Here is a 55,492-nt window from a genome sequence, read left to right as displayed (position 1 = left end):
CGCCGCCTCGTGCAGGCGCCGGCGCTGCCGCCCGATCAGATGGCCGGCGATCGCCTCGCGCAGCAGCGCGTGCCGGAAGCTGAACTCGTCCTCGCCGGTCTCGACCAGCACGTCGCGGCCGACCAGCGCGCCCAGCGCGCGGATCAGCTCGTCCTCGTCGGCGCCGGTGACCGCCGCCAGCAGGTCGAAGTGGACCCGGTGGCCGAGCACGGACGCCGCCTCGACGATGCGGCGCTGGTCGGGCTCCAGGTCGTCGACCTGGCGCCGGAGCACCTCGGCGAGGCTCCACGGCAACGGGCGCTCGTGGACCGCGTCGAGGTCGTCGTGCTCGTGGCCGCGGAGCAGCTCCTCGAGGAAGAACGGGTTGCCGCCCGTGCGCTGGTGCAGCGCGGCCACGGCGCGCGGTGGCGCGGGGGGCGGCCGGTGACGGCGGCCAGCAGCGTCGCGGTGTCGGCCTCGTCGAAGGGGGCCAGGTCGAGCCGGGTCACCGCGTGGCGGCGCCCGAGCCGGGCGAGCAGCGCGCTGACCGGGTCGCGGCCGGTCACCTCGGCCGGCCGGTAGGAACCGAGCACGACATAGGGCCCGTCGAGGTCGGCGATGCGCTCGAACAGCGCCGCGCTCTCGGAGTCGGCCCAGTGCAGGTCCTCGAAGACGATCACGGCCGGCCGGCCCGCGATCAGGTCGCCGACCAGGCGCACGCCGCTGTGCAGGCGCTCGACCGGGCTGCGGGCCGAGTCGCCCAGCTCGGCCAGCAGGACCCCGTCGACACCGGCCCGGCCGTCGAGGGCGTCCATCAGCACCTCGTAGGGCCGGGAGAGGGAGCCCGGCTCGGCCTGGCCGACCAGGACGACCGTGTCAGCGTCGAGGGTGGACAGCAGCTCGCGGACCAGGCGGGTCTTGCCGACGCCGGGCTCGCCGCAGATCATGGCCACGCCGGGGCGGCGGGCCGCGACGAGCTTGCGCAACTGGCGCAGCTCACGGTCGCGCCCGATCATCACCGGGCTGGCGCCTCCCCTGGTCGTCCGCACGAAAAGCAGGTTACCCGGGCCCACCGACAACTCCTGTCCCCGCGAAATCCACGACAATGAAGGCATGCGGATCCTCATGGCCGGTGCGTCCGGCTTCCTCGGCAACCGGCTCATCGCCGGACCCCTCCGCGGTCACGAGATCGTCCGGCTGGTCCGGCGCGCGCCGAAAGGCCCCGACGAGATCCGCTGGACCCCCGCCGGCGGCCAGCTCGATCCCGCCGCCCTCGACGGCGTGGACGCGGTGATCAACCTGTCCGGCGCGAACATCGGCGACCAGCGCTGGACCCCGGCCTACCGCCGCCTGCTGCGGGACAGCCGCGTCGAACCCACCCGGACCCTGGCCGAGGCGATCGCGAAACACCCGGAAAAGCCGAAGACCTTCATCAGCTCCAGCGGCATCAACGTGTACGGCGACACGGGTGACCGGGTCGTCGACGAGTCGGCGGCCCCCGGCGAGGGCTTCTTCCCCGACCTGTGCCGGGTCTGGGAGGCGTCGACCCGGCCGGCCGAGGAGGCCGGCGTACGCGTCGTCCTGCTCCGCAGCGGCGTCCCCCTGGAGAAGAATGAGGGTTTCCTCAAGCCGCAGATGCTCCCCTTCCGGCTCGGCATCGGCGGCCCGATCGCCGGCGGCCGGCAGTGGGTCCCGTGGATCTCGCTGGACGACTGGCTGCGCGCGGTCGGCTTCCTGCTCACCGAGCGCACCGACATCGCGGGCCCCGTCAACGTGAGCGCGCCCGTCCCGGTGACCAACGCGGAGTTCACCCGGGCGTTCGGCGCGGCTTTGCACCGCCCGGCGTTCCTGCCCATCCCGGAGTTCGGCGTGCGGCTGGTGGTGGGCGGCGTGGCGGAGCTGGCGGTCATGAGCACCCGCGCCGTGCCCGGTGTCCTGCAGAGAGCCGGATTCCCGTTCCGGCACACGGAGGTCCGTTCCGCGCTCGCCGACGCCCTCCGGGATCAATGACTGCCTATTCGGCAGACGGTGCGTCCGCCCGCGAATAGCCTGACCGCATGTCGGCGGCATCGGGCGACAACAACGCACTGTCGCTGTTGGCGTGCGTGTTGTTCGTCCTCGGGGTGGTGGTGGTCACGCTGGCGGTCGCCCGCCGCCGCGGGACCGGCCGCACCACGCCCAAGCACCGCATCGCCGGACGCACGGGCCACGGTCGCCGCAGGCGCCTCTTCAGCCGCCAGGAGAAGCGGGAACAACAGCCGCGGGTACGCGAGCCGGAGCGCGTCGAGGCCGAGGACCTGCCCGCCTCCGTCTGGGCGCCACCGGACCAGGGCGGCGCTCCACCGCCCGACACCAGCACCGGCGGCGCGACCCGCCCGGCCGGGCCCGCGGGGCCGGCGGAACGGGCCGGGCCCGAGGAGCCGGCCGGGCCCCCGGAGCAGGCCGCGCCGCCGGAGCGAGCCGGCCCGGCCGACGCCAACGCCGACACCCTGGATCTCGGCGGCGACCTGCCCACGGCCCGCCTGCTCGCGCAGGCGGACGCGGCGCTGGTCGCCGCCGACAACGCCCTGTGCACGAGCGAGCAGGAGCTGACCTTCGCCCAGGCCCAGCACGGCCGGGACGCGACCGTCGGCTTCGTGGAGGCGGTCACCGCGGCCCGCGCGGACATCGCCGAGGCGTTCCGGATCCGCCAGCACCTCGACGACCACGAGCCGGAGGACGAGTTCAGCCGGCGCCGGGTGCTGCGCGCGATCGTCGAGCACTGCGCGGCCGCCAACCAGCGCCTCGACGCCCGGGCCGAGCCGTTCGAGCTGCTCCGGGCGAGCGAGGAGGCCCGGCTGGGCAGCCGCCTCACCGTCCGCCGGGACGAGGCCCGCACGCGCCTGACGGTCGCGGCCCGGACGTGGAAGGAGCTGACGGCGGCGTACGCGGACAGCGCCCTGCGTCCCGTCGCCGACAACCTCACCCAGGCCGCCGCCCGGATCGACTTCGCCACCGCCGAGCTCGAGCAGGACGGCCGCCGGACCGGCCTGCGCACCGCCCAGCAGGCGCTCGGTCAGGCCGAGGCCCTGCTGGACACCCTGGACGCGTTCGCGGCCGACCTGGCCACCGCCGAGGACGCCGCCGCGGAGCTGCTGGCCGACCTGCACGCCGAGGTCGCGGCCGGCAAGGCGGTGCTGGCCATGGCGGGCCGCCCGCCGGGCAACGCCCGGGGCGACAAGATCGGCCTCGCCGCCGACGTGTCCCGCGCCGACGAGGCCGCCTCCACCCTGGCGACCGAGCTGGCCGAGGCGCGGCCGGACCCGGTGGCCGGCCTGCGTCGCCTGCAGGAGGTCTCCGGGCCGCTCGGCGAGTCGCTCGGCGCGGTCCGCGACCCGTCCTCCCGCGTGGCGCACGCCCGCGAGCAGCTCGACCAGGCCATGTTCGCGGCCCGCGCGACGATCGACGCGGCCGCCGCCTTCCTGGTGACCCGGCGCGGCGCGGTCGGTGCCCGCGCCCGCACGCGGCTGTTCTCCGCGCGCGGCGAGCTCGGCCAGGCGGCCGCGGCCACCGAGGCGGAGCCGGTGGAGGCGCTGGTCGCCGCCCGGGCCGCGGAGTCGCTGGCGAACCAGTCCCTGGCCGCGGCGCGGGCCGACGTCGAACGGTGGTCACCGACACCGCTCGAGGGCTACGAGAGCGCCCTACTGGGCGGCATCGTGCACGCCCCGGACAGGACGGGCCGGCCGTACGGGTCCCGCTTCGGCGGCCCCGGCACCAGGGACCGGGACCGCGCGGCGTAACGCGCTCAGCAGCCGACCACCCAGTAGGCCGGCCCGGTCTGGCGCAGCGCGTTCGTCTGGAACACGTTGTAAAGCCCCATCGCCTGGTTCGAGCCGCGCGCGTACACGTACCCGAGCTGCTGGTAGGCCCGTCCGGCGGCGACGTGCGCGTAGTTGGTCGCGGTCACGCACGGCCCACCCGTCGGCGGCGGCGTCGTGGGCGGTGCGGTCGTCGGCGGCGTGCTCGGCCCGGGCCCGCCGGTGTTCAGCCCGAAGAACGTCGCGTCGTGGTACGCCGAGCAGATGGTGTCGAGGAAGTACGCGGCCGCCGTGCCGCACTGCTCGGCCCCGCTACCGGGGTCGACCGGCGTCCCGTGCCCCATCCCGGACACCCGGTAGACCCGCACGACGTCGTTCCCGTACCGCTCCATCGTGGTGCCGCCACCGAGCGACACGGTCCCGGTCGGGCTCGCCGACACGCCCAGCACGTTGGTCCACTGGTCCCGCGACTCGTTGGCGTTGGCCGACGCGACGGTGAAGTCCGACGTGCCGTGCCAGACGGCCACCTTCGGCCGCGCGCCGGAATAGCCCGGATAGGCCCCGCGGACGAGGTCGCCCCACTGCGCCGGCGTCTTGTCGACGCCCGGGTTCATGCAGCTGAACGCGTTGACCATGCTGGTCGCGCAGCGATAGGGGATGCCGGCCACGACGGATCCGCCCGCGAACACGTCCGGATAGGTGGCCAGCATGGCCGCGCTCATCGCGCCGCCGGCCGACAGCCCGCTGACGTAGACCCGGTTGGCGGCGATCCCGTACGACGACACCGCGTACCCGACCATGCTCCGGATCGACGCCGCCTCGCCCTGCCCCCGGCTGATGTCGCCGGTCTCGAACCAGTTGAAGCACGACGTCGCGTTGTTGCCGCTGTTCTGCTGCGGCACGATCAGCGCGAACCGCCACCGGTCGGCGAACGTACGCCAGCCGCTGTTGGTGAAGTAGGTGCTGGCGTCCTGCCCGCAGCCGTGCAGCAGCACCACGGCCGGCGCGCCGCCGGGCAGGTTGTCGGGCCGGTACGCGTACATGGCCAGGTTTCCGGGGTTGGACCCGAAGCCGCTGACCGCGGTGAGCTGTGCCGCCTGCGCGGGCGCGGCCAGCGCGAGCACCGCCGCGACGACCAGCGCCGCGCCGGCGGCACAGAGGGACAGGATGCGTCTGGTCACGACGACCTCCTCGGGGACGGTTCCCGTGAGGCTACGATTCGCGACCATCGATCTGACATGGTCGACGATCACACATATCGCCGACCCTGGATGTGGCGTAGCTAACAGTCCCGGAGCTCGGGGGTCTGGTTGCGGATCTGCGCGAGCGGCGAGACGAACTCCCGGTAGCGGGCGCTGTCGACCGCGGCCGGCGCGAACGCGGCGACCCGGTGGCAGTTCTGGAACGCCAGCTTCACCCCGAAGTGGCGCTCCAGCCCGCCGCGGATCGAGTCGCTGGCCAGCGCGCGCAGCAACTGCCCGCGCTCGGCCTCGCTCGGCGGCGGCACGGCATGCTCGGCGACATCGGCACCGGCCCGGGCGGCGACGTCGGAGACGACCTCCCAGGCGTACGGGAGCGAGACGCGCACGCAGTCGACGAACTCGGCGTCGTCGACCACGCCCTCCTGCGCGCGGGCGAGCAGGTCGGCGTGAACGGCAAGGGACATGGTCTCTCCTCAGTGGACGAGCTGGTCACCCAGGACGAAGTCCGGGTCGATCTGGTCGGCGAGGTCCTCGCCGGTGCGGTCGTTGGCCCAGGCGGCGGCGTTGCGCCGATGGAACTCGGCGGCCTGCCGGGCGTACCGGGGCCAGTCCTTCTCCGCCGCGTCGGCCGCCGCGCGGATCCGCCGCAGGGCGGCGTGGTTGGCCGGTTCGAGGGCGTCCAACGAGAGCGTCTGGCCGCGCTCGGCGGCCCGCACCCAGTCGGACCGGCTGAACCAGGTCAGCAGGTCAGGGCCGACGTGCGTGCGGAGGAACTCCACGTCCGACTCGTCGGCCACCTTGTTGCCCACCACGTGCACGCGTACGCCGTGGTCCGCGGCGTAGCCGAGGTACTGCTTGTAGACGCCGACGCTGCGCACGGTCGGCTCGCAGACCAGGAACGTCGCGTCGAAGCGGGTGAACAGCCCCGACGCGAACGAGTCGGCGCCGGCGGTCATATCCACGACCGCGTACTCCCCCGGGCCGTCGACCAGGTGGTTGAGCAGGAGCTCCACGGCGCCGACCTTGCTGTGGTAGCAGGCGACGCCCAGGTCCCGCTCCGCGAACGGCCCGGTCACCGCCAGCCGCACGCCGTCGACCTCGCGCACCGTCGCGTCGTACACCGGATTGGTCCCGGCGATCGTGAGCAGCCGCGAGCCGCGACCCGGCGGCGTGGTCTTGACCATCGCGGCGGCCGACGAGATCCGGGGGTTGTCGCCGCGCAGGTACTCCTTGATCTCCGCCAGGTGGTCGCCCAGCGCCGGCAGCGCCGCGTCCTGCACCGCACCGAGCGCGGCAGCCAGGTGCTGGTTGATGTCCGCGTCGACGGCGAGCAGCGGCGGCTGGTCCGGCGCGGCGGCCAGGTGGCGGGCGAGCAGGGCGGCCAGTGTCGTCTTGCCGCTGCCGCCCTTTCCGACGAAGGCGATTTTCATGCTGGTATTGGATGTCATTTTCAATAAGATCACAACCACGGGCGCTTCCTGGGCGTGTCGTCCCGATTGGTAGCCTCCGCCCGTGTCGATCGCGTCCCCCGCTCCCCCAGACGTCGCACCGGCGGTGCCCGCCCGCACCTCGCGCCGGCGGGCAGACCTGCTGGTCACCGGCATCGCCCTGGTGCTCGCGGTCTGGGTGACCAGCGGGCTCTGGATCGACCCGAACGGGCGGGCCATCAAGGTCAACTCCAGCGACCAGGCCCTGTTCGAGTGGTTGCTCTCCTACGGCGCCCGGGCGATCACGCACGGGGAGAACCCGTTCTTCACCCACCTGATCGGGTTCCCCGACGGTACCAATCTCGCCGTCAACACCTCGATCACGGTGTACGCCGTGCTGTTCGCGCCGCTGACCTTCCTGCTGGGCGCCCCGGTCACGTTCCTGGTGATCCTGACGCTCAACCTGGTCGCCACCGCGTACGCCTGGTACTGGCTGCTCTCCCGGCACCTGGTCAGCGCGCGCCTGGCGGCGGCGATCGGGGCGCTGTTCATCGCGTTCGCGCCGAGCATGGTCTCGCACGCCAACGCCCACCTGAACTGGACCGCGGGCTGGCTCGTGCCGATCGTGGTCTGGCGGGTGCTCCGCCTGCGCGAGGGCCGCTGGCTCCGCGACGGCGTGCTGCTCGGCGTGCTGGTCGCCATCGCCTTCTCGATCGCCGCCGAGGGCCTGTTCTTCATCGCGCTGGCCTGCCTGGTCTTCCTGGGCACCTGGTCGCTCTCGCGGGCGACCCGGGCCGAGGCACGGGCGGCGCTGCCCGGCGTGCTGCGCGGCCTGGGCGTCACCGCGGTCGTCGCGTTCGCGCTGCTCGCGTACCCCATCTGGATGCATTTCCTCGGCCCGCAACGCTTCCACGGCACCGGCTTCGACGCGCGCGTGCACAGCGAGGACGTGGCCGGGTACTTCGCGTTCCCGCAACGCTCGCTGGCCGGTCTGGCCGGGCTCGACACGCGGCTCGCGCCCAACGAGACCGAGGAGAACTCGTTCTTCGGCCTGCCGCTGGTGCTGCTCACGATCGCCGCGTTCTGGTACCTGTGGCGGAGCGCCGCGCCGGGCCGGCGGGCCACGCTGCGCGCCCTCGGGGTGACCGCGCTGGTCTTCACGGTGCTGTCCTGGGGGCCGGCGGTGAAGATCTTCAAGAACTACACCGACGTGCCGCTGCCGTACGCGCTGCTGAACCCGCTGCCCGTGTTCAACGCGGCCCTGCCCCAGCGGCTGGCCCTGGTGGTCACCCCGATCGTGGGCCTGCTGCTGGCGCTGCTGGTCGACGCCCGGCCGCGCGGGCGGGTCTGGCCTGTCGCCTTCGCGGTCGCCCTCGTGCCGATCCTGCCGGTCACCCTGCTGACGGTGGCGCGCGAGCCGATCCCGACGTTCGTGACGTCCGGCGCCTGGACCTCGGTCGTGCCGCCCGGCGGGGTCATGGCCACGGTGCCGTTCACGCTCGACACCGTCCCGGACGGGCAACGCTGGCAGGCGTACGCGTGGACGCACGGCCAGGGCGAGTTCCACCTGGTGTCCGGCTTCTACCTGGGCCCCGGCGGGCCGGACGGGCGGGGCCGGATCGGGCCGGTGCCGCGCTACACGGACGGGATGCTCTACGAGGTGGCCCGCAGCGGGGTGGTCCCGCCGATCGGGCCGGCGGAGCAGGCCCAGGCCCGCGCGGACCTGGCGTACTGGCAGGTGGACGCGGTGGTGCTGGCCGACCGGATCCACGGCGCCAAGTGGCCGGTCCAGCACGACGCGCTGCTCACGGCGACCCGCCAACTGCTCGGGGAGGGCGAACGGGTCGACGACGTCTGGGTGTGGCGGGTCAAGGGGTGACCATGACGCGGGTCATGTCCGGGAGCCTGGCCCGCCGCTGAGGGTTACAGTTCGACTGTGACCAGCGTGCTTCCCGAGCTCCTGACCCGCCGCCTCGGCACGATCGACTACCTGGCGGCCTGGGACGAGCAGCGCCGCCTCCACGACGAGGTGGCCAACGGCGTCACTCCCGACACCGTGCTGCTCCTGGAGCACCCGTACGTGTACACCGCCGGCAAGCGGACCGAGCCCTGGGACCGGCCGACCGACGGCAGCCCCGTGATCGACGTCGACCGTGGCGGCAAGATCACCTGGCATGGCCCGGGCCAGCTCGTCGGCTACCCGATCCTGCGCCTGCCCGCGCCGATCGACGTGGTCGCCTACGTGCGGCGCACCGAGCAGATGCTCATCGACACCTGCGCCGAGCTGGGCCTGCACACCGACCGCATCGAGGGCCGCAGCGGCGTCTGGGTGCCCGAGGACGACCGCGGGCCGGCCCGCAAGGTCGCCGCGATCGGCATCCGGGTCTCTCGCGGCGTCACCCAGCACGGCTTCTCGATCAACGCCGACTGCGACCTGGCCGCCTACGACCACATCGTGGCCTGCGGCATCCGCGACGCGACGACCACGTCGCTGACGGCCGAGCTGGGCCGCCAGGTGACCGTCGACGACGTGCTCCCGATCGTGGAGCGCCGCCTGCCCACCCTGCTGGGCTGAGTTCCCGGGGGCCCCTGGTCGGGGCCCCCGTTCCGTGCGTTACGGCGTCAGGCGGTGCAGGTCGCGGGGGAAGACCGCGACCTCGCGGACGTTGGTCGCGCCGAGCAGGCGGGCCACGAAGCGCTCGAGGCCGATGGCGAAACCGCCGTGCGGCGGCATCCCGTGCCGGAACGCCTCGACGTAGGTCTCGACGCCGGTCAGGTCGCCGTTCAGCGCGGCGACGTAGTCGGCGTGCTCGTGCAGCCGCTGCCCACCGGTGACCATCTCCAGGCCGCGGAAGAGCAGGTCGAACGAGTTCGAGTGGGTCGGTCGGCCCGGCTCGGGGTGCGTGTAGAACGGCCGCTTCCGCATCGGGTAGCCGGTCACGAAGAGGAAGTCCGAGCCGTGCTCGCGGACCGCCCACTCGCCCAGCGCGCGCTCGTGCGCGGGAGCCAGGTCGGGCTCGTCGTCCGGCGCGCCGGCGATCTCCAGCGCGGTCGTGAAGTGGACGGCCGGGATCTCGGCGGGCACGTCCGGCATCTTGACGCCGGGCAGCCGCTCGGAGACCGCGTCGGTCATGCCGGCCACGACGTCGCGCAGCACCGCCATCACGTCGCGGTGGTCCTCGATGAAGCCGAGCTCGACGTCGAGCGACGTGTACTGGGCCAGGTGCCGGGCGGTGTCGTGCGGCTCCGCGCGGAACACCGGGCCGACCTCGTAGACCTGCTCGAAGACCCCGACCATGAGCTGCTTGTAGAACTGCGGGCTCTGGGCCAGGAAGGCGCGGCTGCCGAAGTAGTCGATGCCGAAGACGTTGGCCCCGCCCTCGGTGGCCGAGGCGACGATCTTCGGCGTGAAGATCTCGGTGAAGCCGCGGGCGTCGAGGGTGCGCCGGAAACCCTCGGCGGCGGCAGCCGCGGCCGTGACGGCGCGGCGTCGTGTCGCGTGCCGCAGCGCCACCGACGCGTGGTCGAGCTGGGTGGGCAGGGTCGCCGAGAGCAGCGGCCGGTAAAGGTCGAAGGGGGGCGGCGCGGCGGCGGCGCTCAACGGGCGTACCACCGGCTCGGTGATCTCCACTCCCAGCGGCGCGGCGCTGTTGATCGTCACCAGGCCCGTGACCTCGACGACCGTCTCCTCGGTCAGCTCCTCGAGCTGTTCGCGCAGGTCAGGGTCGGTGATGACGATCTGGACCAGGCCGGCCCGGTCGCGCAGGATCAGGAAGGCGACCGCCTTCAGCACGCGGCGGCGATGGACCCAGCCGGCGACGGTGACGGTGCTGCCGGCGTGGGCGGGCAGCTGGCTGGACAGGATGCGTTGCATGAGTGGACCTCCTCGTCGGTCGCAACGCGATCCCCGGGAGGTGTGGGCGAGCGGGTTCCTCGCGGTGCCACCACACCTTCGCCCTGGCGCTGTGGCGGCGCCCGGGCCTCATTTGTCGTGCTCCGGCTCGGGAGTGTCTTCGCGACCGGCGCCGGGCCACCGTCACAGCACGTGGTGGCTCTCTCTGCCGGCGTGGTCGATCGCTACTTGGTTCCGTCTGCGCCGTTGCGGGTGAGGTTACCGGACGGTGCCACCGATGTGGCCCTATGACAGGGGTCACATGGCCTGTTGCGCATGTGAACCGTGTCGCCCCGCATGTGGGTTGGATGCCCAGCGGGATACGCTCGGATTCGTGACGATCGCTCCAGAAGGCCGCCGGCTCCTGCGCATCGAGGCGCGGAACGCCGAGACGCCGATCGAGCGCAAGCCGCCGTGGATCAAGGTGAAGGCCAAGATGGGCCCCGAGTTCACCTCGCTCCACGGTCTGGTGCAGCGCGAAGGCTTGCACACCGTGTGCCAGGAGGCTGGCTGTCCCAACATCTACGAGTGTTGGGAAGACCGGGAGGCCACCTTCCTGATCGGGGGTGACCAGTGCACCCGGCGCTGCGACTTCTGCCAGATCGACACGGGCAAGCCGGCCGAGTTCGACGCCGACGAGCCGCGCCGGGTCGCGGAGTCGGTGGCGACGATGGGCCTGCGCTACGCGACGGTCACCGGCGTGGCCCGCGACGACCTGCCGGACGGCGGCGCGTGGCTCTACGCGGAGACGGTCCGCCAGATCCACGCCCTCCAGGAGGGCTGCGGCGTCGAGCTGCTCATCCCGGACTTCAACGGGACGCCGGAGCTGCTCCGCGAGGTCTTCGAGTCGCGGCCCGAGGTGCTGGCGCACAACCTGGAGACGGTCCCCCGGATCTTCAAGCGGATCCGACCCGGTTTCCGGTACGAGCGTTCGCTGGACGTGCTGACGCAGGCGCGCGCCTTCGGCCTGGTCACGAAGTCCAACCTGATCCTCGGCATGGGCGAGGACCGGTCGGAGATCTCCCAGGCGCTGCGCGACCTGCACGCGGCGGGCTGCGAGCTGATCACGATCACGCAGTACCTGCGCCCGTCACCGCGGCACCACCCGGTCGAGCGCTGGGTCAAGCCGGAGGAGTTCATGGAGCTGTCCCAGGAGGCGGAGCAGATCGGCTTCGCGGGCGTGATGAGCGGGCCGCTGGTCCGCTCCAGCTACCGGGCCGGCCGTCTCTACCAGCAGGCGCTGGCGGCGCGTACGCCGGCCGCCTGATCCCCTTTCGTCAGGCGCCCTGGCCGAGCTCGGCCAGGGCGCCTTCGTGTCCCTGGTCGGCGGCGCGCGTCCACCACCGCCGCGCGCACCTACTGACCGATGCCGGCCGCCGGGAGACAGTCAGGGGCGGGGTGCCGGGGCGTTCGTCAGCAGCGCGCGGGCGGCGTCGGTGTCGAGGAGCCGGAGGCCCCGGGCCGCGCAGTCACGCAGTGCCTCGTCGCCGGTTTCCAGCTGGCTCGCCAGCAGGTCGAAGGCCCGTTCGGAGCGGGCCTCCGCGATCAGCTCGAGCAGCCGGCACCGCGTGTCGTGGTCGGGCTCCTGCCGGAACTCGGCGATGAGCCGATCGACGTGGTCACCGGCAATGGCCCGCAGCCGCTGGAACCCGTCCTCGACCAGCTGTGGGTCGCGGCGGTGCATCAGCAACAGGGCCCGCGCGAACTCGTCCGCCATCGTCGCAGGGTAGGGCTCCGCGGGCCGGACACGCTAGAGGCGGCCGAGCCCTTTGCGGACGCCGTCGGGTGACATGGACGGCGTGGAGGCGATTCTCGCCTCGCAATGCGGGCCGTCTCGGTCGGCTAGGACGGGCCGAAGTCGCCCCGTTCGGCGCGGAGGCGGCCCAGGTTGACGAGGGCGTGGTGGTTGCCGGCGTCGGCGGCGCGTTCGTACCACTCCTCGGCCGTGCGGCGGTCGCCGTCCTCCTCCGCCAGGGCGCCGAGGGCGAACATGCCGTCGGAGTTGCCGGCGTCGACGGCCAGTTGGTACCAGCGGCGGGCCTCCTCCGGCTGCGCCAGCGCGCCGAGGTTGACGAGGGCGTCGCTCTCCCCCGCCGCCGCGGCGCGGTGCAGCCAGTGCTGTGCCTCGGCGACGTCCTCGCGGTCGGCGAGCAGGCCCGCCAGGTTGAGCATGGCGTCGGTGTCGGCGGCCTCGGCGGAGCGGCGGTACCAGTGCTCGGCGCCGACCAGGTCACCGCGCATCGTGAGCAGCACGCCGAGGTTGACCATGGCACCGACGTGGCCGGCGTCGGCGGCGCGCTGATACCACTCCTCGGCCTCGGCCATCTCCCAGCGGTCCTGGAAGATCTGCCCCACCGCGGCCATGGCGTCGGTGTCGCCGGCCTCCGCGGCCCGCCGCATCCACCGCTCCGCACCCGCCATCGTCACCGCCCTCCCAGAGATCCGAATCTACCGGCCGGGCTCGGCGGGCGTAGCGACACCGCTGAACATTCACGCACATGAACCGGGTCTGGCTCGGGCTGTGACGGCGACCCGCCGCGAGCCTGGCAGCGCAGCGTTGTCCGGCGGGAGCGACGGTCGCGCCCCCGGCGGACCCGGGACCATCGTTATGCGCGTACGCGCGGATCCTCGAACGCCCGCGCGATGGCGGCGAGCAGGCCGCTCTCACACAACTCGGGCGCGCCGATGAGGAACTCCTCGCGGTCGTACCACTCGACGAGCGTCACCCCGGGCTGGGCGGCGATCGCCTTGTCCACGGGCAGTTCGGCGTCGTCGGCGTAGCAGCCGTAGATCTCGTCGGCGGCCCACATTCCCCAGTGGAGCGGCCCGAGCCGCGTCTCGTTCTGATCGGCGTCGAAATAGGCCATGTAGCGCTCCTTGGCCTCGATCGGCCGCACGCCGAGGGATCCGGTCTCGAGCAACTGCTCGAACGTCGGGTCCTCGTCCCAGTCGGCGTTGGGGATGACGAGGGCACGCACGTCGTCGAGATGCTCACGGCAGGCGCAGTCAGGCTGGCGCGGCGGCTGCCAATCGTCCTTCTTGGACTGAGTCATTCGCACGATGGTAGGGCACGCACGAAGCGAGCCACCGACCACATCGGTCGATGGCTCGCTCGCGGTCCGTCGTGGCTACACGTCGTAGTACATCGCGAACTCGTGCGGGGTCGGGCGCAGGCGGACCGGGTCGACCTCGTTCTCGCGCTTGTAGTCGATCCACGTCGAGATCAGGTCCGGCGTGAAGACGCCGCCCTCGAGCAGGAAGTCGTGGTCGGCCTCGAGCGAGTTGAGGACCTCCGGCAGGGAGCCCGGCACCTGCTTGACGGAGTTGAACTCCTCCGGCGGCAGGTCGTACAGGTCCTTGTCGATCGGCTCCGGCGGCTCGATCTTGCTCTTGATGCCGTCGAGGCCGGCCATCAGCATCGCCGAGAAGGCGAGGTAGACGTTGGCCGACGGGTCCGGCACGCGGAACTCGACGCGCTTCGCCTTGGCGTTGCTGCCCGTCACCGGGATGCGGGTGCAGGCGGAGCGGTTGCGCTGCGAGTAGACCAGGTTGACCGGGGCCTCGAAACCGGGCACGAGGCGGCGGTACGAGTTGACGGTCGGGTTGGTGAACGCGAGCAGCGACGGCGCGTGGTGCAGCAGGCCGCCGATGTACCAGCGGGCGGTGTCGGACAGCCCGGCGTACCCGGTCTCGTCGTAGAACAGCGGCTCGCCGTTCAGCCAGAGGCTCTGGTGGGTGTGCATGCCGGAGCCGTTGTCACCGAACAGCGGCTTGGGCATGAACGTCGCGGTCTTGCCGGCGGCCCAGGCGGTGTTCTTGACGATGTACTTGAACAGCTGGAGCTGGTCACCCGCGTGCAGCAGCGTCGAGAACTTGTAGTTGATCTCGGCCTGGCCGGCGGTGCCGACCTCGTGGTGCGACCGCTCGACGGTGAAGCCGGAGTCGACCAGGTTGCGCACGATGGTGTCGCGCAGGTCGGCGTAGTGGTCGACCGGCGGCACCGGGAAGTAGCCGCCCTTGTAAGGCGTCTTGTAGCCGCGGTTGCCGCCCGCCTCCTCACGACCGGTGTTCCAGGCGCCCTCGATCGAGTCGATGTAGTAGAAGGCCTGGTGCGCGCTCGTCTCGTGACGGATCGAGTCGAAGATGTAGAACTCGGCCTCGGGACCGAAGTAGGCGGTGTCGGCGATGCCGCTCGCGGCCAAGTAGGCCTCGGCCTTCTTCGCCACGTTCCGCGGGTCACGCGAGTAGGGCTCGCGGGTGAACGGGTCGTGGATGAAGAAGTTCAGCGCCAGCGTCTTCTGCGCGCGGAACGGATCGATGAACGCGGAAGCCACGTCCGGCAGCAGCAGCATGTCGGACTCGTGGATCTGCTGGAAACCACGGATCGACGAACCGTCGAACGCGAGGCCGGTGGTGAAGATGTCGTCGTCGATGGACTCGACCGGGGCGTTGAAGTGCTGCATCACGCCGGGCAGGTCGCAGAACCGGACGTCGACGAACTTCACGTCCTCGTCCTTGAGGTATCGCAGGAGTTCCTCGGGATTGGCGAACAACACGTCCTCCTGGCACGTCGCACTCTGTAAGCGGCTTCTGTAAGGCCGTCTGTCTTCGGCAAGGCTGGCAGCGACGCTATGGCCGGGCCGTTGCCCGAGCGTGTCGCAAAAGTTTCTGCCGTGTTACGTCACCCGCGAGCCGCCAGGAATGCCCGTTTGGCCAGCGATACAACCGGCCAAACTTGAACATATACCCGCAGATGGCAGGGGTTGGCGGACTCGCCGAGGCGTGTGACGCCGACCATGGATCAAGGTCCAGATGCGGGACTCGGGTCCGTCGGGGGCACGACCGTTGCTCCCGCCAGACACCGCTCGCTTCGCGTCGCTGCCAGGCCCGCGCGACCCACCCATTGCCCACCGAGCACAGTCGCCGCGGCGCTTGCGGCTGACGACGCGTCGCCGCCCGAAACGAAACCCGCGCCCCAGCCGTTGGGGGCTGAGGCGCGGGTTCGGGAGATCAGCGGCCGCGGGTCTGGCGGAAGGCGCCCTTCGGCGGGCGCATGTTCTTGGGGATCGCGCCCTTCGGGATCTGGGGGCGGGCCGCCGACAGCGCCGTCAGGCGCTTGTCCAGGGAGTTCACGTCCTTGCCGCTCAGGGCGCGGGGCAGCTTGGTCAGGGTCATCCGGAGCTTGCGGATCGGGACCTCGTCGTCGCCGTTGCCGATCACGTAGTCGTGCAGCGGTGCGTTGCCGATGACCTTGGCCAGGCGGCGCTTCTCCTGGCCCAGCATGCTGCGGACCCGCTGGGGGTTGCCCTCCGCCAGGAGGATGACGCCCGGCTTGCCGACGACCAGGTGGACCATGTCCATGGCCGTCGTGGAGCTCACCGCCGGGCGGACCCGCCAGTCGCCGCGCATGTTTTCGATGATCGAGGCCGCCGCGCCCGGTTGGCCCTCGGCCGCGTTCATCATCGCGCGGTTGGAGCGCAGGTTGAGGACGATGAGGAGGGCCAGCAGAGCGACGAGGATGCCAAGGGGGATGAAGATCAGGCCCCAGCCGAGTACGACCGCCAGCGCGGCCAGCAGCAATGGGATCAGTACCGCGCCCACTGCCAATGGGACGAACATCTTGTCCTGTTTGGCGGTGAACGAGAAAACCATCCCGATCTGCTTCAGGCGTCCGCCGAACGACACCTTCTCTTCTGCCCTGGCCATGGCACGCAGTCTAGTGTCCGGATGCCGTCGTCTGTCCGCCGGCAATCATGTCGGCGCCGAGCAGCCCCAGGCGGTGGGCGACAGCAGCCGCTTCGATCCGGTTCGTCACTTCCAACTTGGCGATAATGCGGGAAACGTGCACGCTGACCGTTTTCGGCGATAGATAGAGTTCCGCGGCGATTCGGCTGTTGCTGTGCCCGACCGCCACCAGCCGCAGCACCTCGCGCTCGCGCGCGGTCAGCACGTCGGGCCCGGCGCCGACGGCCCCACGCAGCCCGACCCGCCGGGCCAGCCTGGCCACCTCGTCGCGCAGCGGCCGGGCATCCAGATCAGCCGCGATCGAGCCGGCCTCTTCCAGCGCCTCCCCCGCCGCCACCCGGTCGCCCACAGCGGCCGCCGCCTCGGCCAGCGCGACCAAGGCGCGGGCCAGCGCATAGGGCTGCCCGTCGACCCGCCACGCCGCGACCGCCGACAGCCACCATTCCCGCACGTCAGCCGCGGACACCCCGACCCGCGCCGGAATCACGCCGGCTTCGCCTCCCGCGGGGCCGGCCGCTTGCCCCGGCGCATCCGCCGCGACCCCGGGGCGGAACGAACCGCCGGACACGGCCGAGTCCGCGGCGAGGCTGCCGGACACCGCCGCAGCGGCAAGCGTGGCCAGGCACGCGACGATCTGCGCCACGTAGGCACGGTCCGCGGCAGAGGCACGGTCCGCGGCAGAGGCACGGTCCGCAGCAGAGGCCCGGTCCGCGACAGACGCACGGTCCGCGACAGAGCTGCGGGGAACCGCTGCCGCGACTGTCGTGGCCAGGCAGGCCGCGATCTGCGCCGCGTAGGCGCGGTCCGCGGAATAGAGGCACTCGACCTGCGGCACCACACCGGCGATCAGCGCGCCCAGCTCGAGGTCGCCCGCCGCGACCGTCGCGCGGGACGCCGCGGCCAGGAGGGGCCAGGCGTAGCGGGGGTTGGCCACCAGGTCGCTGGCCCCCGGCGGCGCCGACCAGTGGGACTCCGCGTCGTCCCGCTCCGTCGCCCAGGCGGTGAGGCCGCCGCGGGCCGCCTCGGCCGCGGCGGCCGGGTCGCCCGCGGCCAGGGCCGCGTCGATCCGCAGGACCAGCAGCGGCATCCGGTGTTGGGGGCTGACGTAGGGGCGCGACAGGAAGGCCAGCGCGCGGCCGATCAGCTCGGGCGCCGACGCGTCGCCCCGGGCCAGGCGTAGGCCGGCGCGTAGCTGCAGCCAGTGCAGGCCCAGGTGGCCCGGTGGGTCGAAGCGGGCCGACTCGGCGCAGATCGCGTCGGCCTCGTCCCAGCGGCCCAGTGCCATCAGGGCCTCGGCGTGGTTGGAGCGCACGAACGCGCCGCTGGAACGGTCGACGCCGACCTTGCCGGCGTCGCGGGTGCCGAGCGCCGCCACCTCGGCCGAGCCCGGGTAGTCGCCGATCTCGAACAGCGCGTCGGAGATGTTGACCCGGGCGTGGACCAGGCCCTCGATGTCGCCGGACGCCCTCGCGCGGGCCTCGGCCTGGCGGAGCGCCGTGAGGCCGGCCTCGGCGGCGATGTGACGGGCGCAGACCCGGCCCAGCGTCAGCGTCGCGTAGACCGCGGCGGCCGAGTGCCCGAGCGACTCGGCGGACGCCTGCGCCAGGGCGGCGATCCGCGCTCCCTCGGCCCGGTCGGCGCGGCTGATCTGGTAGGCGATGTCGGCCAGCAGCATCGCGCGGGCCTCGTCGTCGGGCGACGACTCCGCGAGCGCGACCGCCTCGCGCAGCGAGGCCACGCCGTCGCTCTTGCCGAGGGACGCCAGCAGCTTGCCGCGCCGGGTGAGCAGGCGGGCGGCCCGCAGCGGCTCGGCCTCGCGGGAGATCGCCTGCAGGCAGGCCCGGTTGAGGCTCAGCGCCCGCTTGAAGTCGCCCGCCGTGTAGGTGGCGGCCAGCGTCTCCTCGAGCAGCGTGAGGTGGTCGACGCCCAGGCGGTCGGCGGCGTCGGGCACCTGCTCCCACAGCTCGAGCACCCGCTCCAGCAGGCGGGCCTGCTCGGCGTGGGCGTAGCGTTCGCCGGCCGCGACTGCCGCCGCCCGCGAGCTGACGAGGGCGCGGGGATGGTCGTGCGCCGCGTACCAGTGGTGGGCGATCTCGGCCGGCGCCCGACCGGCACCGACCAACCCCGGCGCGGCCTCGATGGCCGCGGCGTAGCGGGCGTGCAGCCGCGCGTGCTCGCCCGGGAGCAGGTCGTCGTGCACCGCCTCGCGGACCAGCGCGTGCCGGAACTCGTAGCCGCCGTCGGCGTCGGCCACCAGCAACTGGGCGGTCACCGCGCTGCGCAGCGCGGCGTCGAGGGCGGACTCGGGCAGGTCGGCCACCGTGGTCAACAGCTCGTGGCCGATCCGGTTGCCGCCGGCGGCCGCGATCCGGAGCACGGGCTGGGCCGCTTCCGGCAGCCGGTCGACCCGCGCCAGCAGCAGGTCGCGCAAGCTCTCGGGGATGTCGGCGCAGGCGGCCGGGTCACCCGAGGCGGCCAGCTCCTCGACGAAGAACGGGTTGCCCTGGGCCCGCTGGTGCACCTTGTCGATCGCGCGCTGGGCCGGCTCGCCGCCGAAGATGCTGGCCAGGATGTCGGCGGTGCCGTCGCGGTCGAGCCGGCCGACGTCGAGGCGCTCGACGCCGCGGGCCCGGTCGAGCTCGGCCACGAACGCCCGCAGCGGGTGGCCGCGGTGGAGCTCGTCGGTGCGGTAGGTGCCGATGATCAGCACCCGCGCCGTGCGGGCGGCGCGGACCAGGAACTCGATCAGGTCGCGGGTGGACCGGTCGGCCCAGTGCAGGTCTTCGAGGACGACCACCAGCGGCCGGGCGGCGGCCAGCCGGGCGAGCAGCGCGGACACCTGGTCGAACAGCACGCCGCGGTTGGCGCCGGGCGCGGCGGGGCCCAGCTCGGGGAGAAGCCGGGCGAACTCCGCCTCGTGACCGTCGAGCACCGCGACCCCGTCGGCGCGGATCAGGTCGCGCAGGATGCCGCAGAACGGCGCGTAGGGCAGGCCCTCCTCGCCGAGCTCCAGGCATTGGCCGACCACGAAGCGCGCGTCGCCCCCGTGTCGGGCGAACTCCTCGATCAGTCGGGTCTTGCCCACGCCGGCCTCGCCGCCGACGAGCACCATCGCCGGCTCGTCGGTGCGCACCCGCTTGAGCGCGTCACGCAGCGCCGCGATCTCGGCATCTCGGCCGACGAACGCGGTGCTGCGGGCGCGAACGGTCACGGCATCGAGAATGCCATGGGGGTACGACATGTCGCCGCCGAGATTTTCCGGGCTCAGGCCGAGCCGCGGCGCCGGCGGGCCGGGGCCCGGGACGTCGCGGACGTCGACGACGCGTGGCGGCGCAGGGCACGGGCCAGCCGGCCGACGCGCGCGTCCTCGGTCATCGCCTCGACGCGGGCGCGGTAGAGGTCCAGGGTGACGTACGGGTCGTTGATCATCGAGAGCTCCTCGGCCGTCGTGGTTCGGTGTCGACGTTGACGTTCCGCCCGCAGGTAACCCCCGCACACCCGGCGCCGGCCCTAATCCACGCCTCCTTACCCCCGGACCCGACCCAGGTAAGGCGAGTAAGGTACTTACTCGTCAACATTCCGTTGACTATGATCGCGTCGTGGAATCCGATGTGGAGAAGCTTCTCGCCGCGACCCGGAGCGACGATCCCGCGGTGGCCGTCGACGCGCTCGCGCTGCTCCGCACCGTCCGCGACCGTCTCGACGCCACCGAGCGCGCGCTGATCGAGTCGGCCCGCGCGGGCGGCACGAGTTGGTCCCGGATCGCCACCGCCCTCGGACTGCGCACCCGCCAGGCGGCCGAGCAACGCTTCCTGCGCCTGACCGACACCGGCGGAACCCGCGCCGTCACGCCGACCCGCGCCGCCCGGCACCGTCAACAATCTGTTGACAATCTCCACGGTCCAGCCATCACCGCGCTCCGCGCCGCGACCCGCGCCCTCCTGCGCCGCGTCGAGGCCGACGACGCCTGGCCCACGAGGTTCACCCGCGCCGCCCTCGCCCGCCACACCATCGCCCTGGCCGCCGAAGCCCCACCGGGTGCCCTGTTCTCCCTGGCCACCAGCGCCCTCGACGACCTACCCGCCACCGGCCTGCCCCCGACCATCGCCGAAGCCGCCGACCGGGTCCGCGCCGAGTTGAGCCACCAAAACTCAACCAAGGATTGACACCGCCGCACACCCTCCGCCAGGATCTGAGTCGCATCGGCTCAAGTCCTCGGAGGGCAAACTGTGCGTTCCCGCCTCGACGTGCTGCGCCTCCCCGCCTTCCGCGTCTTCGTCGCGGGCTACGCCACGAGCGCGCTCGGCACCCTGATGGCCGGCGTGGCCCTGGCGTTCGCGGTCCTCGACAGCGGCGGCTCCCCCACGACCCTCAGCTACGTGCTGGCGGCCCGGATCGTGCCGATGGTCGCCGTGCTCCCGTTCGCCGGCGTCCTCGGCGACCGCTTCCCCCGCCGTCTGGTGATGCTCTGGGCCGACGTGCTGCGCGCCGCAACCCAGGCGGCCATCGCCGTGCTCTTCTTCACCACCACGACCCCCCACATCGGACTGTTGCTGACCCTCGCGGCCCTGGGCGGCCTGGGCGAGGCCGTCTTCCGCCCGTCCTTCGACGGCCTGGTGCCCCAACTGGTCCCGGACGACCGCAGGCACGAGGCCAACACCTTCCTCGGCCTCGTCCGGTCGACCGCCACCGTCGCCGGCCCCGCCCTCGCCGGCCTGCTCGTCGTGCTCACCGACCCGGCGACGGTGCTCCTGATCGACGCGCTCACCTACGTACCCAGCATCCTGGCCCTGCTCTGGATCCGTGTCCCCGACCCCGATCCGGCCGCGCGCACCTCGATGCTGCGCGAGATGCGGGCCGGCTGGCGCCAGTTCGCGTCGCTGCCCTGGCTGTGGACGATCACGCTGCAGTTCACGCTGTTCAACCTGCTGCTCTGGGCGCCCTACCTCGTGCTCGGCCCCGTCTCCGCCGACCTCTTCTACGGCGGGGCGGGCGCGTGGGCCGCGATCACCGCGGCGTACGGCGCGGGTGCCATCGTCGGCGGCCTCACCGTGCTGGGCTGGAAACCGGCGCGTCCGCTGCTGGTCGCCACCGCCGCGACGATCCTCTGGGCGGCACCGTCCGCGGCCCTCGCCGTCCGCGCGCCGCTGCTGGTCGTCTGCGCCGGCGGGCTCGTCGCCGGCATCGTCAGCGCGGTCTTCGGCACGCTCTGGATGACCGCCATCCACCAACGCGTGCCCGCCGACGCGATGTCGCGCGTCAATTCCTATGTGGTCTTCGGCTCGTTCTCCGTGGGGCCGATCGGCCTCGCCCTCGCCGGCCCCGCCGCCGCCTCCACCAGCATCACCACCGTGCTCCTCATCGGCGTCGCCTGGCAAGTCATCTCAGGGCTCACACTCCTGGGAGTTCCCGCCATCCGACATTTCCGCCACGTCTCGCCAGCACGAGCAGAACCAGAAAGAACCACGGCGAACGCGTGAGGAGCAAGGGGTCCCGGATTCGTCGGGGGCGCGACCGTCGCTCCCGCCGGGCACCGCTGCGCTTCGCTCCGCTGCCACGTCCGCGGCCGGTCGCGCTCGAAGACAGGAACGACACGAGCCGCACCGGCGTCTACACAAGCATGGTCGGACGGATGAGGAAGTTCGCCGTCATCGCAGCCGTGACGCTGGCCGTCGCCGGCTGCGGGCGGCCGTTCGGTGGGCGCGTGGTCTACCAGGGCGACTACCCCTCCTACGCGACCGTCGCCGAACTGGTCGACAAGGCGTCCCTCGTTGTGGAGGCCACGCTGGCCGATCCCCGCGACGGCGTCCTCTACCCGAGTGGCGCAGGCGGCACCGACCCCGTGACCGACCCACAGGCGGGCGCGCCACCGGGCGACTCCGGTGTCGTCATCACGATCTGGACCGCCACCGTCACCCAGGTCCACAAGGGCCGGACGAAACCGGGTGCCCTCATCGAGGTCCAGCAGACAGGCGGCGAGCGCGACGGCGTCGTCTACGAGCAGCCCGGCGCCGTCCCCTTCGCGGAAGGCACCCCGTACCTCCTGTTCCTGGAGACCTACCCGGACGCACCCGCGTCACTGCTCAACCCCACCCAGGCGCAGTACGTCGTCGAGCCCACCGGCTACCGCCCCGTCGGCGACAACACCCTGACCGTCACCGCGGCAGACCTAGCGAACTGACGCCGCCAACTCCCGCACGACCGACACGAACAGCTCGATGTCCCGGGACGTCGTGCGCCAGTTGACGATCGCCGGCCGCAGCGCCACCTTGCCCTCCCAGACCGTCGTGCCGGCGAAGACCCGCCCGTCCTCCAGCAGCGCCTCGCCCACGCGCCGGTTGAGGTCGTCCAACTCCGCCTTCGGCACACCCGGCGGGCGGACCCGGAAGCAGACCACGCACAGCGGCACCTCGGCCAGCCGCTCCAGGTCGGGCGCCGCGTCCACCAGCCCGGCCAACTCCTGCGCCAGGTCCAGGTGCCGCTCCACCATCGCCCGATAACCCGACCGCCCGTACGCGGCGAGCGTCGCCCAGATCGGCACGCACCGCGCCCGCCGCGACGACTCCGGCCCCAGCAGCCCGTAGCCGGCCCGCGGCGAGTCGGCCCCCGGCAGGTACGGCGCACCCGGCATCCCGAACGCCGCGCCCAGCCGCGCCGGCTCGCGCAGGAACGCGAACCCGCTCTCGTACGGCACGTTGAGCCACTTGTGCCCGTCGCAGGCGATCGAGTCGGCCCGCTCCAGCCCCGCGACCAACCCGGCGGTCCGCGGCGACAGCGCGGCGAACAACCCGAACGCCCCGTCCACGTGCAGCCACGCGTCGTGCCGCGACACGACCTCGGCGATCCCCGCGAGCGGGTCGAAGTCGCCGGTGTTCACCTCGCCCGCGTTCGCGACGACCACCGCAGGCCCCGAGTCGGCCAGCGCACGGTCCAACGAGGACAGATCGACCCGCCCGGCGCCGAGCACCGACACGCTGTCCCGCCCGTGCCCGAGCATCTGCAGGGCCTTGCGGGCGCTCGCGTGCACGTAGCCGCCCGAGAACACCGGCATCCGCGGCAGCCCGGCCAACCCGTCCGCCGCCACGTCCACCCCGTGTCGCGACGCCCACCAGTGCGTCGCCGCGCCCAGTGAGGTGAAGTTGGCGAACGTCGCGCTGCCCACCAGCGCACCGCCGAACGACGCCGGCAGGCCGAACAGCTCCCGCAACCAGTCCAGCGCCACCGTCTCCACCGCGTGCGCGAACTCCGACGCCGCCCGCGAGAACGCGTTCTGGTCGAGCAGCGACACCGTCCAGTCCGCGGCCAGCGCGGCCGGTGTCACGCCGCCGGTCACGAAATGGAAGAACCGCGGGCCGGCCGAGTGCGTGGCGGCCGCCGTGCCCACCGAGAGCAGCCGCTCCACGACGGCGGCCGCGCCCTCGCCGGCGGACGGCAGGTCCGACAACAGCTCCTTGACCCGCGCCGAGCCGGCATACACGGGGCGGTCCGCGAGGGAGTCCAGGTAGGGCACCGCGGCGTCGAAGACGGCCCGCAACGCCGCCGGCGTGCCGGATTCGTGCAAGGGGTCCATCAGCCCTCCAACACGTGCTCCAGGGCCGCCCGCGCGCGGCGCGCGGTGCGGAGGTAGTCGTCGATGAACTCGCCCGCGTCGTCGCGGCCCAGCAGGCGGACCACGCCCGCCAACTCGACGCCGTGCCGGGGCAGTTGGTCGCCGGGCTTGCCGCGGACCAGGGTCAGCGCGTTGCGGACGCGGGCCGCCTGCTGCCAACCCGCGGCCAGCGCGGCGGCGTCCGCCGGATCCAGCAGGCCCGCGGCCTCGGCGGCGGCGATCGCGTCGACCGTCCGGGGCGTCCGCAACGCGGGATGCGCGCCCGCGTGCCGCAACTGCAGCACCTGCGCCGCCCACTCCACGTCGGCCAGGCCGCCCCGGCCCAGCTTCACGTGCGTGGCCGGGTCGGCGCCGCGGGGCAGCCGCTCGTTCTCGACCCGGGCCTTGATGCGCCGGATCTCCACGTGCTGCTCACGGGTGAGGCCCGCGGCCGGATAGCGCACCGTGTCGGCCAGCGCGATGAACCGCTCCCCCAGCCCCACGTCGCCGGCGACCGGCCGGGCGCGCAGCAGCGCCTGCGCCTCCCACACCTTCGACCAGCGGGCGTAGTACTGCGCGTACGCGGCCAGGCTGCGCACCAGCGGGCCCTGCCGGCCCTCGGGACGCAGGTCGGCGTCGACGCCGAGCGGCGGGTCCGGGGCCGGCATGCCGAGCAGCCGGCGCAGCTCCTCGGCCACCGCGTGCGCGGCGGCACTGGCGGCGTCGTCGGGCAGGCCGGGCGGCGGGTCGTACACGAAGAGCACGTCGGCGTCGGACGAGAAGCTCATCTCCTCGCCGCCCAGGCGACCCATCCCGATGACCGCGAAGGTGAGCCCGTCGGGCAGCGGATAGGCGCGGGCCGCCGCCCGCAGTGCCGCGCCCAGCGTCGCGTCGGCCACATCGGACAGTGCGGTGCCGACGCCGCGGACGTCGAGCACCGGCGACGGTGCCAGCGAACCGTGGCTGAGCGCGTCGGCACAGGCGATCCGGAACAGCTCGCGGCGGCGCAGCCCGCGGACGGCCCGGATCGCGGCGCCGGGATCGTCGTGCCGGTCCGACGCCGCGCCGAAGCCCTCGCGCACCACGTCGCCCGGCCGGGGCGCCAGCTCCGCGTCCTCGGCCAGCAGCCGCAGCGCCTCCGGGTCCCGGGCGAGCAGGTCGGCCGCGTACCGGGACAGGCTCAGCACCCGGGCCAGCCGCCGGGCCACCGGGCCCTCGTCCCGCAGCAGCCGCAGGTACCAGGGCGTCGAGCCGAGCGTGTCGGAGACCTGCCGGTAGCTGAGCAGGCCGCGGTCCGGCTCGGCCGAGTCCGCGAACTCCTGCAGCAGCACCGGCAGCAGCGTGCGCTGGATCGCGGCCGTGCGGGTGACGCCGCCGGTGAGCGCCTCCAGGTGGCGCAGCGCACCGGTCGGGTCGGCGAAGCCGAGCACTTCGAGCTGGCGGCGGGCGGCCTCGGGGGTCAGCCGCAACGACTCGGCCGGCACCCGGGCGACCGCCTCCAGCAGCGGCCGGTAGAGCAGCTTGACGTGCAGGCGGCGGACCTCGCTGGCGTGCGCGACCCAGTCGGACCGGAACTGCTCGACCGCGTCCTTCCCGGGCGTCGCGGTGTAGCCGAGCGCCGCGGCCAGCCAGCGCAGGCCGGCCGGGTCGGCGGGGACGGTGTGCGTGCGCCGCAGCGCCTGCAACTGCAGCCGGTGCTCGACCGTACGCAGGAAGCGGTAACCCCGCAGCAGCGCCTCACCGTCGGCCCGCCCGACGTAGCCGCCGCCGACCAGCGCCCGCAACGCCGGCATCGTCCCCGTGACCCGCAGCGTCTCGTCGGCCCGGCCGTGCACGAGCTGGAGGAGCTGCACCGCGAACTCGATGTCGCGCAGCCCGCCCGGCCCCCGCTTGATCTCCCGCTCGACGTCCCGCGGCGGCACGTTGTCGACGATCCGCCGGCGCATCGCCCGTACGTCCTCGACCGCCTCGGGTCGCTCGGCGGCGTGCCAGACCAGCGGCGCGAGCGCGTCGATCCACTCCTGGGCCAGGTCGGTGTCGCCGGCCGCCGGGCGGGCCTTGAGCAGGGCCTGGAACTCCCACGTGCGCGCCCAGCGCTGGTAGTAGGCCGCGTGGCTGGCGAGCGTGCGGACCAGCGGGCCGCGGCTGCCCTCGGGCCGCAGCGCGGCGTCGACCGGCCAGGCGACCAGTCCGCAGATCTCGATCAGCCGGGTCGCGATCGTGGTGCCGGCGGCCAGGTCGTCGTCGGTGGCCGCGACGAAGATGACGTCGACGTCGGAGACGTAGTTGAGCTCGTTGCCGCCGCACTTGCCGAGGGCGACGACCCCGAGCCGCGGCGCGGCGTCGATCTCGGTCGCCGCGATGTCGTAGGCCGCCCGCAGCGTCGCGTCCGCCAGCGCCGACAGGGCAGCCATCGTCGGCTCCAGGCCGCGGCCACCCGTCAGGTCCGCGGCGGCGATCTTCAACAGGGCCAGCCGGTACGCGAGCCGCAGCGCCGCCACCGGGTTGGCCGCCTCGACCGGCTCCAGCGCACCGGTCGCCTCGGGCGCCCGCCCGTCGCGGTCGCGCAGCGCCGTCCATTGTGTCGGGTTGGCCACCAGGTGGTCGCCGAGGGCCGACGACGCGCCCAGCACCGCGACCAGCCGGCGGCGCACGCCGTTGTCGACGAGCACGGCGTCGATCAGCCCGTCGCGGCCGCCCTCGGTGCGGTCCAGCGCCTCGACCAGCCGGTGGAGCTGGCGCAGCGCGAGGTCGGGGTCGGCGGCCCGGGACAGCGCGGTGATCAGGCCGGTCGCGGGCTCGCCGGTCGGCTCCTGCGTCGCCGGGTCCCAGAGCCCGAGACCGCCGAGCAGCTCCGCGGCCCGGTCACCGAACCCGAACCGGGCCAGCCGGTTCCGTTCGCTCGTCGGCCGGCCCACGGCTCACCGCCCGAGCAGCGGGAGGGTGGTGCGGGGCAGGTCCAGCTCGCCCTGGGCCAGCGAGGCGAACCGGACGGCGAAGGGCTGCCAGACGTCCTCGAGGTCGGGCAGCACCGACGCGCAGGCGTCGACCACCGCCTCCACCGAGAGGCCCAGCTCCTTCAACTCGGTCGACCCGGCCGCCCAGTCGGCGATCATCGCGGCGTCGCACTCGATGTGGAACTGCAGGCCCCAGGCCCGCTCCCCCATCCGGAACGCCTGGTTGGGGTAGTAGGTCGAGGCCGCCAGCAGGGTCGCGCCGCGCGGCAGCTCGGTGATCTCGTCGGAGTGCCACTGCAGCACGTCGGGCGCGATCGGCACCCAGCGGAACAGCGGGTCGGCCTCGGCGGCGTCCCGCTTGGCGACCAGCGCGGGCCCGATCTCGGGCCCGGACGCGCTGCGCTCGACGGCGCCGGCGTGCGCGGTGGCGAGCAGCTGGGCGCCCAGGCAGATGCCGAGCGTCGGCAGGTTGGTGCGGACCGCCTTGCGCAGCAGGCCTTCGACCTTCGGCAGCCACCAGGCGTCGTACGTGCCGTCCTCGTCGGGGTAGGCCCGCTGCTCGCCACCCATCACCACGAACGCGTCGTAGCCGGTCAGGTCGTCGGGGAGCTGGTCGTCGTCGTACGGCCGCAGCACGTGCTGCTCCAGGCCCCCCTCGGTGAGCCAGTCACCCAGCCGGCGCAGGTCATCGGTGGGGTCGTTTTCGATCACGAGCGCGGTAGCCACGAGGTCGAGCCTACTGGCAGCTAGTGTTCGGTCGTGCACGCGATCAAGGCTCCTGCCCTGCGACCCGGCGACGCCGTGATGCTGGTCTCACCGTCCGGACCGACGCGGCCCGAGCGGATGGTCCGCGGGCTGGAACTGGTCGAGAGCTGGGGGCTGCGGGCGGTGCTCGGACCCCACGCGTACGCCCGGACGGGTTATCTGGCGGGCGACGACGCGGCCCGGGCGGCCGACCTGAACGCCGCGTTCGCGGACGCGTCGATCCGGGGCGTGCTGTGCACGCGGGGTGGCTACGGCGCGCAGCGGATGGTGGACGCGATCGACATGGCCGCGGTGCGTCGCGACCCGAAGGTGGTCGCCGGCTTCAGCGACATCACGGCGTTGCAGTTCGCGCTCTGGCGCGGGGCGCGGCTCGCCGCCGTGCACGGGCCGGGGGTGGCCTGGAACGACGAGCGGACGCCGGCGGCGTCGGCGGAGTCGCTGCGATCGGCGCTGATGACGACGGACCCGGTCACGGTGGCGGCGGTTCCGGGCGAGGACACGGCGGGGGTACGGGTGCCCGGCATCGCCGCCGGCCCCCTGCTCGGCGGCAACCTCTGCCTGATCACGGCCTCGATCGGCACCCCGGACATGCCCGACTTGTCGGGCGCGATCCTGTTGATCGAGGAGGTGCAGGAGCCGCTGTACAAGATCGACCGGATGCTCACGCACCTGCGCCGGGCGGGCTCCCTCGACGGCCTGGCGGGCGTGGCGCTCGGCCAGTTCACGGACTGTTCCGACGACTGGGGCACAGGCCTGACCACGATGCTCCTGGACCGCCTGGGCGACCTGGGCATCCCGATCCTCGGCGGCCTCCCGATCGGCCACGGCCCGGGCCAACTCAGCGTCCCGGTCGGCGCACTGGCCACAGTAGACGCAGACACGGGCCTGCTCACGGTCGAAGCCGCGGTCGCCTGACCATCTCGGCGGCCCGCCTCCGGGCCATCCGCCCTCGGCCACCTGCCCCGCTGCCCGACAACCCCCAGCGGGACCGCCTCGGCGTTCGCCGCTCCCCCCGCCCGACCCCGACGGGACCGCCGTGGCGTTCCCCGCTCGCCCGTCGCCCGACCCCGACGGGACCGCCTCCAGGGCATCCGGTCTCGATCGGGTCCGCCGTCTTCCTACGGCTTCGACGCGGGGCCGCCTCGGCCGGATCGACGTGGTGGAATGCGGGAGGCCTGACCCGTCCCGGGTCCGGCCGGCGGGCAGGCGTCATGGAGGCGGGATGAGCCAGCACCCGACAGCACCCGCGCGCCGGGCCGGCTGGCCGACGGTCGCGTTTCTCCTGGTCGTCCCGACGATCATCACGGCCGTGCTGGTCGGCAGCAGCCTGACCGACGCGCGCGACACCACGCGCAGCCTCGACCGCACCCGCGACCTCGCCACCGCCGTGCTGGCCTCCGGCGCCCTCGTCGAGGCCGTCCAGGACGAGCGTGCGGCGGCGGTGCGGCTGCTGGGCGCCGGCACGACCCCCGAGCGGTCGCGGCACCAGACGGCCTTCACCGAGGCGGGGGCGGCGGTGGACCGGGCGGCCGGCGACTACGCGGCGCGGCTGGCGGACCTGCCGTCCGACCTGCCCGCGGACGTGCGCGAGCGGCTGGGCCAGATCGACGGCGGCCTGCGTGATCTGGCGCAGGTGCGACCCGGGGTCACCCGCGGCGCGCTCGCGCCGACCGACGCGATCAACGCCTACGACGCGCTGGTCGACGGCCTGATCCAGCTACGCCGGCAGGCCGCGACGGCCGCCGAGGACCCGCCCTCGAGCCGGCGGATGCTGACGGCCGCCGCGATCGCGGAGCAGAAGGAGCGGCTGCACCAGGAACGGACGGTCGTGCTCCACGGCCACGCGACCGGGACGGTGGACAAGACGGAGTTCGTCGCGGCACACGAGTCCCGGGGGCAGCTGGCCGAGTCGTTCGCCACGCTCGCGTCCGCGGCCGACAAGGCAAGGTTCGACCGGATCGTGGCAGGGCCCGACCTACGCGCGTCGACCGACTTCGAGAGCTGGATCCTGGACACGATGCCGCCCGGCGGCGACCTGCGCGGCGCGCCGTTCACGAGCGACTCGTGGGACGCCGCCCTGGCCGGCCACGGTCGGCTCCTCCGCGACGTCGAACGTGAGATCGACACCGACATCGTCGCCGCGGTGGCCGCGGCTCGCGCCGACGAGCGCCGGGAGATGCTCCTGGAGACCGGCATACCGGTCGGCATCCTGCTGCTGATAATCGTGGGATCGGTGCTGTTCGCCCGCTCGACGAAGCGCGGCTGACAGAACCGGCCCTAGGCGATGCAGGCCGCGACGATCAGGGCGACGCCGAAGTGGCTCGCCGCGCTCACGCGGGCCGCCGGGTGCGGCTGGTCCTCGCAGATGATGTCGCCCAGCTTGCCCGGCGTCAGCATGTCGAGGACCAGGAACGCGAGACCCATCAGCACGATGCCGAGCAGTCCGAAGAGGACCGTCGAGGCCAGGCCCTTGGAGAACTCGTCGTAGCTCGTCAGGATCGCCGTGAAGACGATCACCGCGATGCCGAGCTGGTTGGCCGACAGGAGCAGCGCCGCGTTGCTGTTGCGTTGGATCCAGATCAGCTCACGCAGCTTGCCCGGCGTCAGCATGTCGACCAGCATGAAGCCGGCGGCCATCAGGCCGATGCCGACCGCGCCGTAGACGATGCTGTGCCAGGCGCCGACGAACAGGTCCTCCCACATCGCGCGCGTCCTCTCCCTCACCGTCGTGACGTCGAAGGGACGATAGCGCGATCATGCAAGCCGGGCTATGCCCGATCGGCCAGTACGGGCGCTCACAACCAGCCGTTCTGCTCCGCGATGCGGACCGCCTCGGCGCGCGTACGCGCGCCGGTCTTGCCCATCGCCGCCGACAGGTGGTTGCGGACCGTGCCCTCGGAGAGGTGGACGACCGCGGCCAGGTCGGCCACCGTGCCGCCGTCGCGCGCCGCGCGCAGCACGTCGGTCTCCCGCGCCGTCAACGGGCTGCGCCCGGCGACCAGGGTCTCCGCCGCCAGCGACGGGTCGACCACCCGCAGCCCCGCGTGCACCCGCCGGACGGCCTCGGCGAGCTGCCGGGCCGGCGTGTCCTTGACGACGAAGCCCATCGCGCCGGCCTCCATCGCCCGACGGAGATACCCGGGTCGCCCGAACGTGGTCACCACCAGCACCCGGCAACCGGGCAACGCCGCGGTCAGCTCGGCACAGGCCGCGATCCCGTCGGCGCCGGGCATCTCGACGTCGAGCAGGGCGACGTCGGGCGAGCTGCGCCGGGCGGCGGCGACCACCTCGTCGCCCCGCCCCACCTCGGCCACGACCTCCAGGTCGGGCTCCAGCGACAGCAACGCCGCCAGCGCGCCGCGGACCAGGGCCTGGTCGTCGGCGAGCAGCACCCGGATGGGCGTCACGCCGGAACGCTCACGCGCAGCACGAACCCGGAGCCCTCGGCCCGCCCGACGGACAGCTGCGCGCCGCACGCCTCGGCCCGCTCCCGCAGCCCGCGCAGGCCGGACCCGCCCGCGCCGGACGCCGCCGGGCCCCGGCCGTTGTCGGCGATCTCGACCTGGTCGGGCCGCACCGTGATCACGCAGCGGGTCGCGCCGCTGTGCCGGACCACGTTGGTCACGCCCTCGCGGATCGCCCAGCTGAACAGCGTGCCGCGCGGCTCGGGCACCTCGGCGACCGCGCGCGGCAGCTTGGCCTCGATGCCGGCCGCCGACAGCGCCGACCGGGCGCTCGCGAGCTCCTCCTCCAGAGAGACCTCGCGGTACGCGAAGGCGGTGCGCCGGATGTCCGCCAGCGCCTGGCGGGCCAGCTTCTCCAGGTCGTTGACCTCGGCCTCGGCCCGCTCGGGCGCCACGGGCAGCAGCCGCCCGGCCAGCTCGGCCTTGATGGTGATCACGGTCAGCGAGTGGCCGAGGATGTCGTGCAGGTCGCGGGCGGCCCGGGCGCGCTCCTCGGCGACCGCGAGCCGGGCGATCTCGCGGTTGGCGTCGGTGAGGCGCATGTTGTGGTCGATCATGCGGGTGACACCGAACATCGCGATGGCGGCCAGCACGATCGAGAAGAAGAGCCCGTTCTCGTGCTGCCACGACGGGATGAACATCGGCAGGACCAGCGGCTGGGCGGCGATGGCCGCCACCACGGGCACCGCGGCCCGCGGCGGCAGCACCATGATCGCCGAGGCCGCGATGTAGACCAGGCCGACCATCCAGTCGCCGCCCGCGCCGGGGATCATCGCGAGCCCGAGCAGCAGGGTCGCCGCGAGCCAGCCCAGAGCCGCCTTCAACGGCGGGTCGCGCCGCTCCAGGTGCATCCGCCGGGTCCAGAGGAACACGAGGACGTACGAGAGCGCGAACAGCGCCAGCGCCCCGAGGCTGAACCACTTCGCGAAGCCGCCGGGCCGGGCGAGGATCGTGTTCAGCGGCTGGCCGAGGTAGAAGAGCCAGACGGCACCGAGCACCCAGCCGAAGCCGCGCTGGAAGAACCGGTTCGGCTGCGGCAGCGGCGGTCCGTAGGTGTGCATGCCCGGCACGTTCGTCGCCTGCAGCATCGCCGGACCCGCCGACGCCGGCCCGGCGGTGGCCGGACCGGTCGTCGGGGAGGAGGTCATGGCAGACACGCTAGCCCGGGCTCAGACCCGGGCGGTATCGCGCCGGAACAGCAGCGCCGCGCCCACGCCCAGACCCGCCGTCCAGAGCACCACGTTGAGCACCGCGACCCAGCTGAAGTCGTGGGTGAGCGGGCTGCGGGCGATCGAGCCCACGCCGTACACAGGAGTGAACTTGGCGATCGTCCGCATCACGTGCGGCAGCACCTCGAGCGGCACGAACAGGCCGCCGAAGAGCGCGAGCAGCGCGAGGATCGGGCCCATGAACTGCATCACGTTCTCCGCGGGCGCCAGGTAGCCGACGAACAGCCCGAGCGCCGCGAAGACCAGCGAGCCGAGCCACGCGCCGAGCCCGGCCAGCAGCCAGACGTGGGCCGGCATCCGCACCCCGCCGGCCGCGCCGACCACGAACTCGACGATCACCGCGAGCAGGCTGAGCGAGAGCGCCGAGAGCACCTTGGTGGCCACGTACGCCGGCGGTCGCAGCGGGGTCAGCCGGAGCTGGCGGCTCCACCCCTGGGCCCGCTCCACCGCCACCGCGCCACCCGTCGCCGTCGAGGCCGTCATCGCGCCGTACACGGCCAGACTGATCATGATGTACGCGATGGCGGCCGCGCTGTTGGCCTCGTCGATGTTCTGGCCCTTCTGCGGCAGGCCGAAGAGCAGGAAGAACACCGCCGGCATGACCAGGATGAAGAACAGGCTGCGGCGGTTGCGCAGCACCCGGCGGATCTCCAGGGAGAGATAGGTCAGCGAGAAGCCGCCGAAGGCCGGGCGCCGGTCGGTCAGTGTGGCGGCGGTCATCGGGCCGCTCCTTCCAGCTCCAGGTCTTCGCCGCTGGTCAGGGCGAGGAAGGCGTCCTCGAGGTTGCGCGAGGTGATCTCCAGATCCCGGGCGGGCGTCTGGGTGAGCAGGTAGCGGGCGATCCCGTCGGAGTCGTTGGTGTGCAGCAGCACGGTGTCGCCACGCACCTCGGCCCGGTCGACGCCGGGCAGCGCGGCCAGCCGGACCTCGTCGGCGCCGGGCAGCGTCGCCCGCACCTGCCGGCCGGCGGCCAGCGCCTTGACCTCGCTCGCGGTGCCGTCCGCGACCACCTGGCCCTTGCGGATCAGCACGATCCGGTCGGCGTACGCGTCCGCCTCTTCCAGGTAGTGGGTCGCGAACAGCACCGTGCGGCCGGCCTGGGCGTCGGTGCGGATGGCGTTCCAGAAGTCACGCCGCCCCTCGACGTCCATCCCCGTGGTCGGCTCGTCCAGGACCATCAGGTCCGGGTCCGGCAGCAGCGCCAGCGCGAACCGCAGCCGCTGCTGCTGCCCGCCGGAGCACTTGGCCACCCGGCGGTCCTTGATGTCGGCGATGCCCGCCCGCTCCAGCACCTCGGCCACCGGCCGCGTGTGGCTGAAGAAGGAGGCGGTCATCCGTACCGTCTCGGCGACCGTCACGTCCTTGAGCAGGCCGCCGGTCTGCATCACGGCCGCGATCCGGCCGCGGGCGATCGCCTCGGTCGGCGTGTGCCCGTACACCTGCACCGTTCCCGCCGTGGGGCGGGCCAGGCCGAGCATCATGTCGATGGTCGTGGTCTTCCCGGCGCCGTTGGGGCCGAGGAACGCGACGACCTCGCCGGGCTCGATCCGGAGGTCGAGCTGGTTCACCGCGGTCACCGCGCCGAACCGTTTGGTCAGACCCCGCATGTGTACGGCCGGAGTGCGGGTCCCCGTGTGCTCGCTCGACGCGAGCGTCTCCGTCTGCATGACACTTACTGTCGGGTGCGGCCCGCCTCGAACAGCGGGCCGCGCGTCACGAGGTCATCGTGACAAATGTCAGTGATCTAGAGGGCGCCGAGATAGCGCTCGCGCTCGTACGGCGTGACCTCACGGCGGTACTGCTCCCACTCGGCCCGCTTGTTGCGCAGGAAGTAGTCGAAGACGTGCTCGCCCAGCACCTCGGCGACGAGCTCGGAGCCGGCCATCACGTCGATCGCCTCGGCCAGGTTCTCCGGCAGCGCCTCGTAGCCGGCCGCCTTGCGCTCCGCGTTGGACAGTGCCCAGACGTCGTCCTCGGCACCCGGGGGCAGCTCGTAGCCCTCCTCGATGCCCTTGAGCCCCGCGCCGAGCATCACGGCGAAGGCCAGATAGGGGTTGGCCGCGGCGTCGATCGAGCGGACCTCGACGCGGGCCGAGTTGGGCTTGCCGTAGGCCGGGACGCGGACAAGCGCCGACCGGTTGAGGTGGCCCCAGCACACGTACGCCGGTGACTCGGTGATCCGGTCGGGCAGCGCCTGCGGGAACAGCCGCTTGTAGGAGTTGACCCACTGGTTGGTGACCGCGGTGTATTCGCGGGCGTGCACGAGCAGGCCGGCGATGAACGCACGGGCCACCTTGGACAGCTTCATCGGGTCGCTGGCGTCGTGGAACGCATTGCGTTCGCCCTCGAACAGCGACAGGTGGGTGTGCATCCCGCTGCCGGGCTGGTCGGTGAACGGCTTCGGCATGAAGGTCGCCTGGACGCCGTGGCTGAGCGCCACCTCCTTGACCACGTGCCGGAACGTCATGATGTTGTCGGCCGTGGTCAGCGCGTCCGCGTACCGCAGGTCGATCTCCTGCTGGCCCGGCGCGACCTCGTGGTGGCTGAACTCGACCGAGATGCCGATCCGCTCCAGCGCGAGCACCGCCTGCCGGCGGAAGTCGCGGGCCACGGCGTGGGTGGTGTGGTCGAAGTAGCCGCCCGCGTCGACCGGCACCGGCACCGACCCGTCGTTGGGGCCGTCCTCCAGCAGGAAGAACTCGATCTCGGGGTGGGTGTAGAAGGTGAAGCCCTTCTCGGCCGCCCGGGACAGGGCGCGGCGCAGCACGTGCCGGGGGTCGGCCCAGGACGGGGTGCGGTCGGGCAGCAGCACGTCGCAGAACATCCGGGCGCTCTCGCCGCTGACCCCGCCCTCGAACGGGAACACCTGGAAGGTCGTCGGGTCGGGCATGGCGATCATGTCGGACTCGAACACCCGGGCGAAGCCCTCGATCGCCGAGCCGTCGAACCCGATGCCCTCGTCGAACGCCGCCTCGAGCTCGGCCGGCGCGACGGAGACGCTCTTAAGCGTGCCGAGGACGTCGGTGAACCACAACCGGACAAACCGGATGTCGCGCTCCTCCAGGGTACGGAGCACGAACTCCTGCTGACGATCCACTGCCAACCCCTCTGAGCTGCATGTGTGCTAGCTGACCAGTGTTGCTCGGTCTCGTTACGCCAACGTTACGGTAGGACGATGCCCGCCGATCCGGTGCCCCGGCGGGTCATCGGTGCCCCGTGCCCCCCGATGGTGGGTGGGAGGATTGGACCATGCCCACGTTGCGCATCGCGCTCGCACAGGTGAATCCGACCGTTGGCGATCTGACCGGCAACTCCGGGATCGTCCGGTCCACCGCGCGCGCCGCCGTCGACGCGGGCGCCCGGCTGGTCGTGTTCCCCGAGATGATGCTCACGGGCTACCCCGTCGAGGACCTGGTGTTCCGGCAGTCGTTCCTGGCCGCCTCCCGGGCCGCGATCGAGCGCCTGGCCGCCGACCTCGACGCAGGCGGCCTCGGCGACACCCCGGTGGCGGTCGGCTACCTCGACGCCGACGGGCCGCCGGCGGTCAACGCCGCCACCGACCCGAGCGCCGGGCCGCGCAACGCGCTCGCCGTGCTCCACCGCGGCCGGGTGGCCGCCCGCTATTTCAAGCATCACCTGCCCAACTACGGCGTCTTCGACGAGAACCGCTATTTCGTACCCGGTGACACGCTCGTCGTGGTCCGGATCGACGGCATCGACGTCGGCCTGACGATCTGCGAGGACATGTGGCAGACCGGCGGCCCGTTCGTGGCCGCCCGCCGGGCCGGGGTGGGCCTGGTGCTGACGGTCAACGGCTCACCGTTCGAGCTGCACAAGGACGACACCAGACTGGCTCTGGTACGCCGCCGGGCGGCGGAGGCGGGTGCGACGGTCGCCTACCTCAACATGGTCGGCGGTCAGGACGAGCTGGTCTTCGACGGCGACTCGGTGATCGTGACGGCGGCCGGTGAGGTGCTGGCCCGTTCCCCGCAGATGGCCGAGCACCTGATGATCCACGACCTCGACCTGCCGCTGGGGCTGCTGCCGCCCCCGCCCTCGGAGCCGCCCGCGCCCCGGCCGGCGACCGGCGAGATGGGTGGCGACGAGATGGGCATCCGGCGGGTGCACATCTCCGACCCGCACCCGGCGCTGCCCGGGGTTCCGGTCCACGGCGGGCACGCCGCGCGGCTCTCCGACGAGGCCGAGGTCTGGCAGGCGCTGGTGCTGGGGCTGCGCGACTACGTCCGCAAGAACGGCTTCGACAAGGTGGCCTTCGGCCTCTCGGGCGGCATCGACTCGTCGGTGGTCGCCGCGATCGCGGTCGACGCGCTGGGGCCGGCGGACGTCATCGGCGTGTCGATGCCGAGCCGGAACTCGTCGGCGCACTCCCGCGAGGACGCCGCCGAGATGGCCAAGCGCACCGGCCTCGAGCTGCGGGTCCACGAGATCCAGCCGATGGTCGACAGCTTCCTCGCGACCATGTCGCTCTCGGGCCTGGCCCTGGAGAACCTGCAGGCCCGGGTCCGCGGCGTGATCCTGATGTCGATCTCCAACCAGGAAGGCCCGCTGGTCCTGACCACGGGCAACAAGAGCGAGCTGTCGGTCGGCTACTCGACGCTCTACGGCGACTCGGTGGGCGGCTTCAACCCGCTCAAGGACGTCCCCAAGACACTGGTCTGGAAGCTGGCCCGCTGGCGCAACGACGAGGCGCTGCGCACGGGCGAGGAGCCGCCGATCCCGGAGAACTCGATCTCCAAGCCGCCCAGCGCGGAGCTGCGCCCGGGCCAGCTCGACACCGACTCGCTGCCCGACTACGACGAGCTCGACGCGATCCTGCTGTCCTACGTCGACGGCGACAAGGGCCGCGCCGACCTGGTCGCCGCGGGCCACGACCCGGAGCTGGTCGACCGGGTGGTCAGGCTGGTCGACCTGGCCGAATACAAGCGCCGCCAGTCGGCCCCGGGCACCAAGATCTCCATCAAGGCCTTCGGCCGCGACCGCCGCCTCCCGATCACCAACCGCTGGCGCGAGACCGGCCCGCCCGGGGTGTGAAAGATTCCACGCTCGTCTCTCCGCCGGGGGTTCCCGGTGGGACCATCGGAGGGTGCCCAGGGACCGCACCGCGGCGGCCTTGAGGCGAGAGGAGAGCTGCTATGTCGGAGCAACCGTCCCTCTACGGCGGGCCCCCTACCCGCCGGGTCCGCACCCGGGAGCTGATCGCCGCCAAGGAGCGCGGTGAGAAGTGGCCCATGCTGACCGCGTACGACCAGTACACGGCCGCGATCTTCGACGAGGCCGGCATCCCCGTGCTGCTCGTCGGTGACTCGGCGGCCAACAACGTCTTCGGTTACGAGACCACGCTGTCGGTGACCGCCGACGAGCTGCTGCCCCTGGTCAAGGCCGTCGTCCGGGCCACGAAGCGGGCCCTGGTCGTCGGCGACCTGCCGTTCGGCTCCTACGAGGAAGGGCCGACCCAGGCCCTGCGCACCGCGGTCCGGTTCATGAAGGAGGGCGGCTGCCACGCCGTCAAGCTCGAGGGTGGGCGGCGGACGGCGCCGCAGATCGAGGCGATCACCGCGGCCGGGATCCCGGTCATGGCCCACATCGGCTTCACGCCGCAGAGCGAGCACACCCTGGGCGGCTACCGGGTGCAGGGCCGGGGCGACGCCGCCGAGGAGGTCATCGCCGACGCGCACGCCGTGGCCGAGGCCGGCGCGTTCGCCGTCGTGCTGGAGATGGTGCCCGCGCACGTCGCCAAGCGGATCACCAACGAGATCGCGGTGCCGACGATCGGCATCGGCGCCGGGCCCGAGACCGACGCCCAGGTGCTGGTCTGGCAGGACATGGTGGGCCTGCGCACGGGCAAGCTGCCGCGGTTCGTCAAAAAATACGCTGACCTGCACGGCACCATGCTCGACGCCGCGACCCGGTTCGGCGACGAGGTGCGGGGCGGGCAGTTCCCCAGCTCAGAGCACAGCTTCTAGCCGTTCCCGCGCTTCCGCCAGGGACGGGCCGTACCAGGTGAGATGGCGGCCGCTGACCAGGGCGTACGGCAGTCCGGGGAACGCTTCCGGGCCGTCGCCGGCGGTGAACGCGTACGGCTCGTCCGGCAGCACGACCAGGTCCGCGCCCGCCGCCCGCAGCTCCGCGAGCGGTGGGCGCGGATAGCGCTCCGGCGCGGTCGCGTAGACGTTGTCCACGCCCAGGCGGGCGAGCAGGTCGCCGGCGAACGTGTCGGCGCCCAGCACGACCCAGGGGCGCCGCCAGACCGGGATCAGCGCGCGGCGGCGTACCCCCGTGAAGGGCTCTGACCAGGCATCTCGGGCGGCGCGCAACCAACCGGGGTCGCGCGCCCCGAGCGCGGCCAGCATCCGTTCCAGCGAGGTCAACGCCGCGTCCAGGGTCCGCGGGTAGGTCACCCAGACCGGGATGCCCGCCGCACGCAGGGCCTTGACGTCCGCGCGGCGGTTCTCCTCGGCGTTGGCCAGCACGAGATCGGGCCGGGCCGCCCGGACCTTCTCCAGGTCGGGGAACTTCGTCCCGCCCACCCGGAGCACGTCGAGACCGGCCGGCTCCACGCACCAGTCGGTCGCGCCGACCAGCAGGTCGGGCACGGTGCGGGCGACCGCCTCGGTCAGCGACGGCACGAGCGAGACGACCCGGCGCGGCGGGCGGGTCAGCGCGAGCGGCGTGCCGAGGTCGTCGTTCAGACGTCGGTCACCCGGAGCCCGGCGTGCGCCTTGTAGCGGCGGTTGATCGCGATCAGGTTGGCGGTCAGCGCCTCGACCTGGTGGGCGTTGCGCAGCCGGCCCGCGTAGATCCCGCGCATGCCGGGGATCCGCGCGGTCAGCGCCGCCACCACGCCCGCCAGATGCCGGTCCTCGGTGCAGATCAGCACGTCGAGGTCCATCGTCTCGACCGCCGGGTCGGCCAGCAGCGGCGCGCTCACGTGGTTGAACGCCGCGGCCACGGTCGACTCGGGCAACAGCGCCGCCGCCTGCTGCGCGGCGCTGCCCTCCTCGACATGCAGGGGGTACGGCCCATGGCTGTCGAAGCCGAGCGGGTTGACGCAGTCGACGACCAGCTTGCCGGCCAGGGGGAGGCGCAGCGCGGCCACCGTGTCGTGGTGACCCGCCCAGGGCACCGCGATGATCGTCAGGTCGGCCTCGGCCGCGACGTCGGCGTTGGCGCCGCCCTCGACCGCACGGCTGACACCGGGCAGCGCCGAGATCTCCTCCGCCGAGGCCGCCGCGCGGGCCGCCTGGCGGGAGCCGATCAGCACCCGCTGGCCCGCCCGGGCGAACCGGTAGGCCAGGCCCCTGCCCTGGTCGCCGGTGCCGCCGATGATGGCGACGGTCAAGCCGGACACGTCGGGGAGCGCGCTGGGGTCGTAGGCCATGCGGCCATCGTCCCAAAAGATCGCCCCGGGCGTCACTTCCGCTCGAACCGGACCGTCCGCTTGACCGGGTCGGCGGTGACCAGGGTCACCCGGACCCGCTCGCCGAGCGGGAGGTCGCCCACGCACCGGGCGCGGACGGCCGGCTCGTCGAGGGCGACGGTGCCGCCAGGCCGGCGGCCGTCCTCGGCGGTCATTGGCGGCCCCGCGGCGGGGGCCGGTGCCGTGCGGCGCGGGGAGTCGACGTCGACGACCGCGGCCTCGAACGTCTCGCCGACGCGGTCCTGCAGCAGCACCGCCTCGGTCAGGTCGACGGCGCCCCGGGCCGCCGCGCCGGAGACCCGGTCGGTGCCGGTCATCACCTTGGGCAGCTTCGGCAGGGCCGCGCGGGCCCACTCCGGCACCGTCAGGCCGGCCGTGAGGGCCAGGCACACCTCGGTGGCGTACCGGTCGGCCAGACGCCGCAGCGGGGCCGTCACGTGGGCGTACGGGGCCGCTACGCCGCCGTGCCCGGGCTGCTCCGGCCGCTCGCCGTCGAAGGCCGTGTAGCCCGCCCCACGCATGAGCTCCGCCGCCTGGTCGAGGAAGGCGGCGCCGCGCGGGTCGGCGGCGTCGACGGCGGCGATCACCCGGCCCACGGGCTTCCCGGCCGGCCAGTCGATGCCCAGCGCGCGGGCGGCGGCGCGCAGCCGGTCGACCGCGGCCTCCTCCGGCGTGGGCATCGTGCGCAGCAGGCCGACCCCGCCGGCCAGCATGATGTCGGCCGCGGCCACGCCGGTCAGCAGCGAGATCTGGGCGTTGTGCTCCTCCGCCGGCAGCGGCGCGCGGAGCACCAGCCGGTAGCCGGCACCGTCGCGTTCGATCTCCTGTTCGGGCAGCGGCAGGTTGATCGCGCCGCGGTCGAGGCCGCGCTCGACGAGCTTCGCGCCGATCTCGGGCAGCAGGGCGATCGGCTCGGCGGCGGTGCCGGCGGCGAACTGACCCTGGACGGTGTCGTAGTCGAGCTGGGCGCGGCTGCGGACGAGCGCGCGCTCCAGGCCGACCGCGGTGGTGGCGCCGTCGGCGTCGAGGTCGATGGTCCAGAGCACGGCGGCCCGGGTGACGTCGGGCAGCAGGCTCGCCGCGCCCTCGCTGAGCGCGACCGGGTGCAGCGGGACGTTGCCGTCGGGCAGGTAGACCGTCTGGCCGCGGCGCCAGGTCTCGGCCTCCAGCGCGCCGCCCGGACGCACGAACGCCGCCACGTCGGCGATCGCGTAGTGGACGCGATAGCCGCCCGGGCGGCGGGTCAGGCACATCGCCTGGTCGAGGTCGCGGGACCCGACCGGGTCGATCGTGACGAACGGGATGTCGGTGCGGTCGGGTCGCTGCGGCAGCGGGGCCGCCGCGGCCTCCTGGGCCTCGCGCTGCGCCTCGTCCGGGAACCCGTCGGGCAGGTCCAGCTCGCGGCGGAGCGCGGCGAAGTCGAAGTGGGGCGCTCGGACGCGTCTGGTCACCACCGGTACTTCATACCAGTTCCCGAGCGCCCCGCTTCGGGTCGTATTTTCTGCTTATATTTCGGACACCTAGCGCGATGTCCGGCGAGCCGTGGTCTTGCGCGGGCTGGCCGCCTTGCGGACCGTGCTCTTGCGGGCCGTGGTGGTCCGCTTGGCCGCCGTCTTGCGGGCGGTCGTGGTCTTCTTGGCGGCGGTGCGCTTGGCCGGCGCCTTCTTGGCGGTGGCCCGCTTCGCCGGCGCCCGCTTGGCGGCGGTCTTGGCGGTGGTCGCCCGCTTGGTCGCCGTCTTGCGCGCCGCGCTGGTCTTCTTCGCCGTGGTCTTCTTGGCCGCGGTCTTCTTGGCGGTGGCCCGCTTGGCGGGGGCCTTGGTCGCCGCCTTACGCGCCGTGGGGCGCGTCGTGGTCTTCTTGGCCGCGGTCTTGCGCGCGGTGGTGGTCTTGCGCGCCGTGGTCTTCTTCGCGGTGGTCCGCTTGGCGGCGGTCGTGCGCTTGGCGGCCGTGGTCCGCTTGGCAGCGGTCGTGCGCTTGGCCGTCGTGCGCTTGGTCGCCGGCGCCCGCTTCGCGGTGGTGGTCCGCTTGGCGGCGGCGGTCTTCCGCGCGGTGGTCTTCTTGGCGGTCGCCCGTTTCGCGGGCGCCTTCTTGGCGGTTGCCTTGCTGGTCACCGTCTTGCGCGCGGGCGTCTGCGCGGAAACGGTCTTACGGGCTGTGCCAGAGGCGCGGGACGCCGCGCTCGTACGCTTGGCAGTGGTGGTCCTCTTCGCCGCCGCGCGTTTGGCGGCCCTTGGTGTCTTGGCCTTCGACGCTTCGGCCATGGTGGGTTCCTCCTTGCGAGACGTACGCGGGTCCGGCTCCGTCGCGGAGACCGCGGAGTTGCTCGCCGTGACGACTGCGCCGCGGCGCCTACCTCTCCTCCCCTGCCCAGCGGCGGTCCTCCTCGTCCCACACCTCGTTGCGCTCCTGCACGGTCTGCAGGGCGTTCTCGGCGTCGGCCTTGGACCGGTAGGGACCGAGGACGTAGACCGACGGGCACACGTCAGCTTCGGTCTCGACCCTGTGGTGACGGGTGCACCAGAAGTACTCCGTCCCACTACCGCTGTCACTCATGGGATCACTGTGCACCGCAAAACGGGTAAGCGCCACCGTTTCACACAAAAAGAGGGGTCACATCCACTGTAGACCCGCTGCGCCGGGTGCGGACGCAATCGCCGCCGCGTGTCCCGACCGTGTGACGGGGCCCGGTTTTCGGCTCTCCTGGCGCCTGTAACATACAGAGATGAACGCGGACGAGTCCGTCATCGGGCGGATCGAGACCGAGGTCGCGCTCCTCATGCGCTTCGGCGAGGCCACCCGGCGGGCCATCCCGGTCGAGCCGCACCGTTCCCTCGATCGGGCCGCGTACGTCATCCTCCGGCACCTCGAGGAGGCCGGCCCGCAGAACGTCTCCGCGCTCGCCGCCCGGCTCAACCTCGACGGCTCGACCGTGACCCGCCAGGTGGGCGCGATGGAGCGCGAAGGCCTGATCGCCCGCGAGGCCGACCCGAGCGACGGCCGCGGCACGCTGGTCTCGGCCACCGCGGCGGGCCTGCGCCGGATGTCGGTGGTCCGCAACGCCCGGGCCGAGGTCTACGCGGAGTTGCTGGCCGAGTGGTCCGACCGCGACCGCACGGAACTGGCCACACTGCTGGCCCGCCTCAACGAGGCGCTCGCCGCCAGGACCCGCGCGCGCCGCCGTTAGGGGCATACTGCCCCGCATGACTGGTTCTGCCTCGTTGACGCTCGTCGGCTTCGACGGCTCGCGTACGCCGCGGCCCGACCCCGCCCAGATCGCCGCCGCGGTGCGGGCCCTGACCATCGACAACTGGTTCGTGATCCTCGAGGAGAGCGAGGACACCTTCCTCCAGGTGGCGGTCCGGGCCTCCTCGTACGCGCTGGAACGGCGGGCCGGGGGCGACGAGACGCAGGTGGGCACCTCGGTCGACACGCTCGACGAGGTGGTCTGGGCGTTCCAGGCGCACGGCCGGCGGGAACCGGGGTGGGAAGCGCGGTTCGAGTGGGAACCGGTCAAGCTGTAGCCATGCGGGAGATCCAGACCGCCGACGGCGTGGCGATGCCGATGATCGGCCTGGGCACCGCGGGTCTGCACGGCGCCGGCGGCGGCCGGGCCGTGCTGGCGGCGCTGGAGACGGGCTACCGGCTGGTCGACACCGCCACGGCCTACGGCAACGAGCGCGAGGTCGGCCAGGCCCTGCGGGCGTCGGGCGTTTCGGCCTTCCTGACCACCAAGCTGCGCCCGGAGGACGCCGGCCGGGAGCCGGCGGTGCTGGCGGCCTCGCTGCACGCCCTGGGCGTGGAGCGGCTCGACCTGTGGCTCATCCACTGGCCGGTCGCGGGCGGAGCCGGGGTCCCGTCGTGGGAGGCGATGCTGCGGGCCCGCGCCGAGGGTCTGGTGCGGGCCGTCGGGGTGTCCAACTACGCGCCGGCCCAGATCGACGAGCTCGTGGCGGCGACCGGGGTGGCGCCGGCGGTCAACCAGATCCCGTGGAGCCCGTCGCTGCACTCCCCCGCGCTGCTGGCGGAGTTCCGCGCCCGGGGCGTGGTGGTCGAAGGCTACAGCCCGTTGCGGCGTACGGCCCTGGACCATCCCGCTCTGCGTTCGGTGGCCGCGGCCCGCGGCGTACCGGTGTCCGAAGTGGTCATCGCCTGGCACCTGGCCCACGACGTGGTCGCGATCCCGCGCTCCGCCGACCCGGAACGCCAGCGCAGCAACCTGGCCGCCGCCGACCTGGTGCTGTCGCCCGACGAGGTGGCGGCCATCGACGCACTCGGCCGGCCGTGACCGAGGCGCTGACGCTGGAGTCCGCGCAGGCGGGCGATTTCCCTTACTACCGCACGCTGTCGCGTCGGCGCGTGCTGCTCCTGGGTGCTGGCGGCCTGGCCGGCCTGGCGGCGTTCTGGGGCGTGGGCTGGTTCCTGCACGACACGTACACCGTGCTGGTCCCGACCGCGCTGTTCGTCGCGGTCCCGTTGACGGCACTCGCGGTGGCGACACGGGGCTCGATCGGCGGCCTGTTCCGCCGGGTGACGGGCCGGGACCTGTTGGCGATGCTGGGTTACGCGCTGCTCTGCATCGTCGCCACTGTGGTGATGGGCTTCTTCGTCGGCCAGGTCTCGGGCGCGACGAGAAACGCGGTCTTCGACCAGATCGAGTACGCGACACCGACGTGGCTGGCGATGTTCTATCCACAGTCGGCGGTGCAACTCCTAGGAGAGGAACTGCTGACGATCCTGCCGTTCCTGGCGCTGCTGCACTGGTTCGCGGTGCGCCGCGCCATGGACCGCACGAAGGCCGTCGTACTGGCCTGGGTGATCTCGTCGGTCGGCTTCGGCCTGGTCCACCTGCCGGCGTACCAGTGGAACGTTCTGCAGTGCGTGCTGGTGGTGGGCGCGGCCCGCCTGGTCCTGACGTGGTCCTACATCAGAACGAAGAACCTCTGGGTGGCGTACGGAGCCCACGTCCTCAACGACTGGCTCCTCATCACCCCGTTCATCCTCGGCGAAGTCGCGTCCCGGTAGCCGCCGCGGCGCGTTGTCCTAGAGTTTCGGGATGTCGATCGCCAGTCGTGAGTTGACCGCCGAGGATCATGAGCTCATCGCGTACGCGCGGCGGATCGTGGATGCCAACACCGATGGTGACGGTGGGGTGCACACCATGGGCGCGGCGGTGCGCGGTGTCGACGGGCGGATCTACGGCGGGATCAATCTCTACCATTTCACCGGCGGGCCGTGCGCCGAGCTTGTCGCGTTGGGGCATGCCCGGGCGTCGGGTGCGCGGGAGCTGTCGACGATCGTCGCGGTCGGGAACCTCGGGCGGGGGCCCGTCGGGCCGTGCGGGCGGGATCGGCAGGTGCTCTTCGACTACCACCCGGGGATTCGGGTGCTGTTGCCGACGGAGCAGGGCGTCCGCAGCGTACGCATCAAGGATCTGATGCCCCTCGGCGCCGTCTGGACGGTGGAGGAAGGCACGCAGGAGTTCGATCCGACGCTGTTCACGGATCGCTAGCGGGCAGCGTCAGGCCTGGTCGAGGAGGTGCAGGCTCGGCCCGTAGGAGATCTTCCAGTCCTCGTAGACGCCCATGCCGCCGCAGGACAGGCAGCGGAGCGCCACGTAGAGCCAGCGCACGTCCTCGCCGTCCTCGCGGAGCGAGTAGCCGACCGCGGCCGCGAACGTCTCGTTGCCGCACGGGCATTCGCAGACGCCGTGCTCCTCCGCGTCGTCCCAGTATTCGTCGCTGTCACCGATGAAATCGTGGGCGCCGCAGGCGAGACAGGTCCGCCGCACCGCACCCTCATCGGCGGCGACGACCACCTCGAACGAGCGGCCGCCGCAGGAACGGCAGACGCACTCCCGTACCTCCTGAATCGGATATCCACCCGGCTCAGGCTCCCGAAGAAACGCGGCAAGATCCTCGAACGTCTCACCCCGGGGCAGCCCATCCTCCACCATGATCGAGAGCGTAGTGGACCGTGGCTGGTCTATCGGTGCTCGCCTATCGTCCGGGACCGATGGCGCCACGTGGCAGCGGCGAAGATGGTCGCGGTGAGGAGCACTATCAACGAGATCCGATCGGTGTTCTGTTGGCGCGGAGAGATCCACGACGTCGCCGAGGGCAGAGTCGCGCTGCACACGCGAGCGGCGTTGGTGCCGGAGATTGTGGATCTAGCGAACGACCAACATCCCTACGAGGTTCCGGCGTCGTCGCCTGGCCGATCCAGCAGGGAAACCCGGCGTACCTCTCGTGGATCGTCTCCGAAACAAAACAGCCAGAGGAGCGTCAATGACCGGGCGAAGAAGTCGGCTGTGCCACTTCGTACTCGACTGCGACGACTTGGAGCAGGCCGTGCGCTTCTGGTCCGCTGCGCTGGAGGCGGAAGAGGAACTTGTGGCCGAGCGGAGCCACCAGGTCTACCGACTGCTACGCCCGCCGGACTCGGAGATCCGCATTCTGCTCCAACACACCGCCGATCCGAAGACATCCAAGGAGCGGATGCACCTGGACCTTGAAGCCGACGACGTCGAGGCCGAGGTTCAACGGCTTGAGGAGTTTGGCGCCACGCGCTACGACCACCAACAGGCACGTGGCTTCGACTTCTGGGTCATGCGAGACCCATGGAGCAACGAATTCTGCGTGCTCAACCAGTCTTTCCCGATCTCCTTGACCGTCGGCAAGAGGAGCCGACCCGCGTTGCTGACCGAACGGACCGCGCCGCAAGGTTCTAAGAGCAGAGTCGTCGTGCCGGGTGGGCCGTCTCCACGGTCCATCCCTGCTTGCCTTCTCTCGAACGCGCACGCACATGGCCGGCCGGCAGCCGTCGGGCGCGAACGTTGTTTGCCAGAGGGCCAAGCCCGGCAGCCGCATGGCGTATCGTTCGACTTTGGGCGACATCTGTGCTTGGGGCGGCCGTGATATACGACTGCTTTGTGTGACCGCACAGCATGAGTATCTCTCTAGCAGACGGGACCGGAGACCGTCCCCTGGTGTAAGGCGCTACGACCGCAACGGCATTTGGCTCTACTAATGATTGCCATACGTCGTCAAGGTACGCATTCGAAGATCCGTGGTGCGGGACCTTGAAAAGGGAAGCACGTTTGGCGGGCTGGAAGCCCGCCACGATTGCCTTCCACCCGCATCCCTGCGGCCCCGCCAAGACGTCGGCTCCGAGCAGCACGGCCTTACCCTGAGTCTCGACCCAGAGGGCTATAGCGGTCTCGTTTTCGTCGTAACGAGGCGCCCTACGAGCGCTACCGATCGCTGGCATCGCACGAGATATCGCCGCGCGAGAGCGGGTCACGGATTCGTCGGACGGCGAGAGTGCCATCACCCTACTAACCTCTCCGCCGCTTCGCTGTAGGGATAACAACTCCTTGCCGCGGTCTGCATAGCGCAGATACCGATCGCCGCGAGAGTCCCTTCCTCGATCTACGACCACCTGTATTACGTTCGAGTACTCCTCGATTGCACTTGGCCGGCCGGCACCAGGCACTCTGCTCTTCATATCTAGGAGCGCAATGTACTCGCTAATCGACCCGGCGTGAGGCATCACGAAATAAGCTGACTTGCATCGCTCGAATATTCGCGAAATACCATTGAAGTGATCGTCGTGAGCGTGCGTAGCGACAACAAGCCTGACTGCCGACGGGAGGTCGACACCGATTCGCTCTAGGTACGACACTACCGGCACGCTACGATCGGGGTTTACACAAGAATCCACTATGATCCACTCGCCGTTTCCAAGATGGACCGCAATAGACTCGCCGACGCCTGGGCCGAATATTGACACTTCAACGACATCGGGTGGCGGATGGTCAAGAATCATCGTCGTCCAGCAGGCGAGCTAAACTCCGAGCGCGTTCGAAGGCGCCATCGAGGTCGCGTTGAGTCCAGACTCCTGTGTGCCTGCGACGCAACAGCGAAGTGACTCCGAAGCGGGGACCGTCGCTGACAATACGAGTGGTCAGATAGACGACGTCTCCAGGCTGTGCGTCGTGGTCATCTGGCGCCAAGAGCCTCAGCTCAAAGTCCGCCATCAGCTCAGGGCCCTCATGATCCAGCGGGTACAGTTCCGCCGTAAAAACGTCGTCCTCGATATCGGTGATCACGCCTTGCCACTTTTTCAAGCCTGTGACGGGGGCGACGCGCGTCACCGACTGTATCTGCTCTGCACTAACGCCTGGCTTGCGCGCAAGAGGTTCGTTGGATCCGATACTGTTGGCACGGTTCCCAGGCTGAACTCGCCGTGAGCGAGCAAACTTGGCGCGCAGGGATCCGGATACCACCCCCGGATCGAGTGAGTCGGTCGAAGATGCAGCATAGACGAAAGTCCCCGGTGAGGCAGTGGTGATGTAAGCGGCTACACTTTGGTTAGTCACGGCAACCCCAACGCTCCTACCTGTTCGAAGATGGTCATTGAACGAGCAAGAGAGCTACCCCACTCCTCGTTGAGGATCGTCAGTGCCTGCAAGTTCTTCTCAACGCCTTCTTCTGCGGCACCATCGAGCTTTAGATCATCCCGAGAAACAATGGGCTTGTCTAGCAGTGTTAAGTCGTAATGATCATTGCAAGTCACGAAGACGGCCATCCCAAACACGTTAGAAGGCTCAATCTTGACCTCGACGCGGCCACCGTAGGAATCTGCCCGGGGTCCAACCAAGGTTAGACTCTTAAGTGCCGCATCCCCTAAGGTCTCACTCCAGTGCTGCTTGGGCACGAGCGAGTCCCCGATTCGATGGTATGCCTCGCGACTGGGGGCGACAAAGTGCACCGCTCTATTCATTCCCATGGCGACGAGGGGAGCATCCGGAAAGGCCGCAAGAATTCCGGCGGCAACGTCTCGCAGGCGCTCAAATTCCTCTTCGCGATCTGTCGATACTTGAAGGGTTCCCGACTGCGCGGTAACGGTTAGCCAGTCTGCGCTGAAGTTGTTAACTTCGCCGGGAAGCAGCAGCAGATGCTTCGCCTGAGCCAGTTCGGAGTCCCCGATTAGGCCCTTGTCATGAAGCCAACGTGGCGACAGATCCGCGATCGGAACTTGTCCTCGGAGGACAACGGTGACACTGTCTGACGCTAGCGGTGGCAGGGCCATCGTCTCCTCCGGGCGCTAGCGGGTCGGCGTCAGGTCCAGCGGTCGTAGGACTGCAGTGTAGTTGTCAACGGGCCGCAGGCGTCACCCTCGCAGATAACAAGACCCGGTCGGGCGGACCCGACCAGTCAGGCAGGCGCGACCGCCTCCTACCTGTGAGAACTTTCTATACGTCTTCAAGGCGGCCCTTCGGGCCGCGCGCTGCAACCATGCCCGGCCGACACCCGCCTTACGCCTCCGGCGACGGCGGGGCCGGCGGCGGATACGGCGCTGCCAGTGCACCTTGGCCGAGCCAGGCAGTGCTGCCGTTGGTGGCGCACGAGCGGGCTGCCCCTTGCCTAAGGGGTCAGCTCCTAGAACGCTTCGGCTCCGACGGTCACCCGATCATCTTGTCGAGTGCTGCCGCAGCCGCGATTCCTGCCGGCACTCCCGCAACGGGGATGCTGAGTAACGCAACTGCAATCCCCACGGCAACGCCGATGGAAAGGATCACCGCCCACCGAAGCGGCAACGGCGATCGAGCGTTCTCCTCTTCCTTACGTGGCTGACCCATATCTGTCTCCTTGTCTCCCCTGGGAGGGGACCAAGAAGCCAGAAGGCTAGGACCTGGGAGGAGAGAGGCCACTTCCCAAACGGTCCCTCTCCCCCCAAGCGGGGTGCTGTCATTACCAGCACTCCAACGGTGGCAAGGACGCGGTGTCACTCACCGGGCCGCCGTTCGGTCCCGCTCCACAAGGAGCGGGCGGCCCGGACGGCGGCCCGGGTGGGCCCGTTGCCGTCGGCGACGGTCGCGCCCACAGTGAACTGTCCACGCCACTAGCCACCACCTTCCCAGGTGAGACGACCAGAGGCGCTAGGCAACGCTTCGGGTCGGCCACAAAGGATTCTAAGCCGCGCGGACGCGCCGGCGAGAGGGCATAAAGTAGTCGAACATTGGACACGATGGGTCATCGCAAGCGCCTCCACATCGCCTAGTCTGGCCTGGCAACGGGACCAAAAGCGCGATGCCTCCGGCGGGTAGGGCCTCCGACCCCCACAACCGCCACCAGCGCGAAGGTCAAAAGCCAGCCGACAACCAGACGTAAACAATCTCCGCCGGGCCGTCTGTGGGCCGTCCGGGCCGTCAAACGCCGCCCGGCATCGACCAACGTCGACCAGCACTGCCATTCGAAACAGCAGCTCAAGCAGGGTGACCAGGCCGGCGACTCGGGTGTGACGGGCGAGTCGGCCTGTACGCCGGATTCTGTGTCCTGTCGCCTCGCGGCGACCGGTGGCGGTCATCCATCTCGGCCTGCCGTTGCCGGCAGGCTCCAGCGGCCTACCCGCAGGCTCGGGCGGGCAGCCCTCGAACACCTGCGCAGGTCGTCCGATCTTGCGTTCGGACGGCCCTTTTGGCCTTGCTCCGGGTGGGGTTTACCTAGCCGCTCCGGTCGCCCGGTGCGCTGGTGGGCTCTTACCCCGCCGTTTCACCCTTACCAGGCGCGTACGCCTGGCGGTTTGTTTTCTGTGGCACTGTCCCGCGGGTCACCCCGGGTTGCCGTTAACAACCACCCTGCCCTGCGGAGTCCGGACGTTCCTCGGCGACGGCCCTGACAGCCGTCGACGCGACCGCCCAGCCGACTCGCCCGTCATGCCCCATCCTACCGGTGCCGTTAGGCTGCCCTCCGATGGATCTCTTGCACGCAGTGCTGCTGCTCGCCGCCGGGCTCGCGGCCGGGTTCATGAACGCGCTCGCGGGCGGGGGGTCATTGATCACCTTTCCCGCCCTGCTCGGGGTCGGTCTGCCGGCCGTACCCGCCAACGTCAGCAACAGCGTCGCCGTCTGTCCGGGCTACTTCGCCAGCGTGTACGGGAGCCGCAAGGACCTGCGCGGCCAGGAGCGCCGGACGTTCCTGCTCCTGCCGACCGCCGTCGCCGGGTCCATCGGCGGGTGCGTGCTGCTGCTGATCACCCCGGAGGCCGCGTTCGACGTCGTCGTACCGTTCCTCGTGCTCGGCGCGACCGCGGTGCTGGCGTTCCAGGACCAGCTGCGCCGCGTCGTCGGGCACCCGGCCCGGATCAGCGTCATCCGGCAGCGGGTGCTGCTGCACACGCTGGTCGGGATCGGCGCGGTCTACGGTGGATACTTCGGCGCCGCACTCGGCGTGATGTTCGTCGCCGGCCTGGCGCTGGTGCTCGACGAGACGCTGGCCCGGGTGACCGCCGTGAAGAACGTCCTGTCGGCGACCGTGGGCCTGACCACCGTGGTGGTCTTCGCCCTGTTCGGCCCGGTCAACTGGGCGACCGTCGCGGTGCTGGCGCCGGCGACGATCGTCGGCGGGTACGTGGGTGCCCGCTTCGCCCGCCGCCTGCGCAGCGACATCCTCAAGCTGGTCATCGTCATCTTCGGCACGGGCATCGGCCTCTACCTGCTGGTACGTGCCTTCACCTGACGCCCTACGGACCGTTCAAGGGCCCTTTTTCGCTCGGGCCCGTCGTGGGCCGGGCCGTCGCTCCCGCCAGACACCGCTCGCTCCGCTTGGCTGCCGCGTCCGCGGCTGGTCACGCTCCTTCTCCCGGTGTGCCCAACCGCAACGACGTCGCCGACCCGGACGCCACGAACCAGCACCGATACCGGAAAGGCCGCGCAGACGGCCGTCTCAGTGTCCCGGCGGGCTGAGGCGGTCGCCGAGTCGGCGGACCGCTGAAGGCCGGCCAGGCGGTCATGTCGCCGCGATCGCAGGTCACCGCGGTGGGGCTGAGACCACCGCGGACGCCGCGGGCCGCGAAGGCGGGCCAACCGGGCCGGGGCCGCCCGCGTTCACCCGCGTGTGCACACCCGCACGTCAGGGCAGCACCTGACGGTGACGTTGCCCGGCGAGACGATGGGCGCTCCCCTGTCGGCAGGGGAGCGCCCGTCAAGCCGCCTCAGACCTTCGGGGACGGGGCCGGGTCCAGGTCGGGGTCCGTGTTGCCGGCGGGCTGGGTCGGCACCGAGACCCGCGGGTCGCCCTCGTCCGCGAAGTAGTCGTCCGGCTGTGTGTCGTCGCCGCCGTCGGGCACCTTGCCCGCCCGTAGTGCCAGCGTCACCAGCGCCGCCACGAGCAGGTTGACCGCTACGGCCACCAGGCCCACGTACACCGTCGTCTTGGAGTCGATGAACGCGAACTTCTCCAACGGGAACGCCGAGCCGCCGAAGTGGGCGCGGCCCGTCGCGGCGTTGGGGATCTCGTAGAGCATCCACGTGCCGAGGCCCATGCCGGCCACCCAGCCCGCGATCAGGCCGCCGCGGTGGAACCAGCGCGTGTAGATGCCCAGCGCGACCGCCGGCAGCGTCTGCAGGATGATCACGCCGCCGATGAGCTGCAGGTCGATCGAGAACTGCGGGTCGAGGAAGACGATGCAGGCGACCGCGCCGACCTTCACGACCAGCGACGTGATCTTGGAGACGTTGGCCTCCTGCGCCGGCGTCGCGTCGCGCTTCAGGTATTCCTTGTAGATGTTGCGGGTGAACAGGTTGGCCGCGGCGATCGACATGATCGCGGCCGGCACCAGCGCGCCGATGCCGATCGCGGCGAACGCGATGCCGGTGAACCACGACGGGAACTGCTGGTCGAACAGCAGCGGCACCACCGTGTTGCTGTCGACCGACCCCTCCTTGGCGCCCGGCAGCGGCTTGACGCCCGCCGCGATCGCCATGAAGCCCAGCAGCGCGATCAGCCCGAGCAGCAGGCTGTAGGCCGGCAGCGCCGACATGTTGCGCTTGATCACGTCACGGTTGCGACTGGCCAGCACGCCCGTGAGGCTGTGCGGGTAGAGGAACAGCGCGAGCGCCGAGCCCAGCGCCAGCGTGATGTATTGCCACTGGTTGCCGGCATTGAGCAATATGCCGTCGTTGGGATTGGGTGACGCGTCGAACTTCGCATCAGCGGCGTCGAAGATCGTGCCCCAACCACCCAGCTTGTACGGCAAGTAGATGATCGCCACCAGGATGACGATGTAGATCAGCGTGTCCTTGACGAACGCGATCAGCGCCGGCGCCCGCAGCCCCGACTGGTAGGTGTAGGCCGCCAGGATCGCGAACGCGATGATGATCGGCAGGTGCCGGGCGATCGTGCTGTCGCCGGTCACGCCCATGGTCTTGAGCACGGCCTCGATGCCGACGAGTTGCAGCGCGATGTAGGGCATCGTCGCCACGATGCCGGTGATCGCGATCAGCAGCGCCAGCGTCGGCGACTGGAACCGCGACCGCACGAAGTCGGCCGGGGTCACGAACCCGTGCCGGTGCGAGACCGACCAGAGCCGCACCAGGATCAGGAAGACCAGGGGATAGATGATGATCGTGTACGGCACGGCGAAGAACCCGGCCGCACCGGCACCGAAGAGCAGGGCCGGAACGGCGACGAAGGTGTAAGCGGTGTAGAGGTCGCCGCCGACGAGGAACCAGGTGATCCAGCCGCCGAAGCTGCGCCCGCCCAGGCCCCACTCGTCGAGGTGGGCCATGTCGTTCGGGGCCCGCCACCGCGCCGCGACGAAGCCCATGCCGCTGACCAGCAGGAACAGGACGGTGAAGATGACGATCTCGGTAACGTGGTCGCCCATCGTGCTCACCGCCGCTTCTTGGTCATCTGGTAGACGACCGTGGTCGTCGACACGCCGAGCACGATGAACAGCAGCTGCAGCCAGTAGAACGTCGGGAAGCCGAACAGCCGCGGCGAGTCATGGTTGAACAGCGGCGTGATCAACGGGACGAGGATGGGCACGAACAGCAACCAGTTCCACGGGCTCTTGTCTTTCGCCCGTGCCACCGCGGGCGCGCCGTCCGCGGGCACTTCTGGATCACTCATGACAAACCTCCGGCCGCCATGGATTTTTCGACGGCCGGAGGTTAACTGTCCGGTGTGACATAACTCGCCGTTCAACGGAGCCGACGCGCTGAACGGTTCTTCACCTGCGCCGAACGGCCACCCCGGTCAGGGGGTCCAAAGTCCCAGGTGGAGGGTCTTCGTCAGCGTCGCGTTGTCGTCGTCGCCGTCGAGCGACCAGACCATCGCGCCGCCGAGCCGCTCGCTGCGGATCCACAGCGCCTTCTGCAGCAGCACCACCGGGTCGTCGTACGTCCAGAAGGTCGTGCCGTTGTAGAGCCAGGCCGTGCCGGCGCGCAGGTCGCGGTGCACCCGGTAGCCGTCCGTGCCGATCTTGGTCTTGAGCACCTTCCAGTCCTCGGAACCCGCCTCGAACGTCGCCGGCGCGGCGCCGCCCGTCGAGGTGCCGAAGAGGCCGTCGCGCCCGCCGGTCACGCCGGTCCAGCCGCGGCCGTAGTACGGGATGCCGACGACCAGCTTGTCGCGCGGTGCGCCGCGGTCCCGCCACGCCTTGATCGTGTTCTCGATCGAGAACGACGGCCCGGGCGCGCCGGCCGGGATACGCAACGCCGACTGCTGGTTGGCGGTCGCCTCCCAGGTGCCGTGGAAGTCGTACCCCTGGATGGTCGCGTAGTCCAGGTTCTTCATGACCTTGGGAACCTCGTAGCCCGCGTCGATGGCCGTGGGGTTCGCCGGGAGGAACGCGGTCAGCTCGAAATGCTTCTTCTGGGTCCTGCCGTACGCGTCGAGTTGCTTGCGGAACTCGGCGACCAGCGCCGTGAAGTTCTGCTTGTCCTCGGGGCGGTAGACCGTGTCGACGTCACCGGGCGAGCCCGGCCACTCCCAGTCGAGGTCGATGCCGTCGAAGACGCCGTGCAGGGTGCCCGGCCCGCCCGCGCTGCCGTCGGGGTTGGGCAGGTTGCCCTTGAGGTAGAGGTCGATGCAGGAGCTGACGAACGCCTTGCGGGACGCGTCGGTGAGTGACGCGTTCGAGAAGTGCGTCGACCAGGACCAGCCGCCCAGCGAGATCAGCACCTTGAGCTTGGGGTGCTTGGCCTTGAGCTTCTGGAGCTGACCGAAGTTGCCGTTGAGCGGCTCGCCCCAGTTGTCGCCGACCCCGTCGACGCTCTCCTCCGCCGGCACAGTCCGCTGGTAGTCGGCCCACGAGTCGCCCTCGGGTGCCGCACCATCCACATAGCACCTACCGTCGGGGCTGACGTTGCCGAACGCGTAGTTGAGGTGCGTCAGGCGCGCGGCGGCGCCGGAGGTGTCGAGCTTCTTGACCGGGAACGCGCGGCCGTAGATGCCCCACTGGGTGAAGTAGCCGACCTGGCGGAAACCCTGGCTCTTGCGTTCGGTCGCCGCGGCCGGCGCCGCGCCCACGGCGGTGACAAGGAGAGTTACTGCGGCCGCCACGGCGGCGAATCTGCGCATCTGGACTCCTGTCCATCCGGAAAACAGTAAGGCTTGTTTCCTGTTGCGGTGCGCAAAACGTAGGCTGTCGATGTTCGCCGCGTCAAGGACGCTGTCAATAAGGTGGCCTGGTGGCGTACGACGTCCGCGCCGAGAGTCGGCGGCTGATCGAGCACGGGTTGCCTCCGGGGCCCGTACGGCTGAGCCGCCGCCACCGCTTCGCGCCCGTGGCGGTCGACGTCGCGGACGACGTGGCGGCGACCTGGTTCGTGCGCCGCGGCGTCGGTTGCTACTGGGACGAGTTCCACCTCTTCGCCCGCGACGACGACGGGTGGCGGTTGCTGGGCGGCGGCGGTGGCAGCTCCAGCGGGATGTTCTCCTCGGCCGCGTTCGCCGCGGCGCGGGAGGAACTGGCGTCCGACTGGATCCAGGTCGACGGCGGGTCGTCCGTACGCCGCGACTCGAGCACGCTGACGCCGTGGCGCGACCGCTGGATCCATTCGGCGTCACTGCTGGTGGGTCGCGCGGTGACGACGGTCGCGGTGGCCGGACGGGTGCTGCGGGTGCCGCCGCACGGTCACCTGGTGGTGGTCTGGGGCGACCGCCGCCCGCCGTCGGTCTCGGCCCGCGACGCGACCGGCCGCGAGCTGACCACGCGGCGGCTC

At 71.7% G+C, this 55,492-nt stretch carries 53 protein-coding genes, 1 other RNA gene and 2 pseudogenes; 21 read left to right on the top strand and 35 right to left on the bottom strand.

Annotated features, from left to right (window positions below):
* Positions 1 to 143: 143 nt before the first annotated feature.
* Positions 144 to 1,028 (bottom strand): AAA family ATPase, encoded by an 885-nt coding sequence (locus Asi02nite_RS06450; protein WP_203711223.1) that lies wholly within the window; start codon positions 1,026 to 1,028, stop codon positions 144 to 146.
* A gap of 64 nt (positions 1,029 to 1,092) precedes the next feature.
* On the opposite strand from Asi02nite_RS06450, the gene Asi02nite_RS06445 reads away from it, so the two are divergent.
* Positions 1,093 to 1,989, top strand: a complete 897-nt coding sequence (locus Asi02nite_RS06445; protein ID WP_203711222.1) for a TIGR01777 family oxidoreductase — start codon at positions 1,093 to 1,095, stop codon at positions 1,987 to 1,989.
* Positions 1,990 to 2,036: 47 nt separating this feature from the next.
* Positions 2,037 to 3,758, top strand: a complete 1,722-nt coding sequence (locus tag Asi02nite_RS06440; RefSeq protein ID WP_203711338.1) for a hypothetical protein — start codon at positions 2,037 to 2,039, stop codon at positions 3,756 to 3,758.
* Positions 3,759 to 3,763: 5 nt separating this feature from the next.
* On the opposite strand, the gene Asi02nite_RS06435 is transcribed toward Asi02nite_RS06440, so the two are convergent.
* From Asi02nite_RS06435 to Asi02nite_RS06425, 3 genes are all read right to left on the bottom strand, one after another.
* Entirely contained in the window at positions 3,764 to 4,957 is a 1,194-nt protein-coding gene (locus Asi02nite_RS06435; RefSeq protein WP_239126527.1) for an extracellular catalytic domain type 1 short-chain-length polyhydroxyalkanoate depolymerase, read from the bottom strand.
* Between the two features lie 101 nt (positions 4,958 to 5,058).
* Complete coding sequence (locus Asi02nite_RS06430) at positions 5,059 to 5,442, bottom strand: SCO5389 family protein (protein ID WP_203711220.1); 384 nt, start codon at positions 5,440 to 5,442, stop codon at positions 5,059 to 5,061.
* A 9-nt stretch (positions 5,443 to 5,451) separates the two neighbouring features.
* A complete protein-coding gene (locus Asi02nite_RS06425) occupies positions 5,452 to 6,408 on the bottom strand; it encodes an ATP-binding protein (protein ID WP_203711219.1) in 957 nt (318 codons plus the stop codon).
* 82 nt (positions 6,409 to 6,490) lie between these two features.
* Here Asi02nite_RS06425 and Asi02nite_RS06420 point away from each other — a divergent pair, with 82 nt between their 5' ends.
* Both Asi02nite_RS06420 and lipB read left to right on the top strand, forming a co-directional pair.
* A complete protein-coding gene (locus tag Asi02nite_RS06420) occupies positions 6,491 to 8,284 on the top strand; it encodes a DUF6311 domain-containing protein (protein WP_373312169.1) in 1,794 nt (597 codons plus the stop codon).
* A gap of 57 nt (positions 8,285 to 8,341) precedes the next feature.
* Positions 8,342 to 8,980, top strand: coding sequence for a lipoyl(octanoyl) transferase LipB (lipB, locus tag Asi02nite_RS06415; protein WP_203711218.1), 639 nt, complete (start codon positions 8,342 to 8,344; stop codon positions 8,978 to 8,980).
* A gap of 39 nt (positions 8,981 to 9,019) precedes the next feature.
* On the opposite strand, the gene aspS is transcribed toward lipB, so the two are convergent.
* Entirely contained in the window at positions 9,020 to 10,279 is a 1,260-nt protein-coding gene (gene aspS / locus Asi02nite_RS06410; protein WP_203711217.1) for an aspartate--tRNA(Asn) ligase, read from the bottom strand.
* Positions 10,280 to 10,631: 352 nt separating this feature from the next.
* Between aspS and lipA the strand changes: the two genes are divergently transcribed.
* A complete protein-coding gene (gene lipA, locus Asi02nite_RS06405) occupies positions 10,632 to 11,564 on the top strand; it encodes a lipoyl synthase (RefSeq protein WP_203711216.1) in 933 nt (310 codons plus the stop codon).
* Between the two features lie 120 nt (positions 11,565 to 11,684).
* On the opposite strand, the gene Asi02nite_RS06400 is transcribed toward lipA, so the two are convergent.
* The 7 genes from Asi02nite_RS06400 to Asi02nite_RS06370 all read right to left on the bottom strand — a co-directional run bounded on the left by Asi02nite_RS06400 (position 11,685) and on the right by Asi02nite_RS06370 (position 19,471).
* Positions 11,685 to 12,014, bottom strand: a complete 330-nt coding sequence (locus Asi02nite_RS06400) for a HEAT repeat domain-containing protein (RefSeq protein ID WP_203711215.1) — start codon at positions 12,012 to 12,014, stop codon at positions 11,685 to 11,687.
* Positions 12,015 to 12,139: 125 nt separating this feature from the next.
* Positions 12,140 to 12,718 carry a tetratricopeptide repeat protein gene (locus Asi02nite_RS06395; RefSeq protein WP_239126539.1) on the bottom strand — a complete coding sequence of 193 codons (579 nt, stop codon included), beginning with the start codon at positions 12,716 to 12,718 and terminating at the stop codon, positions 12,140 to 12,142.
* A 185-nt stretch (positions 12,719 to 12,903) separates the two neighbouring features.
* Positions 12,904 to 13,350 carry a hypothetical protein gene (locus tag Asi02nite_RS06390; RefSeq protein WP_203711213.1) on the bottom strand — a complete coding sequence of 149 codons (447 nt, stop codon included), beginning with the start codon at positions 13,348 to 13,350 and terminating at the stop codon, positions 12,904 to 12,906.
* 75 nt (positions 13,351 to 13,425) lie between these two features.
* Complete coding sequence (glnA, locus tag Asi02nite_RS06385; protein ID WP_203711212.1) at positions 13,426 to 14,850, bottom strand: type I glutamate--ammonia ligase; 1,425 nt, start codon at positions 14,848 to 14,850, stop codon at positions 13,426 to 13,428.
* A 457-nt stretch (positions 14,851 to 15,307) separates the two neighbouring features.
* Complete coding sequence (locus Asi02nite_RS06380) at positions 15,308 to 16,003, bottom strand: DUF4191 domain-containing protein (protein ID WP_203711211.1); 696 nt, start codon at positions 16,001 to 16,003, stop codon at positions 15,308 to 15,310.
* A 10-nt stretch (positions 16,004 to 16,013) separates the two neighbouring features.
* Complete coding sequence (locus Asi02nite_RS06375; protein WP_239126526.1) at positions 16,014 to 19,253, bottom strand: helix-turn-helix transcriptional regulator; 3,240 nt, start codon at positions 19,251 to 19,253, stop codon at positions 16,014 to 16,016.
* Between the two features lie 53 nt (positions 19,254 to 19,306).
* Positions 19,307 to 19,471: a hypothetical protein gene (locus Asi02nite_RS06370; RefSeq protein ID WP_203711210.1), complete on the bottom strand. Its 165-nt coding sequence runs from the start codon at positions 19,469 to 19,471 to the stop codon at positions 19,307 to 19,309.
* A 170-nt stretch (positions 19,472 to 19,641) separates the two neighbouring features.
* Here Asi02nite_RS06370 and Asi02nite_RS06365 point away from each other — a divergent pair, with 170 nt between their 5' ends.
* From Asi02nite_RS06365 to Asi02nite_RS06355, 3 genes are all read left to right on the top strand, one after another.
* Positions 19,642 to 20,208 carry a hypothetical protein gene (locus Asi02nite_RS06365; protein WP_203711209.1) on the top strand — a complete coding sequence of 189 codons (567 nt, stop codon included), beginning with the start codon at positions 19,642 to 19,644 and terminating at the stop codon, positions 20,206 to 20,208.
* A gap of 63 nt (positions 20,209 to 20,271) precedes the next feature.
* A complete protein-coding gene (locus tag Asi02nite_RS06360) occupies positions 20,272 to 21,522 on the top strand; it encodes an MFS transporter (protein WP_203711208.1) in 1,251 nt (416 codons plus the stop codon).
* Between the two features lie 152 nt (positions 21,523 to 21,674).
* On the top strand, positions 21,675 to 22,223 hold the full coding sequence (locus Asi02nite_RS06355; protein ID WP_203711207.1) for a hypothetical protein: 549 nt from the start codon (positions 21,675 to 21,677) through the stop codon (positions 22,221 to 22,223).
* Here Asi02nite_RS06355 and Asi02nite_RS06350 read toward each other — a convergent pair.
* The 3 genes from Asi02nite_RS06350 to Asi02nite_RS06340 are packed head-to-tail and all read right to left on the bottom strand — an operon-like array spanning position 22,212 to position 27,313.
* A complete protein-coding gene (locus tag Asi02nite_RS06350; protein WP_203711206.1) occupies positions 22,212 to 23,612 on the bottom strand; it encodes a pyridoxal phosphate-dependent decarboxylase family protein in 1,401 nt (466 codons plus the stop codon). The genes Asi02nite_RS06355 and Asi02nite_RS06350 overlap by 12 nt on opposite strands.
* Positions 23,612 to 26,548: a bifunctional [glutamine synthetase] adenylyltransferase/[glutamine synthetase]-adenylyl-L-tyrosine phosphorylase gene (locus tag Asi02nite_RS06345; RefSeq protein ID WP_203711205.1), complete on the bottom strand. Its 2,937-nt coding sequence runs from the start codon at positions 26,546 to 26,548 to the stop codon at positions 23,612 to 23,614. Before Asi02nite_RS06345 ends, Asi02nite_RS06350 begins: the two co-directional genes overlap by 1 nt.
* Positions 26,549 to 26,551: 3 nt before the next feature.
* Entirely contained in the window at positions 26,552 to 27,313 is a 762-nt protein-coding gene (locus Asi02nite_RS06340) for a type 1 glutamine amidotransferase (protein ID WP_203711204.1), read from the bottom strand.
* Positions 27,314 to 27,391: 78 nt separating this feature from the next.
* Here Asi02nite_RS06340 and Asi02nite_RS06335 point away from each other — a divergent pair, with 78 nt between their 5' ends.
* Together Asi02nite_RS06335 and Asi02nite_RS06330 are read left to right on the top strand one after the other, a co-directional pair.
* Entirely contained in the window at positions 27,392 to 28,267 is an 876-nt protein-coding gene (locus Asi02nite_RS06335; protein WP_203711328.1) for a S66 peptidase family protein, read from the top strand.
* Positions 28,268 to 28,574: 307 nt separating this feature from the next.
* The gene (locus tag Asi02nite_RS06330) at positions 28,575 to 29,618 is read left to right on the top strand and encodes a nitrate- and nitrite sensing domain-containing protein (RefSeq protein WP_203711203.1); all 1,044 of its coding nucleotides are present in this window, start codon (positions 28,575 to 28,577) and stop codon (positions 29,616 to 29,618) included.
* 11 nt (positions 29,619 to 29,629) lie between these two features.
* Here the strand turns inward: Asi02nite_RS06330 and Asi02nite_RS06325 are convergent, their stop codons facing one another.
* The 6 genes from Asi02nite_RS06325 to glnA (Asi02nite_RS06300) form a co-directional block, all read right to left on the bottom strand.
* Positions 29,630 to 30,055 (bottom strand): DUF350 domain-containing protein, encoded by a 426-nt coding sequence (locus tag Asi02nite_RS06325; RefSeq protein WP_203711202.1) that lies wholly within the window; start codon positions 30,053 to 30,055, stop codon positions 29,630 to 29,632.
* Positions 30,056 to 30,147: 92 nt separating this feature from the next.
* Positions 30,148 to 30,759, bottom strand: a complete 612-nt coding sequence (locus Asi02nite_RS06320; protein ID WP_203711201.1) for a response regulator transcription factor — start codon at positions 30,757 to 30,759, stop codon at positions 30,148 to 30,150.
* Complete coding sequence (locus Asi02nite_RS06315; protein WP_203711200.1) at positions 30,756 to 31,964, bottom strand: sensor histidine kinase; 1,209 nt, start codon at positions 31,962 to 31,964, stop codon at positions 30,756 to 30,758. The genes Asi02nite_RS06320 and Asi02nite_RS06315 overlap by 4 nt, the downstream gene beginning before the upstream one ends.
* A gap of 21 nt (positions 31,965 to 31,985) precedes the next feature.
* Positions 31,986 to 32,765, bottom strand: coding sequence for an ABC transporter permease (locus Asi02nite_RS06310; RefSeq protein WP_203711199.1), 780 nt, complete (start codon positions 32,763 to 32,765; stop codon positions 31,986 to 31,988).
* Positions 32,762 to 33,712, bottom strand: coding sequence for an ABC transporter ATP-binding protein (locus tag Asi02nite_RS06305; protein ID WP_203711198.1), 951 nt, complete (start codon positions 33,710 to 33,712; stop codon positions 32,762 to 32,764). Before Asi02nite_RS06305 ends, Asi02nite_RS06310 begins: the two co-directional genes overlap by 4 nt.
* A gap of 77 nt (positions 33,713 to 33,789) precedes the next feature.
* Positions 33,790 to 35,142, bottom strand: coding sequence for a type I glutamate--ammonia ligase (gene glnA / locus Asi02nite_RS06300; RefSeq protein ID WP_203711197.1), 1,353 nt, complete (start codon positions 35,140 to 35,142; stop codon positions 33,790 to 33,792).
* Between the two features lie 152 nt (positions 35,143 to 35,294).
* Between glnA (Asi02nite_RS06300) and Asi02nite_RS06295 the strand changes: the two genes are divergently transcribed.
* Together Asi02nite_RS06295 and panB are read left to right on the top strand one after the other, a co-directional pair.
* Complete coding sequence (locus tag Asi02nite_RS06295) at positions 35,295 to 37,097, top strand: NAD+ synthase (protein WP_203711196.1); 1,803 nt, start codon at positions 35,295 to 35,297, stop codon at positions 37,095 to 37,097.
* A gap of 101 nt (positions 37,098 to 37,198) precedes the next feature.
* Positions 37,199 to 38,029 carry a 3-methyl-2-oxobutanoate hydroxymethyltransferase gene (gene panB / locus Asi02nite_RS06290; protein ID WP_203711195.1) on the top strand — a complete coding sequence of 277 codons (831 nt, stop codon included), beginning with the start codon at positions 37,199 to 37,201 and terminating at the stop codon, positions 38,027 to 38,029.
* On the opposite strand, the gene Asi02nite_RS06285 is transcribed toward panB, so the two are convergent.
* The 5 genes from Asi02nite_RS06285 to Asi02nite_RS41430 all read right to left on the bottom strand — a co-directional run bounded on the left by Asi02nite_RS06285 (position 38,012) and on the right by Asi02nite_RS41430 (position 42,036).
* The gene (locus Asi02nite_RS06285; RefSeq protein ID WP_203711327.1) at positions 38,012 to 38,725 is read right to left on the bottom strand and encodes a helical backbone metal receptor; all 714 of its coding nucleotides are present in this window, start codon (positions 38,723 to 38,725) and stop codon (positions 38,012 to 38,014) included. The genes panB and Asi02nite_RS06285 overlap by 18 nt on opposite strands.
* A 26-nt stretch (positions 38,726 to 38,751) precedes the next feature.
* Complete coding sequence (gene npdG, locus Asi02nite_RS06280) at positions 38,752 to 39,444, bottom strand: NADPH-dependent F420 reductase (RefSeq protein WP_203711194.1); 693 nt, start codon at positions 39,442 to 39,444, stop codon at positions 38,752 to 38,754.
* Positions 39,445 to 39,476: 32 nt separating this feature from the next.
* Positions 39,477 to 40,937, bottom strand: a complete 1,461-nt coding sequence (locus Asi02nite_RS06275) for an RNB domain-containing ribonuclease (protein ID WP_203711193.1) — start codon at positions 40,935 to 40,937, stop codon at positions 39,477 to 39,479.
* A gap of 66 nt (positions 40,938 to 41,003) precedes the next feature.
* The gene (locus Asi02nite_RS06270; RefSeq protein ID WP_239126525.1) at positions 41,004 to 41,744 is read right to left on the bottom strand and encodes a histone H1-like repetitive region-containing protein; all 741 of its coding nucleotides are present in this window, start codon (positions 41,742 to 41,744) and stop codon (positions 41,004 to 41,006) included.
* Between the two features lie 88 nt (positions 41,745 to 41,832).
* Positions 41,833 to 42,036 carry a hypothetical protein gene (locus Asi02nite_RS41430; protein WP_239126524.1) on the bottom strand — a complete coding sequence of 68 codons (204 nt, stop codon included), beginning with the start codon at positions 42,034 to 42,036 and terminating at the stop codon, positions 41,833 to 41,835.
* Positions 42,037 to 42,205: 169 nt separating this feature from the next.
* Here Asi02nite_RS41430 and Asi02nite_RS06265 point away from each other — a divergent pair, with 169 nt between their 5' ends.
* Genes Asi02nite_RS06265 through Asi02nite_RS06245 form a run of 5 tightly spaced genes read left to right on the top strand, consistent with a single transcriptional unit; the run spans position 42,206 to position 44,992 of the window.
* Positions 42,206 to 42,667: a MarR family winged helix-turn-helix transcriptional regulator gene (locus Asi02nite_RS06265; protein WP_203711192.1), complete on the top strand. Its 462-nt coding sequence runs from the start codon at positions 42,206 to 42,208 to the stop codon at positions 42,665 to 42,667.
* A gap of 16 nt (positions 42,668 to 42,683) precedes the next feature.
* The gene (locus Asi02nite_RS06260; protein ID WP_203711191.1) at positions 42,684 to 43,004 is read left to right on the top strand and encodes a hypothetical protein; all 321 of its coding nucleotides are present in this window, start codon (positions 42,684 to 42,686) and stop codon (positions 43,002 to 43,004) included.
* 2 nt (positions 43,005 to 43,006) lie between these two features.
* Complete coding sequence (locus Asi02nite_RS06255) at positions 43,007 to 43,768, top strand: aldo/keto reductase (protein WP_239126523.1); 762 nt, start codon at positions 43,007 to 43,009, stop codon at positions 43,766 to 43,768.
* Positions 43,765 to 44,505, top strand: coding sequence for a CPBP family intramembrane glutamic endopeptidase (locus tag Asi02nite_RS06250; protein WP_203711190.1), 741 nt, complete (start codon positions 43,765 to 43,767; stop codon positions 44,503 to 44,505). The genes Asi02nite_RS06255 and Asi02nite_RS06250 overlap by 4 nt, the downstream gene beginning before the upstream one ends.
* A 31-nt stretch (positions 44,506 to 44,536) precedes the next feature.
* Positions 44,537 to 44,992 (top strand): cytidine deaminase family protein, encoded by a 456-nt coding sequence (locus tag Asi02nite_RS06245; protein ID WP_203711189.1) that lies wholly within the window; start codon positions 44,537 to 44,539, stop codon positions 44,990 to 44,992.
* Between the two features lie 9 nt (positions 44,993 to 45,001).
* On the opposite strand, the gene Asi02nite_RS06240 is transcribed toward Asi02nite_RS06245, so the two are convergent.
* A complete protein-coding gene (locus Asi02nite_RS06240) occupies positions 45,002 to 45,436 on the bottom strand; it encodes a hypothetical protein (RefSeq protein WP_203711188.1) in 435 nt (144 codons plus the stop codon).
* An 84-nt stretch (positions 45,437 to 45,520) separates the two neighbouring features.
* Here Asi02nite_RS06240 and Asi02nite_RS42690 point away from each other — a divergent pair.
* Both Asi02nite_RS42690 and Asi02nite_RS06235 read left to right on the top strand, forming a co-directional pair.
* Positions 45,521 to 45,625 (top strand): annotated as a pseudogene (locus tag Asi02nite_RS42690) (hypothetical protein); the annotation flags it as partial.
* A gap of 142 nt (positions 45,626 to 45,767) precedes the next feature.
* Positions 45,768 to 46,397 (top strand): VOC family protein, encoded by a 630-nt coding sequence (locus Asi02nite_RS06235; RefSeq protein WP_239126522.1) that lies wholly within the window; start codon positions 45,768 to 45,770, stop codon positions 46,395 to 46,397.
* A 580-nt stretch (positions 46,398 to 46,977) separates the two neighbouring features.
* Here the strand turns inward: Asi02nite_RS06235 and Asi02nite_RS42685 are convergent.
* The 5 genes and pseudogenes from Asi02nite_RS42685 to rnpB all read right to left on the bottom strand — a co-directional run.
* Positions 46,978 to 47,307, bottom strand: a pseudogene (locus Asi02nite_RS42685) (MBL fold metallo-hydrolase); the annotation flags it as partial.
* A complete protein-coding gene (locus tag Asi02nite_RS06230; protein ID WP_203711186.1) occupies positions 47,297 to 47,635 on the bottom strand; it encodes a hypothetical protein in 339 nt (112 codons plus the stop codon). The pseudogene Asi02nite_RS42685 and the gene Asi02nite_RS06230, both read right to left, overlap by 11 nt.
* Before the next feature lie 221 nt (positions 47,636 to 47,856).
* The gene (locus Asi02nite_RS06225) at positions 47,857 to 48,573 is read right to left on the bottom strand and encodes a hypothetical protein (RefSeq protein ID WP_203711185.1); all 717 of its coding nucleotides are present in this window, start codon (positions 48,571 to 48,573) and stop codon (positions 47,857 to 47,859) included.
* A gap of 373 nt (positions 48,574 to 48,946) precedes the next feature.
* Positions 48,947 to 49,123, bottom strand: coding sequence for a hypothetical protein (locus Asi02nite_RS06220; RefSeq protein ID WP_203711184.1), 177 nt, complete (start codon positions 49,121 to 49,123; stop codon positions 48,947 to 48,949).
* A 663-nt stretch (positions 49,124 to 49,786) separates the two neighbouring features.
* Positions 49,787 to 50,194, bottom strand: an RNA gene (gene rnpB / locus Asi02nite_RS06215) — RNase P RNA component class A.
* 43 nt (positions 50,195 to 50,237) lie between these two features.
* On the opposite strand from rnpB, the gene Asi02nite_RS06210 reads away from it, so the two are divergent.
* Positions 50,238 to 51,002: a sulfite exporter TauE/SafE family protein gene (locus Asi02nite_RS06210; RefSeq protein WP_203711183.1), complete on the top strand. Its 765-nt coding sequence runs from the start codon at positions 50,238 to 50,240 to the stop codon at positions 51,000 to 51,002.
* 475 nt (positions 51,003 to 51,477) lie between these two features.
* Here the strand turns inward: Asi02nite_RS06210 and mctP are convergent, their stop codons facing one another.
* From mctP to Asi02nite_RS06195, 3 genes are all read right to left on the bottom strand, one after another.
* Positions 51,478 to 53,151, bottom strand: a complete 1,674-nt coding sequence (gene mctP / locus Asi02nite_RS06205) for a monocarboxylate uptake permease MctP (protein WP_203711182.1) — start codon at positions 53,149 to 53,151, stop codon at positions 51,478 to 51,480.
* 5 nt (positions 53,152 to 53,156) lie between these two features.
* Positions 53,157 to 53,396: a DUF3311 domain-containing protein gene (locus Asi02nite_RS06200; protein ID WP_203711181.1), complete on the bottom strand. Its 240-nt coding sequence runs from the start codon at positions 53,394 to 53,396 to the stop codon at positions 53,157 to 53,159.
* Between the two features lie 126 nt (positions 53,397 to 53,522).
* Positions 53,523 to 54,848, bottom strand: a complete 1,326-nt coding sequence (locus Asi02nite_RS06195) for a glycoside hydrolase family 18 protein (protein WP_203711180.1) — start codon at positions 54,846 to 54,848, stop codon at positions 53,523 to 53,525.
* Between the two features lie 110 nt (positions 54,849 to 54,958).
* Here Asi02nite_RS06195 and Asi02nite_RS06190 point away from each other — a divergent pair.
* On the top strand, positions 54,959 to 55,492 hold a 534-nt coding region (locus Asi02nite_RS06190; protein ID WP_203711179.1), incomplete at its 3' end, for a hypothetical protein.

The sequence above is a fragment of the Asanoa siamensis genome (genome assembly GCF_016862555.1).
Lineage (GTDB): Bacteria > Actinomycetota > Actinomycetes > Mycobacteriales > Micromonosporaceae > Asanoa > Asanoa siamensis.
The sequence above is the reverse complement of the archived record's forward strand: the minus strand, read 5'-3'. Positions and strand labels throughout refer to the sequence as shown.

Excerpts from the sequence above, each read along its gene's own strand:
- Asi02nite_RS06220 (WP_203711184.1), bottom strand. The coding sequence starts at position 49,123 with ATGGGTCAGCCACGTAAGGAAGAGGAGAACGCTCGATCGCCGTTGCCG.
- npdG (WP_203711194.1), bottom strand. The coding sequence starts at position 39,444 with ATGGCCTACGACCCCAGCGCGCTCCCCGACGTGTCCGGCTTGACCGTC.
- aspS (WP_203711217.1), bottom strand. The coding sequence starts at position 10,279 with ATGCAACGCATCCTGTCCAGCCAGCTGCCCGCCCACGCCGGCAGCACC.
- Asi02nite_RS06270 (WP_239126525.1), bottom strand. The coding sequence starts at position 41,744 with ATGGCCGAAGCGTCGAAGGCCAAGACACCAAGGGCCGCCAAACGCGCG.
- Asi02nite_RS06315 (WP_203711200.1), bottom strand. The coding sequence starts at position 31,964 with ATGACCTCCTCCCCGACGACCGGTCCGGCCACCGCCGGGCCGGCGTCG.
- Asi02nite_RS06225 (WP_203711185.1), bottom strand. The coding sequence starts at position 48,573 with ATGGCCCTGCCACCGCTAGCGTCAGACAGTGTCACCGTTGTCCTCCGA.
- Asi02nite_RS06295 (WP_203711196.1), top strand. The coding sequence starts at position 35,295 with ATGCCCACGTTGCGCATCGCGCTCGCACAGGTGAATCCGACCGTTGGC.
- Asi02nite_RS06195 (WP_203711180.1), bottom strand. The coding sequence starts at position 54,848 with ATGCGCAGATTCGCCGCCGTGGCGGCCGCAGTAACTCTCCTTGTCACC.
- Asi02nite_RS06390 (WP_203711213.1), bottom strand. The coding sequence starts at position 13,350 with ATGACTCAGTCCAAGAAGGACGATTGGCAGCCGCCGCGCCAGCCTGAC.
- Asi02nite_RS06240 (WP_203711188.1), bottom strand. The coding sequence starts at position 45,436 with ATGGTGGAGGATGGGCTGCCCCGGGGTGAGACGTTCGAGGATCTTGCC.
- Asi02nite_RS06265 (WP_203711192.1), top strand. The coding sequence starts at position 42,206 with ATGAACGCGGACGAGTCCGTCATCGGGCGGATCGAGACCGAGGTCGCG.
- panB (WP_203711195.1), top strand. The coding sequence starts at position 37,199 with ATGTCGGAGCAACCGTCCCTCTACGGCGGGCCCCCTACCCGCCGGGTC.
- Asi02nite_RS06355 (WP_203711207.1), top strand. The coding sequence starts at position 21,675 with ATGAGGAAGTTCGCCGTCATCGCAGCCGTGACGCTGGCCGTCGCCGGC.
- Asi02nite_RS06310 (WP_203711199.1), bottom strand. The coding sequence starts at position 32,765 with ATGACCGCCGCCACACTGACCGACCGGCGCCCGGCCTTCGGCGGCTTC.
- Asi02nite_RS41430 (WP_239126524.1), bottom strand. The coding sequence starts at position 42,036 with ATGAGTGACAGCGGTAGTGGGACGGAGTACTTCTGGTGCACCCGTCAC.
- Asi02nite_RS06235 (WP_239126522.1), top strand. The coding sequence starts at position 45,768 with ATGACCGGGCGAAGAAGTCGGCTGTGCCACTTCGTACTCGACTGCGAC.
- Asi02nite_RS06395 (WP_239126539.1), bottom strand. The coding sequence starts at position 12,718 with ATGGCGGGTGCGGAGCGGTGGATGCGGCGGGCCGCGGAGGCCGGCGAC.
- Asi02nite_RS06350 (WP_203711206.1), bottom strand. The coding sequence starts at position 23,612 with ATGGACCCCTTGCACGAATCCGGCACGCCGGCGGCGTTGCGGGCCGTC.
- Asi02nite_RS06255 (WP_239126523.1), top strand. The coding sequence starts at position 43,007 with ATGCGGGAGATCCAGACCGCCGACGGCGTGGCGATGCCGATGATCGGC.
- Asi02nite_RS06245 (WP_203711189.1), top strand. The coding sequence starts at position 44,537 with ATGTCGATCGCCAGTCGTGAGTTGACCGCCGAGGATCATGAGCTCATC.
- Asi02nite_RS06425 (WP_203711219.1), bottom strand. The coding sequence starts at position 6,408 with ATGAAAATCGCCTTCGTCGGAAAGGGCGGCAGCGGCAAGACGACACTG.
- Asi02nite_RS06325 (WP_203711202.1), bottom strand. The coding sequence starts at position 30,055 with ATGTGGGAGGACCTGTTCGTCGGCGCCTGGCACAGCATCGTCTACGGC.
- Asi02nite_RS06445 (WP_203711222.1), top strand. The coding sequence starts at position 1,093 with ATGCGGATCCTCATGGCCGGTGCGTCCGGCTTCCTCGGCAACCGGCTC.
- Asi02nite_RS06200 (WP_203711181.1), bottom strand. The coding sequence starts at position 53,396 with ATGAGTGATCCAGAAGTGCCCGCGGACGGCGCGCCCGCGGTGGCACGG.
- mctP (WP_203711182.1), bottom strand. The coding sequence starts at position 53,151 with ATGGGCGACCACGTTACCGAGATCGTCATCTTCACCGTCCTGTTCCTG.
- Asi02nite_RS06440 (WP_203711338.1), top strand. The coding sequence starts at position 2,037 with ATGTCGGCGGCATCGGGCGACAACAACGCACTGTCGCTGTTGGCGTGC.
- Asi02nite_RS06260 (WP_203711191.1), top strand. The coding sequence starts at position 42,684 with ATGACTGGTTCTGCCTCGTTGACGCTCGTCGGCTTCGACGGCTCGCGT.
- Asi02nite_RS06330 (WP_203711203.1), top strand. The coding sequence starts at position 28,575 with ATGAGCCAGCACCCGACAGCACCCGCGCGCCGGGCCGGCTGGCCGACG.
- Asi02nite_RS06380 (WP_203711211.1), bottom strand. The coding sequence starts at position 16,003 with ATGGCCAGGGCAGAAGAGAAGGTGTCGTTCGGCGGACGCCTGAAGCAG.
- Asi02nite_RS06400 (WP_203711215.1), bottom strand. The coding sequence starts at position 12,014 with ATGGCGGACGAGTTCGCGCGGGCCCTGTTGCTGATGCACCGCCGCGAC.
- Asi02nite_RS06305 (WP_203711198.1), bottom strand. The coding sequence starts at position 33,712 with ATGCAGACGGAGACGCTCGCGTCGAGCGAGCACACGGGGACCCGCACT.
- Asi02nite_RS06370 (WP_203711210.1), bottom strand. The coding sequence starts at position 19,471 with ATGATCAACGACCCGTACGTCACCCTGGACCTCTACCGCGCCCGCGTC.
- Asi02nite_RS06430 (WP_203711220.1), bottom strand. The coding sequence starts at position 5,442 with ATGTCCCTTGCCGTTCACGCCGACCTGCTCGCCCGCGCGCAGGAGGGC.
- Asi02nite_RS06210 (WP_203711183.1), top strand. The coding sequence starts at position 50,238 with ATGGATCTCTTGCACGCAGTGCTGCTGCTCGCCGCCGGGCTCGCGGCC.
- Asi02nite_RS06335 (WP_203711328.1), top strand. The coding sequence starts at position 27,392 with ATGCTGGTCTCACCGTCCGGACCGACGCGGCCCGAGCGGATGGTCCGC.